The organism is Glutamicibacter sp. HZAU, assembly GCF_004100365.1.
Classification (GTDB): domain Bacteria; phylum Actinomycetota; class Actinomycetes; order Actinomycetales; family Micrococcaceae; genus Glutamicibacter; species Glutamicibacter nicotianae.
This window is the reverse complement of sequence record NZ_SCKZ01000003.1, coordinates 1-53,975: the sequence shown is the minus strand read 5'-3', so window position 1 is coordinate 53,975 and position 53,975 is coordinate 1. Positions and strand designations below refer to the sequence as shown.

The 53,975-nt window shown below is 60.8% G+C and carries 66 protein-coding genes and 1 riboswitch (1 of these 67 running past the window's edge); of the genes, 28 read left to right on the top strand and 38 right to left on the bottom strand.

The window, feature by feature from the left end; translation table 11 throughout:
- Positions 1 to 956, top strand: the 3' portion of a protein-coding gene (locus tag EKH49_RS05030; protein ID WP_128469967.1) for an aminopeptidase P family protein. It extends 592 nt beyond the left edge of the window; only the last 956 of its 1,548 coding nucleotides appear in the window; its start codon lies off the left edge, out of view; it ends in the stop codon at positions 954 to 956.
- 85 nt (positions 957 to 1,041) lie between these two features.
- Here EKH49_RS05030 and EKH49_RS05025 read toward each other — a convergent pair whose 3' ends face one another.
- Complete coding sequence (locus EKH49_RS05025) at positions 1,042 to 1,917, bottom strand: general stress protein (protein WP_236641043.1); 876 nt, start codon at positions 1,915 to 1,917, stop codon at positions 1,042 to 1,044.
- 117 nt (positions 1,918 to 2,034) lie between these two features.
- Here EKH49_RS05025 and EKH49_RS05020 point away from each other — a divergent pair, with 117 nt between their 5' ends.
- Genes EKH49_RS05020 through EKH49_RS05010 form a run of 3 tightly spaced genes read left to right on the top strand, consistent with a single transcriptional unit; the run spans position 2,035 to position 5,043 of the window.
- Positions 2,035 to 3,285 (top strand): magnesium transporter MgtE N-terminal domain-containing protein, encoded by a 1,251-nt coding sequence (locus EKH49_RS05020; protein ID WP_128469966.1) that lies wholly within the window; start codon positions 2,035 to 2,037, stop codon positions 3,283 to 3,285.
- 42 nt (positions 3,286 to 3,327) lie between these two features.
- Positions 3,328 to 3,936 carry a DUF1003 domain-containing protein gene (locus tag EKH49_RS05015; protein ID WP_128469965.1) on the top strand — a complete coding sequence of 203 codons (609 nt, stop codon included), beginning with the start codon at positions 3,328 to 3,330 and terminating at the stop codon, positions 3,934 to 3,936.
- 3 nt (positions 3,937 to 3,939) lie between these two features.
- A complete protein-coding gene (locus tag EKH49_RS05010) occupies positions 3,940 to 5,043 on the top strand; it encodes an Mrp/NBP35 family ATP-binding protein (RefSeq protein WP_128469964.1) in 1,104 nt (367 codons plus the stop codon).
- 14 nt (positions 5,044 to 5,057) lie between these two features.
- On the opposite strand, the gene EKH49_RS05005 is transcribed toward EKH49_RS05010, so the two are convergent.
- Positions 5,058 to 5,459 (bottom strand): sec-independent translocase, encoded by a 402-nt coding sequence (locus tag EKH49_RS05005; RefSeq protein WP_128469963.1) that lies wholly within the window; start codon positions 5,457 to 5,459, stop codon positions 5,058 to 5,060.
- A gap of 77 nt (positions 5,460 to 5,536) precedes the next feature.
- Positions 5,537 to 6,154 carry an RNA polymerase sigma factor SigE gene (gene sigE / locus EKH49_RS05000; protein ID WP_038990605.1) on the bottom strand — a complete coding sequence of 206 codons (618 nt, stop codon included), beginning with the start codon at positions 6,152 to 6,154 and terminating at the stop codon, positions 5,537 to 5,539.
- Between the two features lie 138 nt (positions 6,155 to 6,292).
- Between sigE and EKH49_RS04995 the strand changes: the two genes are divergently transcribed.
- Complete coding sequence (locus tag EKH49_RS04995) at positions 6,293 to 6,958, top strand: O-methyltransferase (protein ID WP_128469962.1); 666 nt, start codon at positions 6,293 to 6,295, stop codon at positions 6,956 to 6,958.
- A 95-nt stretch (positions 6,959 to 7,053) separates the two neighbouring features.
- On the opposite strand, the gene EKH49_RS04990 is transcribed toward EKH49_RS04995, so the two are convergent.
- From EKH49_RS04990 to EKH49_RS04980, 3 genes are all read right to left on the bottom strand, one after another.
- Positions 7,054 to 7,221 carry a DUF3117 domain-containing protein gene (locus tag EKH49_RS04990; protein ID WP_013349509.1) on the bottom strand — a complete coding sequence of 56 codons (168 nt, stop codon included), beginning with the start codon at positions 7,219 to 7,221 and terminating at the stop codon, positions 7,054 to 7,056.
- 123 nt (positions 7,222 to 7,344) lie between these two features.
- Positions 7,345 to 7,689: a DivIVA domain-containing protein gene (locus tag EKH49_RS04985; protein ID WP_038990606.1), complete on the bottom strand. Its 345-nt coding sequence runs from the start codon at positions 7,687 to 7,689 to the stop codon at positions 7,345 to 7,347.
- 3 nt (positions 7,690 to 7,692) lie between these two features.
- On the bottom strand, positions 7,693 to 8,478 hold the full coding sequence (locus EKH49_RS04980) for a TIGR00730 family Rossman fold protein (RefSeq protein ID WP_128469961.1): 786 nt from the start codon (positions 8,476 to 8,478) through the stop codon (positions 7,693 to 7,695).
- 177 nt (positions 8,479 to 8,655) lie between these two features.
- Between EKH49_RS04980 and EKH49_RS04975 the strand changes: the two genes are divergently transcribed.
- The 4 genes from EKH49_RS04975 to EKH49_RS04960 all read left to right on the top strand — a co-directional run bounded on the left by EKH49_RS04975 (position 8,656) and on the right by EKH49_RS04960 (position 11,975).
- Positions 8,656 to 9,387, top strand: a complete 732-nt coding sequence (locus EKH49_RS04975; RefSeq protein WP_038990719.1) for an amino acid ABC transporter ATP-binding protein — start codon at positions 8,656 to 8,658, stop codon at positions 9,385 to 9,387.
- A gap of 31 nt (positions 9,388 to 9,418) precedes the next feature.
- Positions 9,419 to 10,249 (top strand): glutamate ABC transporter substrate-binding protein, encoded by an 831-nt coding sequence (locus EKH49_RS04970; protein ID WP_128469960.1) that lies wholly within the window; start codon positions 9,419 to 9,421, stop codon positions 10,247 to 10,249.
- 140 nt (positions 10,250 to 10,389) lie between these two features.
- On the top strand, positions 10,390 to 11,067 hold the full coding sequence (locus EKH49_RS04965) for an amino acid ABC transporter permease (protein WP_038990609.1): 678 nt from the start codon (positions 10,390 to 10,392) through the stop codon (positions 11,065 to 11,067).
- Positions 11,064 to 11,975 carry an amino acid ABC transporter permease gene (locus EKH49_RS04960; protein WP_128469959.1) on the top strand — a complete coding sequence of 304 codons (912 nt, stop codon included), beginning with the start codon at positions 11,064 to 11,066 and terminating at the stop codon, positions 11,973 to 11,975. The genes EKH49_RS04965 and EKH49_RS04960 overlap by 4 nt, the downstream gene beginning before the upstream one ends.
- A 97-nt stretch (positions 11,976 to 12,072) precedes the next feature.
- Here the strand turns inward: EKH49_RS04960 and dapE are convergent, their stop codons facing one another.
- Positions 12,073 to 13,149 (bottom strand): succinyl-diaminopimelate desuccinylase, encoded by a 1,077-nt coding sequence (gene dapE / locus EKH49_RS04955; protein ID WP_128469958.1) that lies wholly within the window; start codon positions 13,147 to 13,149, stop codon positions 12,073 to 12,075.
- Positions 13,150 to 13,231: 82 nt separating this feature from the next.
- On the opposite strand from dapE, the gene dapD reads away from it, so the two are divergent.
- The gene (dapD, locus tag EKH49_RS04950) at positions 13,232 to 14,185 is read left to right on the top strand and encodes a 2,3,4,5-tetrahydropyridine-2,6-dicarboxylate N-succinyltransferase (protein ID WP_128469957.1); all 954 of its coding nucleotides are present in this window, start codon (positions 13,232 to 13,234) and stop codon (positions 14,183 to 14,185) included.
- Positions 14,186 to 14,261: 76 nt separating this feature from the next.
- Here the strand turns inward: dapD and EKH49_RS04945 are convergent, their stop codons facing one another.
- From EKH49_RS04945 to fdxA, 4 genes are all read right to left on the bottom strand, one after another.
- Positions 14,262 to 14,870, bottom strand: a complete 609-nt coding sequence (locus EKH49_RS04945; protein WP_128469956.1) for a hypothetical protein — start codon at positions 14,868 to 14,870, stop codon at positions 14,262 to 14,264.
- A 141-nt stretch (positions 14,871 to 15,011) separates the two neighbouring features.
- On the bottom strand, positions 15,012 to 16,298 hold the full coding sequence (locus EKH49_RS04940) for a citrate synthase (protein WP_038990615.1): 1,287 nt from the start codon (positions 16,296 to 16,298) through the stop codon (positions 15,012 to 15,014).
- A gap of 98 nt (positions 16,299 to 16,396) precedes the next feature.
- Entirely contained in the window at positions 16,397 to 17,512 is a 1,116-nt protein-coding gene (dapC, locus tag EKH49_RS04935; protein ID WP_128469955.1) for a succinyldiaminopimelate transaminase, read from the bottom strand.
- 12 nt (positions 17,513 to 17,524) lie between these two features.
- On the bottom strand, positions 17,525 to 17,848 hold the full coding sequence (gene fdxA, locus EKH49_RS04930; protein ID WP_013349521.1) for a ferredoxin: 324 nt from the start codon (positions 17,846 to 17,848) through the stop codon (positions 17,525 to 17,527).
- 232 nt (positions 17,849 to 18,080) lie between these two features.
- Between fdxA and EKH49_RS04925 the strand changes: the two genes are divergently transcribed.
- Together EKH49_RS04925 and EKH49_RS04920 are read left to right on the top strand one after the other, a co-directional pair.
- Entirely contained in the window at positions 18,081 to 18,305 is a 225-nt protein-coding gene (locus tag EKH49_RS04925; protein WP_236641042.1) for a putative acetyltransferase, read from the top strand.
- 126 nt (positions 18,306 to 18,431) lie between these two features.
- Complete coding sequence (locus EKH49_RS04920; protein ID WP_073705959.1) at positions 18,432 to 18,941, top strand: helix-turn-helix domain-containing protein; 510 nt, start codon at positions 18,432 to 18,434, stop codon at positions 18,939 to 18,941.
- A gap of 76 nt (positions 18,942 to 19,017) precedes the next feature.
- Here EKH49_RS04920 and EKH49_RS04915 read toward each other — a convergent pair whose 3' ends face one another.
- The 7 genes from EKH49_RS04915 to thiO form a co-directional block, all read right to left on the bottom strand.
- Positions 19,018 to 19,455 (bottom strand): hypothetical protein, encoded by a 438-nt coding sequence (locus EKH49_RS04915; RefSeq protein WP_038990620.1) that lies wholly within the window; start codon positions 19,453 to 19,455, stop codon positions 19,018 to 19,020.
- Positions 19,436 to 21,343, bottom strand: coding sequence for a translational GTPase TypA (typA, locus tag EKH49_RS04910; protein WP_066140514.1), 1,908 nt, complete (start codon positions 21,341 to 21,343; stop codon positions 19,436 to 19,438). Before typA ends, EKH49_RS04915 begins: the two co-directional genes overlap by 20 nt.
- Before the next feature lie 147 nt (positions 21,344 to 21,490).
- Positions 21,491 to 22,033, bottom strand: a complete 543-nt coding sequence (locus EKH49_RS04905; protein ID WP_128469953.1) for a GNAT family N-acetyltransferase — start codon at positions 22,031 to 22,033, stop codon at positions 21,491 to 21,493.
- A gap of 60 nt (positions 22,034 to 22,093) precedes the next feature.
- Positions 22,094 to 23,239 (bottom strand): molybdopterin-synthase adenylyltransferase MoeB, encoded by a 1,146-nt coding sequence (gene moeB / locus EKH49_RS04900; RefSeq protein ID WP_128469952.1) that lies wholly within the window; start codon positions 23,237 to 23,239, stop codon positions 22,094 to 22,096.
- Positions 23,236 to 24,057: a thiazole synthase gene (locus EKH49_RS04895; protein WP_128469951.1), complete on the bottom strand. Its 822-nt coding sequence runs from the start codon at positions 24,055 to 24,057 to the stop codon at positions 23,236 to 23,238. Before EKH49_RS04895 ends, moeB begins: the two co-directional genes overlap by 4 nt.
- A gap of 2 nt (positions 24,058 to 24,059) precedes the next feature.
- Positions 24,060 to 24,305, bottom strand: coding sequence for a sulfur carrier protein ThiS (thiS, locus tag EKH49_RS04890; RefSeq protein ID WP_128469950.1), 246 nt, complete (start codon positions 24,303 to 24,305; stop codon positions 24,060 to 24,062).
- Positions 24,302 to 25,441 (bottom strand): glycine oxidase ThiO, encoded by a 1,140-nt coding sequence (gene thiO / locus EKH49_RS04885; protein ID WP_128469949.1) that lies wholly within the window; start codon positions 25,439 to 25,441, stop codon positions 24,302 to 24,304. Before thiO ends, thiS begins: the two co-directional genes overlap by 4 nt.
- A riboswitch (TPP riboswitch) is annotated at positions 25,427 to 25,531 on the bottom strand. (Overlaps the previous gene by 15 nt.)
- Positions 25,532 to 25,610: 79 nt before the next feature.
- Between thiO and EKH49_RS04880 the strand changes: the two genes are divergently transcribed.
- Positions 25,611 to 26,570, top strand: a complete 960-nt coding sequence (locus EKH49_RS04880) for a GNAT family N-acetyltransferase (RefSeq protein WP_161567450.1) — start codon at positions 25,611 to 25,613, stop codon at positions 26,568 to 26,570.
- Between the two features lie 81 nt (positions 26,571 to 26,651).
- Here the strand turns inward: EKH49_RS04880 and EKH49_RS04875 are convergent, their stop codons facing one another.
- The 6 genes from EKH49_RS04875 to EKH49_RS04850 all read right to left on the bottom strand — a co-directional run bounded on the left by EKH49_RS04875 (position 26,652) and on the right by EKH49_RS04850 (position 31,436).
- On the bottom strand, positions 26,652 to 27,872 hold the full coding sequence (locus tag EKH49_RS04875; protein ID WP_128469947.1) for a mechanosensitive ion channel: 1,221 nt from the start codon (positions 27,870 to 27,872) through the stop codon (positions 26,652 to 26,654).
- Positions 27,873 to 28,160: 288 nt separating this feature from the next.
- Positions 28,161 to 28,598, bottom strand: coding sequence for an OsmC family protein (locus EKH49_RS04870; protein ID WP_128469946.1), 438 nt, complete (start codon positions 28,596 to 28,598; stop codon positions 28,161 to 28,163).
- A gap of 4 nt (positions 28,599 to 28,602) precedes the next feature.
- Positions 28,603 to 29,064: a GNAT family N-acetyltransferase gene (locus EKH49_RS04865; protein WP_038990627.1), complete on the bottom strand. Its 462-nt coding sequence runs from the start codon at positions 29,062 to 29,064 to the stop codon at positions 28,603 to 28,605.
- A 122-nt stretch (positions 29,065 to 29,186) separates the two neighbouring features.
- On the bottom strand, positions 29,187 to 29,945 hold the full coding sequence (locus EKH49_RS04860) for an alpha/beta fold hydrolase (protein ID WP_236641059.1): 759 nt from the start codon (positions 29,943 to 29,945) through the stop codon (positions 29,187 to 29,189).
- Between the two features lie 26 nt (positions 29,946 to 29,971).
- Complete coding sequence (locus tag EKH49_RS04855; protein WP_201739565.1) at positions 29,972 to 30,691, bottom strand: lysoplasmalogenase; 720 nt, start codon at positions 30,689 to 30,691, stop codon at positions 29,972 to 29,974.
- A gap of 55 nt (positions 30,692 to 30,746) precedes the next feature.
- Positions 30,747 to 31,436 (bottom strand): VOC family protein, encoded by a 690-nt coding sequence (locus tag EKH49_RS04850; protein ID WP_128469944.1) that lies wholly within the window; start codon positions 31,434 to 31,436, stop codon positions 30,747 to 30,749.
- Positions 31,437 to 31,762: 326 nt separating this feature from the next.
- On the opposite strand from EKH49_RS04850, the gene EKH49_RS04845 reads away from it, so the two are divergent.
- The 3 genes from EKH49_RS04845 (at position 31,763) to EKH49_RS04835 (ending at position 35,329) form a co-directional block, all read left to right on the top strand.
- On the top strand, positions 31,763 to 33,823 hold the full coding sequence (locus EKH49_RS04845; protein WP_201739564.1) for an oxidoreductase: 2,061 nt from the start codon (positions 31,763 to 31,765) through the stop codon (positions 33,821 to 33,823).
- Positions 33,824 to 33,950: 127 nt separating this feature from the next.
- On the top strand, positions 33,951 to 34,838 hold the full coding sequence (locus EKH49_RS04840; RefSeq protein WP_236641041.1) for a GNAT family N-acetyltransferase: 888 nt from the start codon (positions 33,951 to 33,953) through the stop codon (positions 34,836 to 34,838).
- Complete coding sequence (locus tag EKH49_RS04835; RefSeq protein WP_128469941.1) at positions 34,835 to 35,329, top strand: mycothiol transferase; 495 nt, start codon at positions 34,835 to 34,837, stop codon at positions 35,327 to 35,329. The genes EKH49_RS04840 and EKH49_RS04835 overlap by 4 nt, the downstream gene beginning before the upstream one ends.
- Here the strand turns inward: EKH49_RS04835 and EKH49_RS04830 are convergent.
- The 6 genes from EKH49_RS04830 to EKH49_RS04805 all read right to left on the bottom strand — a co-directional run bounded on the left by EKH49_RS04830 (position 35,326) and on the right by EKH49_RS04805 (position 40,014).
- Entirely contained in the window at positions 35,326 to 36,030 is a 705-nt protein-coding gene (locus EKH49_RS04830) for a hypothetical protein (RefSeq protein WP_128469940.1), read from the bottom strand. The two genes, EKH49_RS04835 and EKH49_RS04830, sit on opposite strands and share 4 nt — an antisense overlap.
- 459 nt (positions 36,031 to 36,489) lie before the next feature.
- Positions 36,490 to 37,569 carry a tellurite resistance/C4-dicarboxylate transporter family protein gene (locus EKH49_RS04825; RefSeq protein WP_128469939.1) on the bottom strand — a complete coding sequence of 360 codons (1,080 nt, stop codon included), beginning with the start codon at positions 37,567 to 37,569 and terminating at the stop codon, positions 36,490 to 36,492.
- A 57-nt stretch (positions 37,570 to 37,626) separates the two neighbouring features.
- Entirely contained in the window at positions 37,627 to 38,388 is a 762-nt protein-coding gene (locus EKH49_RS04820; RefSeq protein WP_066140563.1) for an isocitrate lyase/PEP mutase family protein, read from the bottom strand.
- A 106-nt stretch (positions 38,389 to 38,494) separates the two neighbouring features.
- Positions 38,495 to 38,986 carry a GNAT family N-acetyltransferase gene (locus tag EKH49_RS04815; protein ID WP_128469938.1) on the bottom strand — a complete coding sequence of 164 codons (492 nt, stop codon included), beginning with the start codon at positions 38,984 to 38,986 and terminating at the stop codon, positions 38,495 to 38,497.
- A 37-nt stretch (positions 38,987 to 39,023) separates the two neighbouring features.
- Entirely contained in the window at positions 39,024 to 39,410 is a 387-nt protein-coding gene (locus tag EKH49_RS04810; RefSeq protein ID WP_128469937.1) for a VOC family protein, read from the bottom strand.
- A 70-nt stretch (positions 39,411 to 39,480) separates the two neighbouring features.
- The gene (locus tag EKH49_RS04805) at positions 39,481 to 40,014 is read right to left on the bottom strand and encodes a GNAT family N-acetyltransferase (protein WP_128469936.1); all 534 of its coding nucleotides are present in this window, start codon (positions 40,012 to 40,014) and stop codon (positions 39,481 to 39,483) included.
- A gap of 183 nt (positions 40,015 to 40,197) precedes the next feature.
- Here EKH49_RS04805 and EKH49_RS04800 point away from each other — a divergent pair, with 183 nt between their 5' ends.
- Positions 40,198 to 40,491: a hypothetical protein gene (locus tag EKH49_RS04800; RefSeq protein WP_038990641.1), complete on the top strand. Its 294-nt coding sequence runs from the start codon at positions 40,198 to 40,200 to the stop codon at positions 40,489 to 40,491.
- Between the two features lie 22 nt (positions 40,492 to 40,513).
- On the top strand, positions 40,514 to 41,248 hold the full coding sequence (locus EKH49_RS04795) for a CDP-alcohol phosphatidyltransferase family protein (protein WP_236641040.1): 735 nt from the start codon (positions 40,514 to 40,516) through the stop codon (positions 41,246 to 41,248).
- On the opposite strand, the gene EKH49_RS04790 is transcribed toward EKH49_RS04795, so the two are convergent.
- Genes EKH49_RS04790 through EKH49_RS04780 form a run of 3 tightly spaced genes read right to left on the bottom strand, consistent with a single transcriptional unit; the run spans position 41,245 to position 43,055 of the window.
- The gene (locus tag EKH49_RS04790) at positions 41,245 to 41,772 is read right to left on the bottom strand and encodes a 2'-5' RNA ligase family protein (RefSeq protein ID WP_038990643.1); all 528 of its coding nucleotides are present in this window, start codon (positions 41,770 to 41,772) and stop codon (positions 41,245 to 41,247) included. The two genes, EKH49_RS04795 and EKH49_RS04790, sit on opposite strands and share 4 nt — an antisense overlap.
- A gap of 4 nt (positions 41,773 to 41,776) precedes the next feature.
- Positions 41,777 to 42,310 carry a GNAT family N-acetyltransferase gene (locus EKH49_RS04785; RefSeq protein WP_128469935.1) on the bottom strand — a complete coding sequence of 178 codons (534 nt, stop codon included), beginning with the start codon at positions 42,308 to 42,310 and terminating at the stop codon, positions 41,777 to 41,779.
- Positions 42,303 to 43,055, bottom strand: a complete 753-nt coding sequence (locus EKH49_RS04780) for a class I SAM-dependent methyltransferase (protein WP_128469934.1) — start codon at positions 43,053 to 43,055, stop codon at positions 42,303 to 42,305. Before EKH49_RS04780 ends, EKH49_RS04785 begins: the two co-directional genes overlap by 8 nt.
- A 339-nt stretch (positions 43,056 to 43,394) precedes the next feature.
- On the opposite strand from EKH49_RS04780, the gene EKH49_RS04775 reads away from it, so the two are divergent.
- From EKH49_RS04775 to EKH49_RS04765, 4 genes are all read left to right on the top strand, one after another.
- The gene (locus EKH49_RS04775; protein WP_128469933.1) at positions 43,395 to 44,543 is read left to right on the top strand and encodes an acetyl-CoA C-acetyltransferase; all 1,149 of its coding nucleotides are present in this window, start codon (positions 43,395 to 43,397) and stop codon (positions 44,541 to 44,543) included.
- A gap of 28 nt (positions 44,544 to 44,571) precedes the next feature.
- Positions 44,572 to 44,715: a hypothetical protein gene (locus tag EKH49_RS16525; RefSeq protein WP_161567448.1), complete on the top strand. Its 144-nt coding sequence runs from the start codon at positions 44,572 to 44,574 to the stop codon at positions 44,713 to 44,715.
- Positions 44,712 to 45,911: an acyl-CoA dehydrogenase family protein gene (locus tag EKH49_RS04770; RefSeq protein WP_128469932.1), complete on the top strand. Its 1,200-nt coding sequence runs from the start codon at positions 44,712 to 44,714 to the stop codon at positions 45,909 to 45,911. The genes EKH49_RS16525 and EKH49_RS04770 overlap by 4 nt, the downstream gene beginning before the upstream one ends.
- 64 nt (positions 45,912 to 45,975) lie before the next feature.
- Positions 45,976 to 46,440 (top strand): phage tail protein, encoded by a 465-nt coding sequence (locus EKH49_RS04765; protein ID WP_128469931.1) that lies wholly within the window; start codon positions 45,976 to 45,978, stop codon positions 46,438 to 46,440.
- Positions 46,441 to 46,481: 41 nt separating this feature from the next.
- Here the strand turns inward: EKH49_RS04765 and EKH49_RS04760 are convergent, their stop codons facing one another.
- Both EKH49_RS04760 and EKH49_RS04755 read right to left on the bottom strand, forming a co-directional pair.
- Positions 46,482 to 47,324 carry an MBL fold metallo-hydrolase gene (locus EKH49_RS04760; RefSeq protein WP_128469930.1) on the bottom strand — a complete coding sequence of 281 codons (843 nt, stop codon included), beginning with the start codon at positions 47,322 to 47,324 and terminating at the stop codon, positions 46,482 to 46,484.
- Positions 47,325 to 47,349: 25 nt separating this feature from the next.
- Positions 47,350 to 48,315 carry an RluA family pseudouridine synthase gene (locus EKH49_RS04755; RefSeq protein WP_128469929.1) on the bottom strand — a complete coding sequence of 322 codons (966 nt, stop codon included), beginning with the start codon at positions 48,313 to 48,315 and terminating at the stop codon, positions 47,350 to 47,352.
- A 309-nt stretch (positions 48,316 to 48,624) separates the two neighbouring features.
- Between EKH49_RS04755 and EKH49_RS04750 the strand changes: the two genes are divergently transcribed.
- The 4 genes from EKH49_RS04750 (at position 48,625) to EKH49_RS04735 (ending at position 51,536) form a co-directional block, all read left to right on the top strand.
- Positions 48,625 to 49,308, top strand: coding sequence for an MSMEG_4193 family putative phosphomutase (locus EKH49_RS04750; RefSeq protein ID WP_128469928.1), 684 nt, complete (start codon positions 48,625 to 48,627; stop codon positions 49,306 to 49,308).
- A 10-nt stretch (positions 49,309 to 49,318) separates the two neighbouring features.
- Positions 49,319 to 49,858, top strand: coding sequence for a DUF3090 domain-containing protein (locus EKH49_RS04745; RefSeq protein ID WP_128469927.1), 540 nt, complete (start codon positions 49,319 to 49,321; stop codon positions 49,856 to 49,858).
- Complete coding sequence (locus tag EKH49_RS04740) at positions 49,855 to 50,622, top strand: SCO1664 family protein (protein WP_128469926.1); 768 nt, start codon at positions 49,855 to 49,857, stop codon at positions 50,620 to 50,622. The genes EKH49_RS04745 and EKH49_RS04740 overlap by 4 nt, the downstream gene beginning before the upstream one ends.
- A gap of 74 nt (positions 50,623 to 50,696) precedes the next feature.
- Positions 50,697 to 51,536 (top strand): alpha/beta fold hydrolase, encoded by an 840-nt coding sequence (locus EKH49_RS04735; protein ID WP_128469925.1) that lies wholly within the window; start codon positions 50,697 to 50,699, stop codon positions 51,534 to 51,536.
- Between the two features lie 147 nt (positions 51,537 to 51,683).
- Here the strand turns inward: EKH49_RS04735 and EKH49_RS04730 are convergent, their stop codons facing one another.
- Positions 51,684 to 51,884 (bottom strand): hypothetical protein, encoded by a 201-nt coding sequence (locus EKH49_RS04730; protein ID WP_128469924.1) that lies wholly within the window; start codon positions 51,882 to 51,884, stop codon positions 51,684 to 51,686.
- Positions 51,885 to 52,079: 195 nt separating this feature from the next.
- Between EKH49_RS04730 and EKH49_RS04725 the strand changes: the two genes are divergently transcribed.
- Positions 52,080 to 52,373, top strand: coding sequence for a DUF4287 domain-containing protein (locus EKH49_RS04725; protein ID WP_128469923.1), 294 nt, complete (start codon positions 52,080 to 52,082; stop codon positions 52,371 to 52,373).
- Positions 52,374 to 52,387: 14 nt separating this feature from the next.
- On the opposite strand, the gene EKH49_RS04720 is transcribed toward EKH49_RS04725, so the two are convergent.
- Complete coding sequence (locus tag EKH49_RS04720) at positions 52,388 to 52,681, bottom strand: hypothetical protein (RefSeq protein ID WP_128469922.1); 294 nt, start codon at positions 52,679 to 52,681, stop codon at positions 52,388 to 52,390.
- 223 nt (positions 52,682 to 52,904) lie between these two features.
- Between EKH49_RS04720 and EKH49_RS04715 the strand changes: the two genes are divergently transcribed.
- Positions 52,905 to 53,327 carry a VOC family protein gene (locus EKH49_RS04715; protein ID WP_128469921.1) on the top strand — a complete coding sequence of 141 codons (423 nt, stop codon included), beginning with the start codon at positions 52,905 to 52,907 and terminating at the stop codon, positions 53,325 to 53,327.
- 41 nt (positions 53,328 to 53,368) lie between these two features.
- On the opposite strand, the gene EKH49_RS04710 is transcribed toward EKH49_RS04715, so the two are convergent.
- Positions 53,369 to 53,860, bottom strand: coding sequence for a hypothetical protein (locus EKH49_RS04710; RefSeq protein ID WP_128469920.1), 492 nt, complete (start codon positions 53,858 to 53,860; stop codon positions 53,369 to 53,371).
- Positions 53,861 to 53,975 lie beyond the last annotated feature (115 nt).

Sequence of the window (53,975 nt, the reverse complement as noted above, 5' to 3'; positions counted from 1 at the left end):
GCCTGGTGCGCGAAGTCGACCTGAACATCGAGGCGCTGGTGGACACCTCGCGCATCAACACCGGGCAGGACTTGGAAGCCAGCGACGCCCTGGATACCGAGCTATCCGAGTTCGTTTCCGAGCTTCGCCTCATCAAGGACGAATACGAAATCGCGGAGCTGCGCAAGTCGGTTGCCGCAACCATCAACGGTTTCGAAGATGTGGTGCGCAACTTGGACAAGGCCGTCGCCCACGAACGCGGCGAACGCGTTGTCGAAGGCGCCTTCTTCGCCCGTGCCCGCCTTGAGGGCAACGAGCTGGGCTATGACACCATCGCCGCCTCGGGCAACAACGCCACCATCTTGCACTGGATCCGCAACACCGGATCCGTCAAGCCGGGCGAGGTGCTGCTGCTGGACGCCGGTGTCGAGGCCGAATCGCTGTACACCGCGGACATCACCCGTTCGCTGCCGGTGTCAGGCAAATACACCGAGGTGCAGCGCAAGGTCTACCAGGCCGTGCTGGATGCTGCCGATGCCGCGTTCGCCGCGGCCAAGCCGGGGCTGAAGTTCCGCGACCTGCACCAGATCGCTACCCGCGTCCTGGCCGAGCGCCTGTCCGAGTGGGGCCTGTTGCCGGTCTCCGTGGAAGAAGCCATGGATCCGGAGGGCCAGCACCACCGCCGCTGGATGCCGCATGGCACCAGCCACCACCTGGGCCTGGACGTCCACGACTGCGCGCAGGCTCGCGCCGACCTGTACCTGGATGCCGAGCTGGAAGAGGGCATGGTCTTCACCATCGAGCCTGGCCTGTATTTCAAGGACGAGGATTTGGCGATCCCCGAAGAGTACCGCGGCTTGGGCGTGCGCATCGAGGACGACATTCTGGTCACCGCCGATGGCGCCGAGAACCTGAGCGTGGCCCTTCCGCGCAAGCCTGACGAGGTCGAAGCGTGGATGGCTAAGCTGCGCGGCTAAGTCCTCCCGCGGCTTTAATCAGCGAAGGCCTGGGTGCAGTTACCGTGGTACCTGCACCCAGGCCTTGCTTGTGCCCGGCTGTCGCCTAGCCTTCCGAATCCTTGCGGGACGCCGGGTCCTGGTCAGGCTCTTCGGCCTGGGCCTGCGGCTGCTGCGAGGTATCGACCTTCGGCTCGACTTCCGACAGGTCCTGCGCTTCCTTGGCCTCGGATGCCGGTGCTTGGGCTTCCTCCTTGGCCGGCTGTGCCGCTGGAGCTGCCGGTTTGGCCTCGTTCACTCGCACGCCATAGCGCGGGCGGCCATCTGGCAGGTCGGGGAACTGCGAGCTGCGCTCCGCGCCGGTTGCAGGCTGCGCACCGCTGGCCGGTGCTGCCGCGGCTGGCTGTGCTGGAGGCGTGGCGGGGGCGGCAGGCGCCTGCTGCTGCGGGGCCGCCGCTGGGTGCGCCGGGGCCTGATGCGGGCGCATAGGCAGCTTGGAGGCCAGGGTGCGGGCAGCCTGCGCATGCTCGAAATCAACCACTACGTCGAAGCTGGTGGCCACGAACTGGCTGGAGGACGCGAAATCGCGCTTGCCACGACGGGTCGAATAGCTGATCACGCCAGCGATCATCCAGATAGCCATGCCCAGGCCGATAGCCGAGAGAATCTGGTACAGCCCGTTTCCGCCTCCGCCGAAGAGCGTCAGCAGCAGGCCGACGAACAGGCCCATCATGCCGCCCTGGGCGGCACCGGCCAGCGCCACGCGCGGGTAGGACAGCTTCGCGGTGACCCGCTCCACGGTGCGCACGTCGTTGCCGACGATGCTTACCGCAGCGACCGGGAAATCATTATCGGCCAGGTAATCCACGAGCTTCTGGGCATCGAGATAGCTGGTGTAACGTCCAAGCAGTTCTCCGCGCGGCAAGCCGCTGGTGCTAATCGAATTTACTCCATGAGGCGAGGTCATATCTATATTGTGCACGGGTTTACTGTGAGCCTGCATAGTTGTGAAGCAACTATCGCTGTGGGTGAAAGAAACAGGGCGTCGCCTGTGGCTTGGCACACCGGGAACAGGCCGTGAACGCGATAGTCTAGGAAGGTGAGCGCACAAGTGTCTAAAATCTTCGTCGCCCGGCTGCTCGGGCTTGATGTCTTTGACCCCTTGGGCGACCGCCTTGGCCGTTTACGCGATGTCGTGGTGGTCTCCCGCGGCCCCAAGAAACCCGCCGCCTGCGTGGGCCTGGTCGTTGAGGTCCCCGGCAAGCGGCGGGTCTTCGTTCCGATGACCCGCATCCAGTCCATGGAAGCCAACCAGGTGATCTGCAACGGCCTGGTGAACATGCGCCGCTTCCAGCAGCGTGGCCAGGAAATTCTGGTGGCCGCCGAAATGTTCGACCGCACCATCACCTTCATTGACGGGTCCGGCCGCGGCGTCATCGAGGATATCGGCCTTGCGCAGACCCGTCGAGGCGACTGGGAAATCAACGAATACTATATCCAGCGTGGCGAACCGACCGCCAATCTGCTGGGCCTGCGTTCGCGCCGCCGCAACAAGGTACTGGTCTCCTGGGACGATGTCAGCCACGGTTCGAAGAGCGAACCGCAGTCCGCTGACACCTTCGTGGCAGCCCACGACGAGATGAAGCCCGCAGACTTCGCCGACGCCCTGCACGAAATGAATGAGAAGCGCCGCCTGGAAATTGCCGCCCATCTGCAAGATGAGCGCCTGGCTGACGTGCTCCAGGAGCTGCCGGACCGCGAGCAGGTGGAAATCCTCTCCGCACTGGGGCTGGAACGCGCCGCGGACGTGCTTGAAGAAATGGACCCGGATGACGCGGCCGACCTCCTGGCCGAGGTCAGCGAAGAGACCAAGCACCAGCTGCTGGATCTGATGAACGAGGAAGAGGCCAAGGACGTCCGCCGCCTGCTCGCCTACCCTGAAGGCACCGCCGGATCGATCATGACCCCTGTTCCGGTCATCCTCACCCCGGAATCCACGGTCGCGGAAGCTTTGGCGTCGGTGCGTCTGGAGGAGCTGAGCCCCGCGCTGGCTTCCACCGTGTATGTGGTGCGCCCGCCTCTGGAAACCCCCACCGGACGCTACCTGGGCCAAGTTCACATCCAGGCGCTGCTGCGTGCCGCTCCCCCGGAACCGCTGGGCGATATCCTGGATACCGAGCTGGAACCGATGTCGGATCTGGCCAATATCACCGAAGTGGTTCGCCATTTGGCCACCTACAACCTCACCAGCGTAGGCGTGACCAACAAGGAGGGCCGGCTGGTCGGCGCCATCACCGTGGATGACGTGCTGGACCACATCCTTCCGGATGACTGGCGTTCCCAGGACTAGCCAACGCCCCAACTACCCACCAGCAGCAAAGGAGTTCCAGCTATGGCTGAGCAGCGCAAGAGTAACGGCCTGGATACCCCGCTTGCAGCACGGCAACGCTTCTGGCCGCGGTTCTCCCCGAACCCCGACCTCTTCGGTTCGGCCACGGAGAAGTTCGCCCGCTTCATGGGCACCCCGCAGTTCCTGCTGTACATGACGGTATTCTGCGCCTTCTGGCTGATCTGGAATTCGGTCGCGCCGATCAATTGGCGTTTCGACGATGCCACCATCGGCTTCACCGCGCTGACGCTGATGCTTTCCCTGCAGGCTTCCTACGCGGCTCCGCTGCTGCTGCTGGCACAGAACCGCCAGGATGACCGCGACCGCGTCTCGCTGTCCGAGGACCGTGCCCGTGCAGAACGCAACCTGTACGACACCGAGTACCTGACCCGCGAGCTGGCTTCCCTGCGTCTGGCCCTGCGCGATGTCGCCACCCGCGACTACGTCCGTTCGGAATTGCGCAATGTCCTTGAAGAGCTGCTGGAAACCGCCGACGGCGAAGAGCTGCACCTGCGCGCGAAGAAAAAGGGCGGCAACAAGAATTCCCAGCCGCAAACCGGGATGATCGAAACCGTCAAGCCCCAGCAGAGCCAGCACCGGAAGAACAACTGAGCATTGAACAACACCCCAGAACTCCTCGCCGCCCTCGCACAGGTCAACGACCCGGAGCTCCGCCGGCCCATCACCGAACTGGGCATGGTGGAATCCGCTGAATTGGCCGATGGCACGGCCACCGTGAAGATCTTGCTGACCATCGCCGGTTGCCCGATGCGCTCCACCATCGAGCAGGACGCCACCGCGGCCCTGCTGGCTGTGGACGGCGTGCAGCACGTCGAGGTGGAGCTGGGTGTCATGGATCCGCACCAGCGGGCAGCGTTGCGCGAGTCCCTGGCCAGCCGCCGCACGCCGTTCTCCGACCCTGCCTCCTTGACCCGGGTGATCGCGGTGGCCAGCGGCAAGGGCGGAGTGGGCAAGTCGTCGCTGACCGCGAATCTCGCCTGCCAGCTGGCAGCCCAGGGGCTGAAGGTCGGACTGATCGACGCCGACGTGCACGGATTCTCCATTCCCTCGCTGATGGGAATCTCGCAGAACCCCACCCGGGTGGATGAGATGATATTGCCACCGGTAGCGCACGGGGTGAAGGTCATTTCCATTGGCATGTTCCTGGATTCCAACCAGCCGGTGATCTGGCGTGGACCGATGCTGCACCGCGCCTTGGAACAGTTCCTTTCGGATGTCTATTTCGGCGACCTAGACTACCTGTTCCTCGATCTGCCGCCGGGCACCGGGGACATGGCGATTTCAGTTTCCCAGCTGTTGCCCAATAGCGAGCTCCTGGTGATCACCACCCCGCAGTCCACTGCGACAGAGGTTGCCGAACGCGCCGGCACCATCGCCTTGCAGACCAAGCAGAAGGTGATCGGCGTGGTGGAGAACATGAGCTTCCTGCAGCTGCCCGACGGCACGCGCATGGAGGTCTTCGGTTCCGGCGGCGGCGCCAAGCTCAGCGATTCGCTGAGCCAGCAACTGGGATACCCGGTGGAACTGCTGGCCCAGATTCCATTGGAAGAATCCGTACGCGTGGGCTCGGATCAAGGACAGCCGGTGGTGCTCAGCACCCCGAATGCTCCTGCTGCCACGGCGATGCGGGAGCTTGCAGGAAAACTGGAACAACGACCGCGCGGACTTGCCGGGCGATCGCTGCCAATGACGTTCTAAAGTGGGTTGCAGGCCTAAGTTGCTTCGGAGTCGAACGGAGCCGGTTCGTTGGCGCCCAGCTGCTGCTGCGTGGTGATGGAAGGAACCGCGGTACGCACCGGAGCCGGTGCCACCGTCTTAGCGGGGGTGCCCTTGGCAACATTCACGGCATCATCGAATTCATCGATAAGCGCTTCCTTGATGATTCGACGAGGATCATACTGGCGCGGGTCCAGCTTCTTCCAGTCGATATCGGCAACTTCGTCGCCGACTTCCTCGCGCAGCTGCTCCTTGGCCCCATTGGCCATGCGCCGCACTTCCTTGACCAGATTCGCTAGCTTTTTGGCGTACTCGGGAAGCTTTTCGGGGCCCAGAATAACGATCGCAAGCACGGCGAGAACGACAAACTCGCCACCATTAATACCAAAAAGATCCACGTAAGAAGATTACCTTGTTCCAGAGCCACTAACGAAGTCACCGCGCCATGCCAACGGTGAACACCCGGTGAACGGTGTTAACTGGCGGCGCGCAAGCCTCGCGGGATGCGTGGCAACGACATGGTCTTGGCTGGGCGATTCGCCGGATTGCGGTGAGCAAGCGCGTCTCGCAGCATGGCACGGCCACGGTGGATCCGCGAGCGCACCGTACCTAGCTTCACGTCCAATATGCGTGAGACTTCCTCGTAGGAGAAGCCTTCCATGTCGCACAGGACGATTGCCGCACGGAACTCCGGGGACAGGGCGCGCAAGGCCTCTTGCACGTCGACATCCAGGTTGTTGAATTCGAAATAGCGTTCCGGGGTCACAGCGGTACCGGGCATCCGGTCTTCGCTTCCCTCGGCGAAACGATCGAAGCGGATCTTGCTCTTGCGCCGCGCCTGATCCAGGAATAGATTCGTGGTGATGCGGTGCAGCCACCCGCCCATGGTTCCCGGAGTGTAGTTCTCCAGTGCCTTGAACGCGCGAACAAATGCCTCTTGGGAAAGGTCCTCGGCATCCTGGCGGTTGCCAGTCAACCGGTAGGCCAAACGGAAAACCCGCTGCCCATGCTCCTGGACCATCTGGTCCCAGGTCGGGGTCGCGGTTTCGCCAGTCGCAGCAGCAGAAACAGATTCACTTCGTGCATTGTTCACACTCCAAGTATGAAATGGGAAGCTGAGCTGAAGCTAAGAATCCTCTGCGCGAGAACCTGCAAGTTCAACGATTTCGGGTAACGGCGTAGGTACGATTGATACTGGCCACGCCAATTCAACTCTTGAGGACCACCGCAGATGCCTTCGATGAATCCAGAACTCTTTGCGAGCTGGACCTACGCCCAGACCCACGTCAACGAGCCGGAGCATGTCGCCGCGGTTCGCGAGCGCGCGGAAGACCTGGGCGTGCGGTGCATTGACCCGGCGGGCCGCTCCATGCTGCAGCTGCTATGCACCCTGCGCCAGCCGCGCAACGTCGTGGAAATCGGTTCCGGCGTGGGTGTCGCGTCCTTGGCAATGCTGGAAGCCATGGGCAGCGCCATGACGCTCACCGCGATCGAACCGGATCTGGAACACGCCAATGCGATGCGGCAGGGCCTGCGCGACTCGTCAATACCTTCGGCCCGCGCCCGCATCATCAATGAGCGTGCGGAGAACGTCCTATCGCGCTTGGCGGACCACGCCTACGATCTGGTGCTCATCGATGCCGGCGCCGAACTGCTGCTCGAATATGTAGCCGAAGCTAAGCGGCTGGTGGGAACCGGCGGCGTGATCATCGTGAACAATGCCTTCGACGAGCACCGCTTGGCCAAGCCCGCAGTGCGACGGCCTTCCACCGTCACGACCCGCGATGCACTGCGCATGATGCGCGAGGATCCGCGGCTGCAAACGCACCTTGTCCCCACCGAGCAGGGATTGCTCGTGGCTACTGTCCTTCCGGCCAAGCCGGCCACGCGGCGCTAGGAGCCATTTTCGGGCAAAACGAAGGACCGACATTTCTGCCGGTCCTCAATTGCCGCACGAGCACCTCGTGCGGCCAAGCTGTAACTTGAGCAACCCTACTCGGTGACCTTGAGCAGGCACTCGCGCAATTCGGTTGCCTCGTCGTTGTTCAACTCGACCACCAGTCGTCCGCCTCCGTCGATTGGCAGGCGCAAGATGAGGCTGCGCCCTTCCTTAGCGACTTCCATTGGCCCGTCACCGGTGCGTGGCTTCATAGCAGCCATTAAGCTGTTCCCTTCGTCTGTGGCTAACGCATGCGTTGGCGCGTGCCACGCATGCAACCGAATGCCTAGTCCATCCTCAGCAAGGAATCCCGGCTGAGTTGGGACACTTATCTCTTATTATTACTAATTTTCGTTCGTGTCGCTAATCACACGCCGTGACTCCAGATCACGAATCGTATTCTCAAGGTTGGTGATTTCGGCCGCCAGAACATCGAGCACATCATCGACCTGGTCGCAACGGTAGCCGCGCAAGCCCAGGGAGAAGCGGACCTTGTCCACGTCCTCGGCGCGCGGATTCTTGGGCAGCAGCACCGGTGGCAGCGATGCCTGGTGCTCGACCAATCCGGTGATGGCCTCCCCGGTGGATTCGAAGTGGCGGCCGGCTGGCACGTTCTTCCGTTGGCTGGAGAGCAGCAGCGCGACCGCGCCGACCAGCAATACCGCAATGGCAATCAGGAGCGTTGGCATCGGTTACTGCCCCTTCGCCAAGTTGCCGACCTTCTGGTTTTCCTGATGTGCGCGCAGCACCAGATCCACCGCTTCATCAGGATCATCCGTGATCGTGAACAGATCCATATCAGCCGGCGATATGGTGCCTTCGGCAACGAGCGTGCTGGCCATCCAGTCGACCAAGCCTCCCCAGTACTCGCTGCCCACAAGCACGATCGGGAAGCTGGTGATCTTCTTGGTCTGCACAAGGGTCAGAGCTTCGAAGAGTTCATCAAGGGTGCCGAAACCGCCAGGCAGCACAATGAAGCCCTGCGAGTACTTCACGAACATCGTCTTGCGCACGAAGAAGTAGCGGAAGTTCAGGCCCTTGTTCACCGAGGCATTCAGTCCGGTCTCGAAGGGAAGCTCAATTCCCAGGCCCACCGAGATCCCGCCCTTCTCCGCGGCACCCTTGTTGGCGGCTTCCATTGCACCAGGGCCGCCACCGGTGATCGTGGTGATGCCTTCCTCGGCCAGGCGGCTGCCGACACGCTCGGCCATCGCGTAGTAAGGGCTGTTCCGGTCGGTGCGCGCCGAACCGAAAACTGCGATGGCGGGTCCGGTATCGGCCATGGTTCCAAAACCGCTGACGAATTCCGATTGGATCCGCAGCACGCGCCACACATCGGTGTGCGTGACATCTGCCTGCGGACTGTCCAGGAGATAGTGGTCAAGCTGATCTTCTGGCTGCTTCCCTGGCCAGCTCGCTTCGATGTGGCGCTTTTGCCCGAGCCGGGCATTTTCTTCACTCTTACGCTGATGAACCATGCCTTCACTCTATCGGTTAGTTCTGCCCATCCTTGGATGTGACCTACCGCTGATTGAAGAACAGTTTGATAACAACTCGGTGTGCCGTGGTCGAAGGCTCGCATAGTCGACGTCACATCAAGTAATGTCTACAGCATGAAAAGCGATCATCAGGCTCAGGCTTCTTCTGACGGCCCTATCGTCCAGCTGACTGGGGTCAATAAGCACTACGGCGCGCTGCATGTGCTCAACGACATCAATCTCGAAGTCACCAAGGGCGAGGTTGTTGTGATCCTCGGCCCTTCCGGCTCGGGCAAGTCGACGTTATGCCGCGCCATCAACCGGCTTGAAACCATCGACGAAGGCACCATCAAGATTGACGGCAAGACCCTTCCCGAAGAAGGCAAGGCGCTGGCCAATCTGCGTGCAGATGTCGGCATGGTCTTCCAGTCCTTCAACCTCTTCGCCCACAAGTCGATCTTGGAAAACGTGACCCTCGGACCGATCAAGGTCAAGGGCATGAAGAAAGACGAAGCGAAGAACTTGGCAATGCAGTTGCTGGAGCGGGTCGGCGTGGCCAACCAGGCCGGCAAGCTGCCGGCACAGCTTTCCGGCGGCCAGCAGCAGCGCGTGGCGATCGCCCGCGCCCTGGCCATGAAGCCGAAGGTCATGCTCTTCGACGAACCGACCAGCGCCCTGGACCCGGAAATGATCAACGAGGTCCTGGACACCATGGTCGGACTGGCGAAGGAAGGCATGACCATGCTCGTGGTCACCCATGAGATGGGCTTCGCGCGGAAAGCCGCGGATCGCGTGATCTTCATGGCCGACGGCCAGATCGTCGAGCAGGCCGCACCGGAAGAATTCTTCACCAATCCCAAATCCGACCGTGCCAAGGACTTCCTTGGCAAGCTGATTACCAACCACTGATTTCATCATCACGCATCCACTAGGAGGAACAATGCGCAAGACTCGTTTCGGTACAGTAGCCGCAATGGCGGCCGTCGCGGCCCTGGCCCTGACTTCATGCGGCGGCTCCGGCGACAGCGAAGCCGACGGCGACAAGATCCGCATCGGCATCAAATTCGACCAGCCAGGCCTCGGCTTCAAGGACGGCGATAACTACACCGGTTTCGATGTGGACGTCGCCAAGTACGTAGCCAACGAATTGGGTTACACCGAGGATCAGATCGAATTCATTTCGGCACCGTCCGCCAACCGCGAGACCATGCTGCAGAACAACCAGGTCGACATGATCTTCGCAACCTACTCGATCACCGATGAGCGCAACAAGGTCGTCGACTTCGCCGGTCCGTACTTCGTCGCCGGCCAGGACCTGCTGGTTCCAGCCGACTCGGATATTGCCGGGCCGGAGGATCTTGACGGCAAGAACCTCTGCTCGGTCACCGGTTCCACCTCGGCCCAGAAGGTCAAGGACAACTACGCCAAGAACACCAACCTGCAGGAGCTTCCGGGCTACGCAGAGTGCACCACCCAGATGAGCGGCGGCACCATTGACGCGGTGACCACCGATGACATCATCCTCGCCGGCCTGGCTGCGCAGCCAGCCTACAAGGGCAAGTTCAAGGTTGTTGGCGCGCCGTTCTCGGAAGAGAACTACGGTGTGGGACTGCCTGATGGCACCGACAAGTGCGCCGACATCAACGCGGCCATCACCAAGATGATCGAGTCCGGCGAATGGCAGAAGGCCCTGGACAAGAACACCGAAGGCACCGGCTACAAGCCAAACGCTGAGACCAACCCGCCAACCCTTTCGGATTCCTGCGCCTAGCAGCACCTGATGCGATGGGGGTCAAACGCAGCGTGTTTGGCCCCCATCTGCAATCTGCGTTTTTCCGGTAACCGGCTGATGCAGGTATCGGACCCATAGCCACTTGGCCGGTCTTCCGGCCATCGAGACAGAGGCTTGCAGTGGAGAACTATTTATCCATATTCACTGAGTACGACATTCCCGGAGCTTTCTGGGTCAATATCCAACTAACGTTCTGGGCCGCCATTGGCGCCCTCGTTCTGGGCACCATACTGGCCTTGCTGCGCATCTCCCCCGTAGGGAGCTTCCAGGCCATTGGCACCAGCTACGTCAACTTGATCCGCAATACGCCGCTGACCATCATCATCCTGTTCTGCGTGCTGGCGCTCTATGGCCAGCTGGGATTCGTGCTCAGCTCAGACTTCCAGAACAACTTCTTCCGCTTGGCCGTCCTTGGCCTTGCGGTCTACCATGCGGCGTTCGTGTGCGAAGCCATCCGTTCCGGCGTGAACACGGTTCCGCTGGGACAGGCTGAAGCTGCCCGTGCCATCGGCCTGAGCTTCTTGCCCGCAGCACGCATGGTGATCCTGCCGCAGGCTTTCCGCGGCGCGATCGTGCCGCTGGGCAACACCCTGATTGCCTTGATCAAGAACTCCACGGTCGCAGCTGTTGGTTCGGTAGCCACCGAATCCTCCTCGGTCATGAAGACCATGATCGAATTCCGCGCGGATATCGTCATCCCGATCTTCTTGACCTTCGCGGTGGGCTTCGTAATCATCGTTATTCCGGTGGGACTGCTGACCACTTGGGCTTCGAAGAAACTGGCGGTGGCACGATGAGCGCCTCGATTCTTTTCGATACTCCCGGGCCCAAGGCCCGGCGCCGCATCCTGGCTGTCAACATCATCGGTGCCCTGATTGCCTTGGGCATCGTGGCCTGGATCATTTTGGGTCTCGCCGCCAAGGACCAGATGCAGGCTTCCCAGTGGGATGACTTCATCGACTCAAGCACGTGGAAGAACTACCTGCTTCCAGGCCTGTGGAACACCGTCAAGGCCGCCATCTTCGGCATCATCGGCTCCGTGATATTCGGCCTGATCTTCGGTGTTGGCCGCCTGGCGCAGAACAAGCTGATCAACGGTGTATCCACCGTGATTGTCGAATTCTTCCGTGCGGTTCCAGTGCTGCTGATGATCGTGTTCTTCAACGTCTTCTTCTCCCGCTCACTGCAGCTGCCAGGAGATACCGCGATGTGGGCCGTGGTCGCGGCACTGATCTTCTACAACGGCTCGGTCGTTGCGGAGCTGGTCCGTTCCGGCGTGCACAATCTGCCCAAGGGCCAACGCGAAGCCGGTATCGCGATCGGCCTGACCCGCGGCAAGTCCTTGCGCTACATCGAGATTCCGCAGGCACTGGTGGCCATGCTGCCAGCGCTGATTGGCCAGTTCGTGGTGATCTTGAAGGACTCGGCCCTGGGCTACATCATCAGCTTCAACGAGCTGCTGTTCTTCGCCCGCACCTACTCCTCGCCGAACGGCAATGTGCTGCAGGCTCTGATCGTGGCGGCGGCGATCTTCATCATCATCAACTTCACCCTGAGCAAGCTGGCAGTGATCGTCTCGCGCCGCTTGAGCAGCCGGGTGAAGAAGGACAAGACTGCAGCCGCCAACCCGGCGGCGGCAGTGGTTGGAGCCCCCGCGGATCTGGGCACGCAAGCGGGCCAGGATCGCGAAGATCCCAAGGCCTAGCCACCGCAACAGAAAAATCTCCGTACCGCTTGGGCATCAGCCAAGTGGTACGGAGATTTTTTTCTTGCCACGGTAGCTGCTCAGTGACAGGGCCTCGCTAGCTCAGCCACGTGCGCAGGCTCTGCAGGCAATCACGGATGGCCTGCTGCGGTACATGCTCATCATCGCTGTGCGCCAGCAGCGCATCGCCCGGGCCAAAGTTCACCGCAGAGACGCCCAAGGCCGAGAAGCGCGACACGTCGGTCCAGCCGTACTTCGGCTTGGGTTCCTGGCCCAGCACCTTGATCAGGTCGGCGGCGATCTGCTGGTCCAATCCCGGTTTGGCTCCATCGGCGCCATCGGTGCGCTCGATGTCGAAGCCCGCAAAAAGCTCATGGACAACGGCTTCGGCCTCGGCCAGCGTCTTGTCCGGGGCGAATCGGTAGTTCACTTCGACCTCGCAGTAATCCGGGATCACGTTGCCGGCGATGCCGCCGGCAATGCGGACCGCATTCATTCCCTCCCGGTAATCCAAGCCTTCGACGGTGACGGTCTGGGGCTGGTAGGCAGCCAGCCGCTGCAGGATCTCCCCCGCGTCGTGGATCGCGTTATGCCCCATCCATGCTCGTCCCGAATGGGCCGCCTTGCCGCGGGTGCGGATCACGAAGCGGCTGGTCCCGTTGCACCCGCCTTCGACAGTGCCGTTGGTCGGTTCCAGCAGGATCGCGAAGTCGGCTTCCAGCAGTTCCGGGCTGTTCTTGGCCAGACGGCCCAATCCGGACTTGGCCGCTTCAACTTCTTCATGGTCGTAGAAGACGTAGGTGACATCGTATTTGGCGTTGGTCAGCTCTGCCGCCAGGGCAAGCTGCACGGCAACACCGCCTTTCATGTCGGTCGCACCGCGGCCATAGAGCACCCCTCCGATGACCTGTGCGGGGACGGTGCCCTTGGCGCCCTCGGTGCGCGGCAAGGGTACGGTGTCCAGATGCCCGGCCAGCACGACGCGGCGTTCGCGGCCAAAGCTGGTGCGGGCCACGATGGCGTCCTGGTCCCGATGGACCTCAAGATGCGCCAGCTGCTGCAGCGCATGGTGCACCTTGTCGGCCAGCTCTTGCTCATTACCGGAAACGGATTCAATGTTCATGATCTGCTCGGTGAGCAGGGCAACGTCTTGCTGCAGGTCCAATTCGTTCACGGCTGGCTACGTCCTGAGTCTCTAGCTTCACTTTTTTGTCATTTATCAACGTTACTCCGGTCAGCAAAGATACGATCGGTGTATGACTTCAGAATCTGTGACATCCAGCGAATCATCTGTCCGTTTAGCCTCAGCCCATGGCCTTGCAACGGTCGCATCCGATGGAACGATCCTTGATGTTTGGTACCCGGCTCCAGTCCTAGGCGAACTCGCCCAGGCTGAAGAGCTCTCCGGTGAACTCTCTGCCGCCGCGCAGGACGATGCAGCCCGCGGCACCACCCAGAAGGTAGTTTCACTGACCATTAATCTTGATGTAGCACCGGCTGACACCGCCGATGTGTGGCTGCGCCTGCACCTGCTCTCGCACCGCCTGGTCCAGCCGAACAGCATCAACCTCGACGGCATCTTCGGCCACCTGGCAAACGTCGTTTGGACGAATTTCGGTCCTTGCCAGGTCGAGGGCTTCGAAACGACCCGCTTGAAGCTGCGCGCTCGTGGTGCGGTCACCGTGTACGGCGTGGACAAGTTCCCGCGCATGGTCGACTATGTGGTTCCGGCCGGCGTGCGCATTGCCGACGCTGGACGTGTGCGCCTCGGCGCCCACCTGGCCTCGGGCACCACCGTCATGCACGAAGGGTTCGTCAATTTCAATGCCGGCACCTTGGGCACCTCGATGGTGGAAGGCCGCATTTCGGCTTCGGTCGTTGTCGGCGACGGCTCGGACGTTGGAGGCGGCGCATCGATCATGGGCACCTTGTCCGGTGGCGGCAAGGAACGCATTGTCATCGGCGAACGCGTGCTGCTGGGGGCAAACGCCGGTGTGGGCATCTCGATCGGCAATGACTCGGTGGTCGAAGCTGGCCTGTACGTCACCGCCGGCACGCGTGTGGTGCTGGGCGAGAAGCAGGTCAAGGCACTGGAGCTTTCCGGCGTGCCAAACCTGCTCTTCCGCCGCAATTCGATCACCGGCGCTGTTGAGGCCCTGCCGCGCGCAGGCCAGACCGTTGAGCTGAACAGCGCGCTTCACGCCAACTAATTCTCCTGTTGCATTCGAACTGGCAGATCACGAAAGTGGTCTGCCAGTTTTTATTGCCCAGTTTCTTGCTGCTCGGCTAGCCGCCGGGAAAGATGATGGTCACCATCGGCTGGATGAAGCCGTGGAAAGCCTTGGAGTCGCGCAGCAGCGACGTGCTGGCCACGATGGTTGCCCGGCCAGTCAGCCAAGCCCTGGGCTCGTCCAAGGGCACGTCAATGAGGTGGATCTCCTGCCGAGTGGCTTGCATATCGTGTTCCACGCCGTGGTCAATCAGGATCCGCTCCAGCTCATCCATGCGGTGCGGCACGTACTTGCCGCTGTTTTCTGCAAAGTCCTGGGCATGCTGCTGGGCGAACACCGTGGCCTGGCCGTAGTGTGCCCGCGCCAGCCGGGCCAGGGCCGGGTAGCCCTCGTCTTCCAGCCGCTTGATCAGTGCATCGCTGGCCTCCGGTTCACTGGCTGGCGCCACCGCGGTCAGCGAATCCCACCAGGAACTCCATTCCTGCTTGAGCTGTCCGTGCGAGTCGTCAATCGTGTTGCGGTTCTTGATATTGGAAGCAAGCCGGCTATTGGGTCCGGCCTCCGCGGGGTGGACGCCTGAGAGTTCGCGCAGGTACAACGCCATCAGCATATTCTGATTGGTATTTATGGCCAGCGACCAATTATTTCCACGACGTAAGTACATGCATACCACCTGATTCTTCGGCACACTTGTCGTTTCCTCTGCCTCAAAGGATACTCCCGAAATACCGCTTAAAACAGGGAAGGACCTGTCCCCCCACTATCGTGGGAAGACAGGTCCTGCCGCAGGAATCCGGCAGCTAGCCTAGGCCTGGTAGCCCGGGTAGTTGCGAGCGGTTTCACCCATGTACAGCTGGCGTGGGCGGCCGATCTTCAGCTCCGGGTCCTTGATCATTTCGCGCCACTGCGCGATCCAGCCTGGCAGGCGGCCGATGGCGAACAGCACGGTGAACATCTTCTCCGGGAAGCCCATGGCGGTGTAGATCAGGCCGGTGTAGAAGTCCACGTTCGGGTAGAGCTTGCGCGAGATGAAGTATTCATCGTTCAGCGCAGTTTCTTCCAGCTTCATCGCGATATCAAGCAGCTCGTTCTTGCCCTGCTTTGCCAGCAGGTCGTGAGCGGTCTTCTTGATGATCTTGGCCCGTGGATCATAGTTCTTGTACACGCGGTGGCCGAAGCCCATCAGGCGTACGCCGTCCTCCTTGTTCTTGACCTTGGTCATGAACTCTTCAGGGGTCATGCCCGAAGACTGGATTTCACGCAGCATCTTCAGGACGGCTTCGTTGGCGCCGCCGTGGGCCGGGCCGGACAGCGCGTGGATGCCTGCCGAAACCGAAGCGAACATGTTGGCTTCCGAGGAGCCAACCAGGCGCACGGTGGAGGTCGAGCAGTTCTGCTCGTGGTCAGCGTGCAGGATCAGCAGCAGGTCAAGAGCCTTGACCACGTCTGGATCCACGATGTACGGCTCGGCAGCGGTGCCGAAGCACAGGCGCAGGAAGTTCTCGACCATGTTCATCGAGTTGTCCGGGTACAGCAGTGCCTGGCCAATGGACTTCTTGTGCGCGTACGCGGCCAAGACCGGCAGCTTTGCCAGCAGGCGCAGGGTCGAACGCTCAACCTGTGCGTCGTCCTTCGGATCCAGCGAATCCTGGTACCAGGTCGACAGGGCCGAAACAGCCGAGGACAGCACCGGCATCGGGTGCGCGTCGCGCGGGAAGCCGCCGAAGAAGCCCTTGAGCTCTTCGTGCAGCAGGGTGTGGCGGCGCAGCGAGTTGTCGAACTCGGCCAGCTGGTCGGCAGTTGGCAGTTCGCCGTAGATCAGCAGGTAGGTGACCTCGATGAAGCTGGACTTCTCGGCCAGCTGCTCGATGGGGTACCCGCGGTAGCGCAGGATGCCTGCGTCGCCGTCGATGTAGGTAATCGCGGACTTGGTGGCCGCGGTATTCATGAAGCCGGGATCGTACGTCACGTTCCCGGTGGTCTTCAAAAGTGGGGCTACGCCGAATCCGTCGTTGCCTTCTGCTGCCTGAATTACCGGCAGCTCGAGGCTGGATTCTCCAAAGTGTAGCTGTGCAGACGTGGTATCTGTCATTGCATCTCCTAACCGGAAAGCGTGTAGTTCCGAAAGGTCAGTCGTCACCGTAGAACATACCGCGATTTGACCCATTCAAGCTAATTAGGGTGTCATCTTCACCGATTGGCGGAAGAATTCAACCGTTCAACGGCAGCCGCGATCCGTTCGTCGGATGCAGTCAGCGCCACGCGCACGTGGCGTTCCCCGGCGGTGCCGTAGAAGGCCCCGGGACCGGCCACGATGCCCAGTTCCGCCAGTGCTCCGATGGTTTCAAAGCTCGGACGCCCAGCGGTGCACCACAGGTACAGGCCCGCCACCGAATCCTCGATGGCCAGGCCGAAGTTCTCCAGCGCCGGCCGCAGCATGTCACGGCGTGCCCGGTACAGCTCGCGCTGCGCCGCGACATGCTCGTCGTCATTCAAGGCCACCACCATGGCGTGCTGGATTGGACCGGGAACAATCATGCCAGCATGCTTGCGGCTATTGACCAGAGCCGGCATCAGATTGGGTGCGCCGGCAACGAAGGCGGCGCGGTATCCGGCGAGGTTGGACTGCTTCGACAGCGAGTACAGCGCGAACAGGTCATCGAGGTTTCCCCCGTTGACCGCCGGGTCCAGGATGCTCGGCACCTGCCCCTCATATTCATCCCATCCCAGCTCCGCGTAGCACTCGTCGGAGGCGACCATGGCACCCATTTCACGGGCCTGCGTGACGATCTCTGCCAGCTGGGCGGTATCGCGGACCTTGCCGGTAGGGTTGCCAGGCGAGTTGACCCAGATCAGCTTCACGCGTTCACGTTGCTCAGCAGTCAATTCCGAGAGGTCGTCAGTGGCGATTGGGGTCGCGCCGACCAGCTGGGCACCGATGTCGTAGGTCGGGTAGGCGATTTCGGGACGGACCACGATATCGCCTGCGCCCAGGCCCAGGAACAAGGGCAGCCACGCCACCATTTCCTTGGAGCCAACCGTCGGCATGACGTCATCGGTGCTCAATCCGGTGACGTTGCGGCGGCGGGCGAACCAGTCGACGATGGCTTGGCGGACCTCAATGGTGCCGTGCGTGGTCGGGTAGCCGTGCGAGTTGGCAGCGTCGGCCAGCGCCTGCTGGATGACCTGCGGCGTGCTGTCGATGGGCGTGCCGATCGACAGGTCCACGACTCCCCCCGGATGCGCGGATGCTTGCTCGCGATACGGGGCAAGCTGGTTCCAGGGGTAATCGGGGAGCTCAAGCATGAAAGTGAAAACCTAGCCTTGGTTCTGAGGTGGCAAGGCGCTGATCAGTGGGTGGTCAGTGCCGGTGTTACCAATTTTAGCGGCGCCGCCCGGGGATCCAAGTTCGTCGAAAAAGTCGACGTTTGCCTTGTAATAGTCGGCCCACTCGTCCGGCACGTCATCTTCGTAGTAGATGGCTTCGACGGGGCAGACAGGTTCGCAGGCGCCGCAGTCAACACATTCATCCGGATGAATGTAGAGCGAGCGCTCACCTTCATAGATACAATCTACCGGGCACTCTTCGACGCACGCCTTGTCTTTCACGTCGACGCACGGCTGAGCGATGATGTAAGTCACGAGGGTCGAGACCTTTCCTTGCACTGGGTGGTTTCAACAGAGCTAGTGGTTTCAGCAGATGCTCTTTGAATCCTTTACCAGCTCAAACTACAGTCTAGTCCTGTATAACCATTCATCGAACCGCCTATCGGCGCGCTGTGACGTAATCGACCATTCACATTTCAGCTTCCCGTGGTGCAAATGAATTCTTCTTACGAAAAGATGACGCTTCCAAATGCTTAGTTTTAGTGATGTGACGCCCGGTGAACGGCTAGTTGTCCGCTACCGATTGGCCGAGGGCCAGGCCGGCGGACATTTTTCCGACGCGTTGGGAGAGCTGAGGGAAGTGACCGAGGAATCGGTGAGCATCCAGACCCGCACCAAGCTGGTACGCATCCCCCGCGCGGCGATCACCCACGCCAAGCGGGTGCCGCAGGCTCCGGCGCGCCGCAGGCCCCGCGTCCCGCGCAGCGAATAGCGTCCTAGCAAGCCGCAAGATTTTCACGATGCCACTCATCCGGGTCGCAGCTGCGTTGATCCGGCTTGGGAAGACATGCGATTTGAATCTTCCAATCACTTAGCACTTTTCGCGTATGCTGTTTTCATGCCCTCCGATAAACTTGTCCAGTCGCGAGCACGAGCACTCAGCTCACCGCTGAGGCTTCGCATCTTGCGCTTGTGCCTCCATGAGTCACGCACGAACAAGGAAATTGCGGACATTCTGGATTTGAATCCCGCCACGTCCTTGCATCACGTGCGCACCCTGGTCAGCAACGGGTACCTCGCCGCGGAAGAGCCGCGCCGAGGCAACCGCGGTGCCAAAGAAGTGCCCTATCGAAGCACCAAGCAGTCCTGGGGCACCCGTATTCCCGACGCGGCTCCAATGCTCGTGGACACCTTCCTGCAGGAAATCGAGGGACTTGATCCGCAGGAAATACAGGTCATCCGCTTGGGTCTGAAACTCAATGAAGAAAACCAGAAGGAACTGATGAGCCGGCTGCGGGCGGTTATCGAGGACTACGCAGTACGCGACCCGGATCCCGATGGCGTGGCCACCTCGCTGTTCTTGGCCCACCATCTGGATATCACCGGCAATGCGCGTGACGGCCAGTAGGCCGGTCACCGCTTCCCCAAAATCTTATTAAGAACAGTAGGAGTTCCTCCCGTTGGGGAAGAACTCCTACTGTTTTTCAGTTCTGCCGTTGCTGCTTGCGCAACACCCGCAAGGAGCACAGCAAGGCAATCACCGATGGAATGACCATTCCGTACATCCACAGTGCAGAGGCCAACGCCGGTCCGGGCAGGTACTCGTAGTACTGCATGCCCAAGATCAGCTGGTCGTCGCCCACATAGGAAATCAGGCCAACAGTCACATAGCATCCGATGAACGCCACCGCACCGGCCCACAGCTTCGCGGAGGAAACCGCAGCCCAGTACACCAGTACTCCGAGCAGGAGCCAGGCAACGAGCACGCCCCAAACCAGCGGGAAATCGTTGCCGATATAGCTGATGGAGGCGTGGATTGCCGTGCCGAACAATCCTGCAGCCACGGCGGCAACCGCACCGCGCCACAGCGCGGAGAAGTTGCCTCCGAGGGAATTGCGATTATTAGGAGCGTGCGCGTGCACGGCTGGCCTTGGCACGGTCGTTGGCGTTCAGCAGCACCTTGCGGATGCGGATTGCTTCCGGGGTGACCTCAACGCACTCGTCTTCGCGAGCGAATTCAAGCGACTCTTCCAGGGTCAGGGTGCGTGGCGGGGTCAGGTTCTCGAAGGAATCCGAGGAAGCTGCGCGCATGTTGGTGAGCTTCTTTTCCTTGGTGATATTCACGTCCATGTCATCGGCGCGCGAGTTCTCGCCCACGATCATGCCCTCATAGACCTCTTCGGTTGGCTTCACGAAGAAGCTCATGCGTTCCTGCAGGTTGATCATCGCGAATGGAGTCACCACGCCGGCACGGTCGGCCACGATCGAGCCGTTGATGCGGTACTCGATGGCGCCTGCCCACGGCTCGTAGCCTTCGGCCAGCGAAGCGGCAATGCCGGCACCACGGGTTTCGGTCATGAAGCGGGTGCGGAAGCCGATCAGGCCACGTGCTGGAACCATGAATTCCATGCGAACCCAGCCGGTACCGTGGTTGGCCATGTCGGTCATGCGGCCCTTGCGCGATGCCATCAGCTGGGTGATAGCGCCAAGGTACTCTTCCGGCACGTCAATGGTCATGCGCTCCATTGGCTCGTGGACCTTGCCGTCGATCATCTTGGTGACAACCTGCGGCTTGCCAACGGTCAGCTCGAAGCCTTCGCGGCGCATCTGTTCAACGAGGATGGCCAGTGCCAGTTCGCCACGGCCCTGGACTTCCCAAGCGTCTGGACGCTCGGTTGGCAGGATGTTCAGCGAAACGTTGCCGATCAGTTCCTTGTCCAGGCGATCCTTGACCTGGCGTGCGGTGACCTTGGCGCCCTTGACCTTACCAGCCAGTGGCGAGGTGTTGATGCCGATGGTCATGGAGATCGCAGGTGGATCAACGGTGATCAGCGGCAGCGGCTTAGGGTTCTCCAGGTCGGTGAGGGTTTCGCCGATCATGATGTCTTCGATACCGGCGACTGCAACGATCTCGCCCGGTCCGGCTTCTTCAGCAGGAACGCGGGTCAGGCCCTGGGTGGCCAGCAGTTCGGTGATCTTGACCTGCTTCATGGTGCCGTCCTGGCGTGCCCAGTTGACCTGCTGGCCCTTGCGCAGGGTGCCGTTGATCATGCGCAGCAGTGCAAGACGGCCGAGGAATGGCGAAGCGTCAAGGTTGGTGACGTGGGCCTGCAGGACTTCACCCTCGGTGTAGGTCGGCGCAGGAACGTGCTTGATGATGGTCTCGAACAGCGGCTCAAGATCTTCGTTGTCAGGCAGGGTGCCGTCAACAGGCTGGTTCATGGACGCGTAACCGGCCTTGCCCGAAGCGAAGACCACAGGAACGTTCAAGATGGCATCCAGATCCAGGTCCGGAGCTTCGTCGGCCAAGTCGGAGGCCAGGCCGAGCAGCAGATCCATGGAGTCGGAGACGACGCCGTCGATGCGGGCATCGGCGCGGTCAGTCTTGTTGACCACGATGATGACTGGCAAGTTGGCGCCAAGGGCCTTGCGCAGCACGAAGCGGGTCTGCGGCAGCGGGCCCTCGGATGCGTCGACGAGCAGGACAACGCCGTCGACCATGGACAGGCCGCGTTCCACCTCGCCACCGAAGTCGGCGTGGCCCGGGGTGTCGATGATGTTCATGGTCATCTTCTTGCCCTCGGCCGCTGGGCCGCTGTAGAACACGGTGGTGTTCTTGGCAAGAATGGTGATGCCCTTCTCGCGTTCCAGCTCACCTGAGTCCATCACGCGGTCTTCGGTTTCACCATGGCTGTCGAATGCGCCGGTCTGCTGGAGCATGGCGTTGACCAGGGTGGTCTTGCCGTGGTCAACGTGCGCCACAATGGCTACATTGCGAAGTTCATCGCGAGTAATGGTGTTTGCTGACATGCGTGAAGGCTCACTTCCGCTCGAGAATTTGGGTCTGTGGAGTCGGGGCCAAAGTCGACCCAACAATCCAGTTTACGCGCTCGAGACTAATAGTCTGTTGATCTGTGTCAGAACATACAGGAATTTCATGTACCGGTCGCGAGAAATTCAGCGGATCGACGGGGTAGGTATCCAAAAACGCAGCGTGCCGGGGCCATGGCTGGCTTCAATTTCCGGAAGCTTGGCGTCCAGCAATCCGCCGCATTTTTCAATGGTCGATCTTGAACCGATGTTATCGGAATCACAGGTAACCAGTGCGCGCTCAATTCCTGATTCGCGCAGTTCCTGCAATCCAAATCTGCACAGTTGCTGTGCCACACCACGGCGACGATACTCGGGAACTACGCCATAGCCGATATGCCCTCCGTATTGAAGCAGGCCTTCGTTGAGCTCATACCTCACAGATACACGGCCCACCAGTTCCCCGTCGTCGAAGGCGGCAAACAACGCCGAGCGAACCCACCCTGCGGGGATGTGCTCGCCTCGGCGCCCTGCCTTCATCCGGTAGACATAATCTTCCCACGCCTCAGCGAGAGACCAGGTGGGCAGGAACTCGAAATCATCGCCAAGCATCAAATGATGGGCATCGATTGCCTGCTGCTCGTCGCCGATTTCCAATTCACGGATCTCCAGCGCAATTCCCAATGCCATAGCGCAAGTATGCCAGAGCTGGGCCGGCTCCAAGAAGCGCGGGCACAGCAACGCTGGGCCCTAGTAGGCCACCTGCTGCCCCTGAACCTGCCTGGCCCATTCCACGGTGCCACCGCTGAGGCTATACACCTGGACGGCTGGCTGCAGATCCGGCCTGGCAATCCGCGCCGCCTGCTGTGAACGGACACCCGTTTTGCAGACGAACACGACCGTCGAGGCACCCTGCGCGAGCCCTCCCAGTCCTTGTTCTTCCAGCTGCACGAGCGGCAGGTGCTGGCTGTGCGGGATCGCGATGATGTCGCGTTCCCAGGCTTCACGCACATCCACCAGCAGCACCGGTTCCTGCGCTTCAAGGTCCGCCAGTTGAGCAACGGTAAGTTCCGGAGCATGCCCTTCGATAGCGCAGGACACCGGCCGGTACTCTCCCAGCTTGCTCACCGGCTCGCGTTGCGGGTCCCTGGCAAAGTCGAGAGTTCGCACACTGGCTTCCAGTGCATCATAGAGCCACAGTTTTCCGCTGAGCGTGGTGCCGATTCCAGTGATGAGCTTCAGGGCCTCGGTGCACAACACCGAGCCGATGACGCCGCACAGTGCACCAAATACCCCGCCCTCAGCGCAACTGGGCACGGAGTCCGCATCAGGGATTTCAGGGAAAAGATCGCGCAGCATCGGACCGGTGCGCGGGTCGAAGACGGACACCTGCCCGGAGAACTGGAACAGGGTCCCCCATACCAGTGGGGTGCCGGTGATTTCTGCGGCGTCGTTGGACAGGTAGCGCGTGGCGAAGTTGTCGCTGCCGTCGATGACCAGGTCGTAGTCGCTGAAAAGCGCCACGGCGTTGGTCTCATCCAGTTTGCCATCCACGGCGATAACCCGGACATTCCGGTTCTGCTCGTGGGCCATCCGGCGGACCGATTCCACCTTCAAGCGGCCTACGTCCTGTTGCCTGTGCATGGTTTGGCGTTGCAGGTTGGACAGTTCAACCGTGTCGTCGTCCACGACCCCGAGGGTGCCGATCCCCGCGGCGACCAGGTAATTGGCAATGGGGCTGCCCAGTCCCCCGGCTCCGATCACCAGCACCTTGGCATTGGCGATCCTGCGTTGCCCTTCTTCGCCGACGCCGGGAAGCGACAGATGCCGGGAATAACGCGCCAATTCTTCCGGTGCCAGCTCCGGCCCCGGGGCTACCAAAGCTGACTGGTTCACGAGAAGTCACCGACCAGGGTCTGCATCATGCCTTCGGTGGGCGAAGATGGCAGGGCGGTGTCGCGGCGCGGGATCCGGCCCGCGAGCCGTGCGGCGCGTCCGGCACGCACCGCATCCTTCATAGCCATCGCCATCAGCGGCGCGTTGTGCGCCCGGGTCACCGCGCTGGCCAGCAGCACGGCATCGCAGCCGAGCTCCATGGCCAGGGCGGCGTCAGAGGCGGTGCCGACTCCGGCGTCCAGGATGACCGGCACCTGGGCGCGGGAGACGATGGTGGAAATATTGTGCGGGTTCAAGATGCCCAGGCCGGAACCGATTGGTGCTCCGGCTGGCATGACGGCCGCAACACCGGCATCCTGGAGGCGCTGGGCAAGGGCAGGATCATCATTGGTGTATGCAAAGACCTGGAACCCGTCGGCCACCAGCTGTTCGGTGGCAGCGTGCAGTTCCAGTGGATCGGGCAGCAGCGTGTGCTCGTCCGCAATCACTTCGAGCTTGATCCAGTTCGTTTCCAGCGCTTCGCGGGCCAGGTGCGCGGTGAGGATCGCGTCGCGGGCGGTGAAGCATCCAGCGGTATTCGGCAGCGCAATCACGTTGTTGCGCTGCAGCAAGTCATACACGTTGGACTCGCCTGCCGCCGAAAAGTGTCGGATGGCCACGGTAGTCAGTTCGGTTCCAGAGGCCTGCAATGCGCTTTCCAGGGTGGTCAGCGAACTCGCTCCCCCGGTGCCGAGGATCAAGCGCGAAGACAAGGTGCGTCCTGCAACCTGGAATGGATCGCTGTTGATGTCCAGTTCAGTGATGTTTTGCGTGTCCACGCCTAGCCTCCCTGGGCTGCGGTAACGAGTTCGATGCTGTGCCCTTCGGCCAGCGTGTAGCTGTTCCAGGCGCTGCGCGGGATGACAGTGCCATTGACCGCGGCGGCTATTCCAAGCTTGCTGCCGTCCACGGCCGCCGAGTTGCTATCCAGATCCTTGCCGATCTGCATGCTGATGAATTCGCGAAGGGTGATTCCTTCGTCCAGGTTCAGTTCCCGGGAATTGAACTTAATGCCAATGCTTTTCATGGATGCTGCTCCGTTCGGTGGGTGGTCCGGGTTGCTGTGGCGAAGCGGTGTGGATTCACAGCCTGATGCAAGGGGTGCGTTCCATTTCCGTGAATAAGGTCAGCGGCGAGTGTTGCGCCCAGCGGAGCCAGCAGCACTCCGTGCCGGGAGTATCCGGTGCTAAGCACCAGGCCCGGGTCAATGCGCCCCAGCAGCGGACGGTCATCAGGTGTGGCGGGACGGGCCCGGGCAGTTGCCTCGTTCAGCGTGCAGTCGCTGATGCCGGGGATGAGCTTTCGTGCATTGTCCAGCAGTAGGTGCATGGCTCCGATGTTCACTGCAGGCTGGCGGTCTTCCCGGACGCTGGCTCCAAGCACGAGGCTGCCGTCCTTTCTCGGCACGAGATACACCGGCTCCCGGTGCACGATGCCGCGGATGGTCCGGGTGATCAATGGCGGACCGGCTGGCCCCTGGATCCGGAGAATATCTCCGTAAACGGGGCGCACCGGCACCCGGTCCAGGCCGTCAATGGTGCCCAGTCCGGTGGCCACGATGGTTTGATCCGCTTCGAGGATCTTGCCCGATGCGGTGCGTACCGCGTTGGTTCGGCTCCCGTCGCCCACCAGCGCCTGCGCCCGCTCCTCGATCAGGCGGCCACGCAGGTGATCAAGCAGGATTTTGACGACTGACCGTGGGTCGACTTGGTGGTCATCTTGGCATAGGACTGCGCCTGCTATATTCGCGGCCAAGGCTGGTTCGAGTTTGCGGGCTTGGCTGGGCAAGAGCTTTTCCGCTGACAGGCCGAGGGAAGCTTGCAGTTCGGCCAGCTCATGCAGGGCTTCGCGGTCAGCCGGTTCGGCCGCGACGACGAGGGTTGAGTTCTGCAGGTAGTCCGGGCGTTGCCCGGTCACGGATTCGATGCGCTCAATGAACTTTGGATAGGCGGCATTCGAGGCGGCAAGCAGCTCGTGAAGGGGGCCATGGCCCCAGACCGTTTCAGCTGCCGGGGCCAGCATTCCGGCTGCCGCGTAGCTTGCACCTTGGCCTGGTGCTGGATCGATGAGGGTGGCAGTATGTCCCCGTGATTCCAGTTCGAACGCAACAGACAGGCCGATGATTCCGGCGCCAACAATATTCACATGCACGAGAGCACGCATCCTTCCTACGGCGGCATGACCCGCATCAGGTGTAGCGGTCGGCTCGGTGCCCTCTCAGCCTGGTCGATTCAGGCTCCCGCGGAGTACTGCGATTATAGGCATGATCCAGCTCATAAAGTCGAACTGGAGCAACCGCAGCTCCGTCATCTTCTGTGATGTACTAGTTGACATGGCATCTCATGACTTCCCCCGCGTGCTTCCCCAGGGATCTGCGTTGTCCAACACGATCATTTCGTTGGAGCAGGAGCTCTTGGAAACCAGCCAGCGCCATAGCCGAAGGCAATTGGAACGGTACTTGCATCCGCAGTTCTCCGAAGTGGGCGCCAGCGGCCGTGTCTACGATCGCGAGTCGATCATTGCCCAGCTGGCCCAGGAGCCGGAACGGGATTCCGGATCTCGGGAAGTCGGAAGCCCCGTGGCAATCCAGGTTGCCGATCAAGCGGTGCTTCTGCGCTGGAGGTTGCCCTCGGCATCCGCCAGCGAGCGCAGTTCGCTGTGGATCCATGAGCAGGATCGCTGGCAGCTGCTGTTCCATCAGGGCACGCCCGCTGCGCGGCAGCTTTCTTTTGCAGAACCGAACAAGGGCGCATCAGTCGACGACGATTTCTCAGTTCGCAGGCTGCGCCAATCGGATGCCGAAGCCGTTTTCGAAGCCTTTTCCTCCAATGCCGATATGGATCGCCAAGGAGATGCCGACACTCCGGAAAAGGCCGCATCATACGTGCGTGCCCTGATGGAGGCCGGCGAACGGCAGCAGGCTTTGGCCGTCGCCTATCGGGACCGGCTGGTCGGTTTGGTCTGCGGTACTGTCGATCCAGCCAATCAGAACGCATGGGTTTGGTATTGGATGAACCAGGACTACCGCGGGAGGTCTCTGGCCACTCGCGCAGTGGCTACTTTGGTGAACCACCTGTTTGGCGAGCTCGGTTTGTACCGTTTGGAACTAGGTCTTCGGGCGAATAATCCTGGATCGAAGCGTGTAGCCGAAAGCAACGGGTTCCTGCGCGAGGGTGTCGAGCGCGGTAAGTTCCTGGTTGCTGGAGAACGCATTGACGTGTACGCCTACGCGCGGTTGCGGACTGATCAGGTCCCGGATGTAGTGCCGTTGCCGTGGAGCACGCAGCCGTAGCTTGGCGGGCAACAAAAAGTCGCGGAATCCGTTTTCGGGTTCCGCGACTTCTTATCTGTCCCTCAGGTTTAGTGATATTGGCTAGATGCCTGGAGTTGATGCCGGCGGCGTCGAATCCGGGCCGTCGGTGGCCTGATTGGCCTCGATCTTTTTCAGCGTGCGAGCCGCAGCATCGCGGCCACCAAGTCCAAAGGCCAGCGCCGCGGCCAATGCCGCGCCAATGACGATTGCACCGAAGGCCATATTGATGATCGAATCAGCGATACCCATGTACTTCAAGCCCATTGCCACGAACAACGCAATTGCCGTGTAGCGGATGATCTTTGAAGCGGTGGTGTCGCCCAAGAAGCGGCCAATGACGTTGGCGATGACGAAACCTGCGGCGATAATTGCTGCGCCGAAGAGAATCTTGCCTCCCAAGGCCAGGATTTCATTGAGGATGTTGGTGATCGCCGGGAAGTTCAGCATCTGGGCCGCCATCACGCCGAAGAACAGCACGATGGCAATCTTGACGATGCCAGCGATGATTCCCGAAGCGCTCTTGCCTTCGGGAACAACACCCCATTGGGCAACAACGGAGTCGGTGCCCACGCCGTGAAGGGTTGATTCAAGTAGCTGGCCGACGAACTTGGCAATTAGAATACCGACGGCCAAGAGCACCAAGGCCATGATGACCTGCGGTATTGCGGTGAAGACAAGCTGCAGCATCTGCTGGGCAGGGTCCGAAATTGCCGCGATGCCCAAGACCTGCAGTGCCGAGATGGCAACGACGAGCAGGATCAAGGCGAAGACGATATTGGCAATGATGTCAACGATCTTCGCTTGGGATTCTCGAGACTGGACTTCGTCTACCGGTTCATTGCGTGGGGTAAGTTTGCGGACCAGCCCGCTGAAGTCGACAGTTCCCAAACCGGTCTTCAGCAGCTGGCGAACGATATTCGCGATCACGTAGCCGATGAAGAAGATGAAGCCCGCACCGATGAGGTTGGGGATGAAGGCCATGACGCCGCCGAGCAGGCCCTGCACCGGCGATAGCACTTCAGATAGCGCGAATACTTGCAGGATTGCCACGAGGCCGAATAGCCAGACGATCAAACCCGCGACCTTGCCCAGAGATTGGCCTATTTGCTCTCCGTCGTTGCCCTGCTTCTGCAGGAACTTCACCCTGGTCACCAATTTGGCGGCAGCCCACCGAACGATGCGCGCGAGAAGCCACGTAATGATGAGGATGATTAGCGCGATGCCAACCTTTTGTAGCATCGACGCCCAGTCGATATTGCCTAAAACGTTCTCAGACTGCATTGCTGCTCCTTCAACGTAGGGACAATCTGACCCTACGATGAAGGTTCTCCGCTGACTAGGGCAAAGACCCGTACTGCCAGCTTGAATCGATGGACTTTCATACCCCGAATTGCGGATGCATGATTCATTCACACTGGATTCAACGTTTTTCAAACAATCAAGCCATAACGACAACTGATTCACGCAATGTTGGGAAATTCGTGTCGCGCTCGAATCCGTGAATTGCCTTGGAAGCTGTTGCGGAGTCAGCCATTGGCCATTATCAATCTGGGATCCGCACGAAATGCATCAGGCCTGGTTGAGGACTTCGCTCTGCACTGAGGCACCTAGCTCAACGGTGCGAGAAACCGTGCAGTACTTGTCGTGGGATAGCTTGACGATGCGTTCAACCATGCCGGCCGCTTTGCGCCCCTCCTCGGTATCGGGGAACTTCAAATCAAAGCCAAGGCGGATGTCTTCCATTCGGCTAGCCGAGTCCTCGGAGACCTTGTAGCCGCTCGCCTTGACTTCGAAGTTCTCAGGCTCGCTTCTGCGGGTAGTCGCCACATCAACATCGATCGCTGAGCACCCGGCAATGGCAGCCAGCAGAAGCTCCACCGGCGTCAGCAGCCCTTCGCCCTGGCCGAATTCCAGGCTGGCGCCGGATTCCAGGCTGGTGGCCTGGTACTTGCGTGATTCGACGCGTTTGATGCTGACTTCCCGTATTTCACGGCTATTTTGACTCATGGAACTATGGTGCCACGATTCGGGGCAAAGATTCTGTGTGGCGCAACGTGATCCGTTGCGGTACCAGTTCTGGACCTCCGTCGACTGCCAAGAATCCGCAGTCGCCAAAGAATGAAATGGCAGGCTGTCGCTGGCAATCCAGATGCACGCTGATGCCGGGAGTGTGCGCGACGATTGCTTCCAGCAGAACACGGCCCACACCCTTGTGGCGATCGCTGTGCCGCACCCAGAGCAGCTCAATGCGTGTATCGCTCCAGGCTGCGAAGCCCATGATGCGCTGGCCTTGCTGGGCGATTCTGACGGTCACCGACTGGCTATAGATTGCTTCCAGGGCGGTTGCCACTGCATCAATGTCTGCAGCTGAGAGGAAGTCCCTCCGGCGTTCCACCGAACTGCGCCAGATATCCAATAGGTCAGGCACTTCATCAATGCTCGCCAACTCGCGCAGCACGAGAGCTTCGTCCATGCCAAGTTCCTTCTTGCTCAGGCAAAACCGTAGTTGCTGCTTCGAAATGTAGCCGGATGCCGGCATTTCCTCAAGTCCCAATCGAGCGTTGCGCGTCATCGGATTGGACCTTTCCTTCCGGATCAAGATCGTTCCTGCAGGCCGCCGGTACGTTGCGCCCAGTCCCGTAATTCGGCCAAGACCTGTTCGGGCTGCTCAAGGTGCACGTTATGGCCCGCTGGTTCAAGCACGCAGAGCTTCATCAGGGGATACCGGTGGACGAGCCGCTCGGGATCCAGGTATCCGGTGACATGGTCCTGCTTCCCGCACACGATCGTGACCGGAATATCCAGCTGGTTTCCACGCTCGACGGGCAGCGGGTCCAGGAAGTACCGCCGTGACAGCTTAGCCATGGCTCGCAAGTTCGCGCAGTCCAACCCGGGCAGTACCCACTGCGCGAACTTCCGCCATGCTTCTGGTGATTGAACCACTGCTACGTCAGAGAATAATTGCGCATGGCGTGGATCAAGCTCAGCCAGAAGCAGAGGGTCTGCTACTGACACCTGCTGCTCTGGCACGGTACGCCGAGCGGCATCAGGAAAGACTACTGGCGCCAGGAGGAAAAGCCCTTGAGCTTGGCCCGGAAACCTGTCGGCCATCTCTTGGCAGAGCAAGGCGCCAAGGGAATTGCCCAGCAGCGCAAATCTTCCCTCGCCCGCGGTTTGCCGGATCAGCGCTTCCAACCAGCTTGCCAGTTCTGGCAGGCCACCGGAATTTTCAAGCGGCGGGCAGGTGCCGAAGCCAGGCAAGTCGATGTAGTGCAAGTCGAAAATCCGCATTTTCTCCAATGTTGTTTCCAGCGGCTTGAGAATCCGGTGGTCTACGCCGTTGCCATGCACCATGAACAACGGGATTCTGCTGAGGTGGTTTACCTGCATGTCGTCGTGCTTTTCTCCTGTGCATCGCGCTGGCTCGCGGCATAGCTGATCATGGCCTGCCCGGCCACATAGGTGAGCATAATCCAGAATCCCATGCCGGGAATACCAATGTCCGTAAATGAGCGCAGTGCGATCAAGGAATCGGAAAGGAAGAAAATTGCGCCGCCGGAACCCGCGACGGGTCCTAGCCCAGTGCTGAGGACGGCCATCACCATCAATGCCAAGCCGTAGATGATCACCGGGGCAAGCAGCGCTCCGGCTCCGGGTGAGCAAAGGACCAGCAGCACTGCGAATGCCGCAAGATAGGGAAACAGCATCCACCATCGGCGCAGTATCGAAGATTTCCAGTATCTTGCCAGAGCGCCAATGTAGAAGAACTGCGCGACCAGGAACGCGCTCACCATGGCCAGGAATGCCGGGTCTCCGTCCATGAACCGCGGCAGGGCATCACCGACCCAGGAGAAGAACAGCGCTGCCAGCACCAGCCGGATCAGCCTGCCGCGCGGCGAAGTGGTGAAGGAGATAACCGCTCCTGCCAAAAGCGGCATCAGCAGGATCTGCGTGGCATCGGCCAGCAACCCGGAAGGCCAGAACAGCTGGGCCAGCAAATGAGCCGAAGTTGCCAGCAGCTGCGCCAGCACCACGATTCCACGACGTGGCCGTCCGGGGACCACTGCGTGGGAGTGCTCCGTACCGAGATGCAGCTGCACGTTTTTCCTTGCGTAGAATCGATGCTTCCGGCTGGCCGCCCCGGACGTCTCCGGATCAGTCATCAGAGGAAGCCGACGGCGCCAAGACGCAGAATTCGTTTCCTGAGCGGTCCTGGAATACCCGCCATGGCAATCCCTCCCACGGCCCATCCAGCTCAGCTCCACCCGATGCGCAGATCGCAGCAAGCGCGTCATCCATGCTCTCCGCCTGCTCAAGACGCAAATCAAGGTGAATCGCATTCTTCGCCGCTGTCTTAGGCGACGCTTCGCGGACGAGAACCAGACGCGGGCCCACGCCGGTTGGGTCGGCCAGAACCATCGGGGATCGCGCTACGATTTCCCAGCCAAGCAGCTGCTTCCAGAATTCTGCATCACCTGCCGGGTCAGCGCAGGCAAGTTGGAAGGCTTCGAGCACCAAGCCACTTGCCGGCTTGCCGTCGGCTCGGAGCAGATACTCGTTTCCTGCGGCGTCGAGCCGGGTTTCCAGAGCATCCAGCAGCTCCGCACCAAGGTCTTCGGCAAGAGGGGCGCCGCTGCCGAGGATCAGGTGCGCGCGCTGTCGGGCACGATCCGGATCCCGGACGATGGGGAAACACAGATCCAGATAACGCTCCCCAGGCAACTGCAAGCGTGTTTCATAGCCGCCTTCGTTATCGGTGAGCATCTGGCTTTTGAGCGCAGCCTCCCAGAATTCCCCATGCCGCCGCGGGATCTCGGCATCGAAGACGATATTTTCCCAGTACATGCTTCAAGCCTACCGTGGCAGTGATGCCCATCACTTTGCAATGGGATTGGGGCATCCATTTAATCTCCGCATATGGAAATTAATTATCGTTGACTTAGGCAATATAAATAGAATTCTTTTCAGAAATTCCCTGTCGATAGTAGATCGCACCAAAGATTAGATTATTGAGTTGGCCTGATTAGATTTACGCGAGTCGTTAATTTTACCTGATCTTATCGCAGTTACTCTGGTACCCTCACGCAAATCGGAGTATTTTCCACCGGTACCATATTGGCATGAGCAACAAGGAATTTCCCCATCTAATGTCAGAAGGCCGGATCGGGCCCATGAGCACCCCGAACCGCATCGTGCTTCCGGCGATGGACATGAATGTATCCGAAGGCGGCGAGATTGAGCAGTCGGAAATCGATCACTACGCTTCGCGCGCCGCTGGCGGCGCCGGCCTGATCATCACCGGCGCCTGCGCCATCGCCTTCCCCTACGGCGCCGCGTCGATGAAGGAACCGGGACTGTCTGACGACAAGTTCATCCCGGGCATCAAGGCACTGGCCGACGCCATCCACGCTGCCGGCTCCAAACTGTGCATCCAGTCGACCCACCACGGCAAGGTGGCCCGAGTCGACACCGCCAATGACCGCCCGGTCCTGGCCCCGAATGAGCCGGATTACCGCTACTCGATGGACGCACTGGCCGATTGCACCCCGGAAGAGCTCGCCAAGATGGGCGCCGCCACCGCGGGCAAGCAGACCACGTACCACACGATGACCAAGGACGACATCGACTGGCTGATCACCTCTTGGGCCGACGCCGCCGAGCGCGTCGCCAAGGGCGGGGCCGACGCCATCGAGATCCACGTGGCCCACGGCTACATCCTGGGTGTGTTCCTGAACCAGCGCGATAACCTGCGCACCGACGAATACGGCGGATCGCTGGAGAACCGCGCCCGCTTGGCCTGCCAAGTCATTTCCGCGGTCAAGGAACGCGTCGGCGACAAGCTGGCGATCCTGGTGCGCGTGGCCGGTGAGGAATACGGCCAGGAAGGCGCGTTGAGCCTGCCGGAGTCCATCGAAGCTTCCAAGCTGTTCGAAGCCGCCGGCGCGGATGCCATCCATGTCACCGGCTGGGGCCGCAACCCGTTCGACAACTTCACCGACGGCCCGCTGCCGAACAAGGTCGGCGCCTACCTGGACAACGCCGCCGAAATCAAGAAGCACGTCTCCATCCCGGTCATCGCCGTGGGCCGCATGCTTCCGGAAATCTCGGAGAAGGCCATTGCCGAGAACAAGGTCGACTTCGCCGCCATGGGCCGCCAGCTGCTGGCCGACCCGGAACTGCCGAACAAGCTGCGCGAGGGCAAATTCGACCAGGTCCGCCCATGCATCAACTGCTACCTGTGCGTGGGAGAGAACTTCTTCGACGACACCCCGTTCTGCGCGGTGAACCCGGCGCTGGGCAATGAGAAGCTGCTGCCGCTGAAGCCTGCCAGCGCCTCGAAGCATATCGTGGTTGTCGGCTCTGGCCCTTCGGGCATGGAGTCGGCCCGCGTGCTGACCGAACGGGGGCACCGCGTCACCCTGATCGACAAGGCCGACCGCTTGGGCGGCACCATGTGGTTCTCCACCATGACCACCCCGGACAACGAGCGCCTGCTGCGCTGGCTGAAGTCCGAGCTCAAGCGCCTGCGCGTGGCGGTCAAGCTGAATACCCCTGCCACCGTGGAGACCATCCGCGCGCTGAACCCGGACCACGTCATCGTTGCCACCGGTGCAGTGCGCCCGAAGCCGGACATGCCCGGCGGCGATTTGCCGAAGGTGCAGACCGGCGACACCCTGCGCGCCATGATGCTGGGCACCGCCACCGCCGCCGAGGCCGGCCTGGTGCTGAGCACCATGGGCAAGCTGGGCCGCCTGTCCGGGCTGACCAAGTCCCCGGAGCTCGTCCGCCAGTTCACCAAGTACTGGCTGCCGATGGGCAAGAACGTCGTGGTGATCGGCGGCTCGCTGGTAGGCCTGGAGCTGGCCGAGTTCCTCGCCGAACGCGGCCGCAAGGTCACCTTGGTGCATGAGAAGCAGCAGCTTGGCCTGCCGCTGGCCATGCCGCGCCGCTGGACCGCGGTCAAGGACAACGTGGCCCACGGCGTGCAGATCCACCGCAACGCCACGGTGGACCGCATCACCGAAAAGTCCGTGGAGTTCACGGTGAACGGCGAGGCGCAGAGCGCCCCAGCCGACATGGTGGTCTACGCGGACGGCACCACCGCCGCCGCACCAGTTGCCGACGAGCTGCGCGGCGCAGGCTTCAGCGTCGACGTGGTCGGCGATGCCGGCGCCGTGAACTACATCCACGGCGCCATCCACTCGGCCTGGGAAGCCACCGTCGAGCTGTAGGCCGGAGGCACTCGCACGCATGGGCAGCGGGAGCGCAGCAACTTGGGGAAGCTGCCATCCCGCTGCCCTTTGCGTACCCTTGTCCGCCGGGCATGCCCGGTGCTTGAATAGGCCAATGGGCCTTCGAATGCATACTCCCGCCGCGGCGCAGGTTGCCGACGTCGTTGACGAGCTCGCCAGCTGGCAACGTGACGGCCTTCCGGTGCAACTGCATCCAGGCGATGTAGGCTGGTACGCCATGCGGGGCATGGAAGCCGCCGCACAAGGCCTGCGGGTCTGGGCGGACCGCGAATCCATCTATGCCATCGGCCTGCTCGATGGACCGAACCTGATCCGCATGGCGCTGCATCCCGACTTTGTCGACATCCAGCCCCTGGCGGAGCAGATCCATGCCGACCTCAGCTCTGCGGAAAACCAGATCTTCCCGGCCGAAAGCGCCAGCATCGAAGCCCGCGGAGCAACGGCACTGGGCAAGATCCTGCAGGCCCATGGCTGGGTGCCCGGAGAAGCCTGGACTCCCCTGCGCCGTGCCCTGGATGCTCCGGTGCAGCTGCCTGAACTGGCCTTCCGTCGGATTGATGCTTCCCTGGCCGGCCAGTGGATGGAAGTGCACCTCAACGCCTTTCGCGGCAGCGGTTTCACGCAGGAGGATCTGGCCCGTGCGCTGCAGCGCTGGCACACCATGGCCAGCACTCCGATCTATGAACAGGGCCAATGCCTCACCGCCTATGACGGGGAGATGAACCCGCTGGCCGTCGCCGGGGTCTGGTCCGCTGGTGCCGGACGGCCAGGGCTCTTGGAACCCATAGCAGTGCACCCCGCTTTTCGCGGCCGGGGGTTCGGCACGGCGATCAGCCTGGCCGCCGCCGCAGAGCTGCGCTCAATGGGTGCGTCCAGTGCCTTGGTGTGCACGCCCAGCGAGAACCGCGCAGCCGTTGCCACCTATCTCGCCGCCGGGTTCGTTGCCGATACCGAAGACCGCGACTGGCATCGCGGGGAAGTGGTGGAATCATGAACGCCTCCGAGATTCTGGCCGACTTGGCCCAGCGCCCAATTGATGCGGCGCATGCCCTGCCGCAGCTGAGCGCCGAACAGCTCAATGCCCATCCGGGAAACCATCCCAACTCGATTGCCTGGCTGCTGTGGCATGCCGGACGCGAAGCCGACATCCAGCTCTCCGCGCTGAGCGGCCAGCCCGAAATCTGGGAGCAGTTCCGTGCACGATTCAATCTGGGCGAACTCGGCGATTCCATGGGCTACGGGCACAGCCCCGAGCAGGCCCGCCAGATCATCGTCAGCGACCAGCAGCTGCTCGTGGACTACTTGGTCGCGTGCCTGTCCGCGCTCGGCGGCTACGCTGCCACGCTGGGCGAAGCGGAACTGGACGAAATCATCGATCGCAGCTGGGACCCGGCAGTAACCCGTGGGGTCCGCTTGGTATCGATCATCGACGATGCATCCGTGCATGTCGGGCAGGCCGCCTACGCTGCCGGCACGATGATCTAGGCCGCAGGCAGACTCTTGGCCTTCTTGCTGATCCACCAGAAGATCGCCAGCTGGAGCACCAGGACGATAGCCGAAATGCCGGCATCGCCCCATCCCATCACAAAACCCGCCTGCAAGGTCCCGATCCCGCTGGCTACGGGATAGAACAGCGGCCACAGCACGGCGAGGTTGCGCACCAGGGCAAAGGCAATCGCGAACATGATCGCGAAGGCGCCGAATCCGGCTGCCGCTTCCAACGGGACCGAACCGAGGTGCTGGATCATGAAGCCAAGTCCGGTCAGCACAATAGCGGGCAACCATCCGAAGGCGCGTTCCCACCGCAGATACAGCCAGCCGAAGACGAAGAATGGTTCCCACAGGACCAGGAAGTTCGCCACCAGGTGGCTTGCAATATCGGCACCCATGGCATTGGCCAAGGCAAACAATTGATAGGCGGACCCGGCACCCAGAACCAGCGAGACAGCCACGGACGCCAGCAGGAATTTTCTCGTGATCCCCACCCCGGCCAAGGTTTCACCCCGCCGGTATAGCACCGTCCACAGCGGGATAGCCGTGCCGAAGACCAGAATGCCAAGCCAGAGGAAAAGGCTGTTGAGCGTGGTTCCCGCGTAGTAGCACAGGGAAAACGCCAGCAATGTGGCCAGGGCAATGAGCGTATCGGATTCTGGTTGCCACGCGAATGCTCTTCGACGTCGCTTCATGCCAGATGGAGATTGAGCAGGAAAATCATTCATCATGACGCGCCTCGGTGCCGTATGTTGATATAGCCGCCTGTGGCCTACAGTAGCAGTTTCTCAACTCTCCGACCATAAAAAATGTATGACGACTACGGGGAATGCGGAGAATGATTTTAGGCCTGTCGGGGCAACTGCTCGGTTCGATCTCCATGCCCTATCGCCGGCGGCTGCACTCCTGGCCTGGCCCGGGTACCGCCGGATCGCGAGAGCTCCAGGCTTGGCTGCCGCGTAATCCGCTCATCATTGGTTCCCTGCACGGAACAGACCCTCAATGAACCGCGCTGCCAGTGATTGGAGCTGGACGCCCGATGCCTTCACGCTTCACGGAAGGAACCCATGAATTTCGAGATCATCGGCGGCTATAGCGGAACCGGCTTCGCGTCGGCGGAACCTTCACGCGCGCTGATCCGACGGCATCAGCAATTAGCTGCGAGTGCGGCTGCGCCAAACGAGCAGCACATAGTGGCGGATCATCGCAACGAAGACCACTGCCCACACCAGCACAGCGGCGATCAGCGACCCGTGCCCTATGCTTTCCACCACCGGCAACGAGTCGACCCTTCCAAGGTTGATCGAGGCGACTGCGAACATTCCGACAGGGAAGACGATTGACCATAGCGTGGGCATATACGCCAGCGGAACTCGGTTCACCACATGCCGCCACACCCCAGCACCCACCAGGATCGGAATCAGCCAGAGGCAGTAGCTCCAGAAAGCCGCCACTGTCCCGGCAATCAGCGCACGGGTGGCATCAACCATTGGCGTGGATTCCATGCCGACAATCTTGCTGCCCGCGACAACGGCTATGGCCATGGCTCCCATGGCCACCCAATACGGTAGTTCGAATTCTTTCGGAGTCATCCCGAAGTAAACGATCCGCAGCAGCACCAGCACGGCGATGCCGGCATAGAGCGCGACACCGACCGACCAGGTCATCACGGCCAGCAACCCGATCAGGGATTGCCCGTTCGCAACATGCGGCTGGATAACGCTCAGGCCGATGGCCAAGGATTGGCTGGCCACCGCCCAGATGAACCAGGTGCCGTTGACCCGGGAGAGGATCGGCTTTCCGTCCCGGCTCAGGAAGACCTGCCACGGCAGCACGTAGCCGAAGATGAACCAGAGAATGGCGGCCAGGGCCACGAGCACCGTGGAGATCGCGCTGAACCCTTCCGCGCCCAACCGCACCGCGAGAACATCGGTGCCGGCAACGACGGTGAAGTACCCGAAGGCCATTTCCGGTCGGCGAAGTTCAGCCCTCATGGCTCCGCTGAAGGCAATTGCCCGCCAGATGTACAGCACCCACAGCACTGCATACGACAGCACGGCAATCACCAGCAGGATCCCGGAGAGCAGGTCCCATCCGGCTTCGTGAAGGCCAATGGAAACAATGCCAGTGCCCATCGTCAGGGCGAAATACCCTGGCGACAGGTTCTCCAGGATCTCACGGAAAACCCGAGGTCTGGAGGGTGCCGTTTCATGCTGGGTTTGCCGTTCGTCCATGCCTCCAGCGTACGACTGTTGCCTCAGCGAGGCGCAATTACATGATCTGGCAAGGGCTCAGAGCCACTCCCCGAGCTGCCTGCCGGAGACCTCCGCCAGCCACATTTGCCACAGCGGTCCGAAGCTCACCCGGCGAACTCCCAGCTCTCGCAAGGCCGCCAAGTCTCCGGCGGCGTGCGCCGTGACCGGGTGGGCAGTGACATTCACCGGAATTCCAACCGATTGCACGGCCTGCCTTACCTGATCCGCATCGGCCAGCGCCACCGGATACACGCTGCGCGCACCGGCCTGCTCCATCAGCTTGATGCGCTCGATAGCCTCACCCAGCGGGTCGGCGAACTTGTCGGCCAGCTTCACAGCATCGGTGCGTCCGTTGATCACGAAGTCGATGCCAGCAGCATCCGCCGCTTGGCGGACGCCGTGGATGTAGTCCGCATGCTCCTGGCGTTCGCGCACACGGCCTCCTTCCCGATGGAGGACATCTTCGATATTCACTCCAACTGCACCCGCTGCGGCGACGCGTTCGAAGAGTTCTTTGGGGTCCAGTCCGTAGCCGGACTCGACGTCGGCGCTGACCGGCACATCGACGCTGCTGGTGATGCGTTGCACCACAGCCAAGTAGTCTGCGAAGTCCATCTGCTCGCCGTCAGCGCTGCCTATGGAATCGGCGACCGGATGGCTGCCGATGGTCAGGGATTCGAACCCGGCTTCCACCGCCACCTTGGCGCTGAAGGTATCCCACACGGTGGGCATGACCAGCAACTTCCCTGAAGCATGCTGCTGGGCGAGGTTCTGGGCAAGAGCTGAAATATCAGACAAGGAGATCTCCTAACGTCGTGGCGGATTGCGCCCAGTCTACGGCTCCAGGCCCCCTAGCGAAACAACCGCAAGATGAACTCCCAGCTTTCCCCCATTCGGCCCGAAATCAAGCGCTATTTCGCTTCCCTCGCTGCTTGCCGGCTAGTGGTTTCACCATAATCAGGCAGGGCGTTTCGGGTCCCCAGAGGTCAGTTTCCTCCAGCGGCAGGAATCCCTGGCTTTCATAGAACCGACGAGTCTTCGCATAGCCTGCATCCGGGTGCGAAGGCCCCAAGGTCTTGACCTGCAGCAGCTGAACTCCCTCGGCGAGCGCGTCGGATTCGAGAGCAGCACACAAGACCGACCCGATTCCGCTGCTGTGGTGCTCGCGGTCGACCACCATTAGATGGATCTCGATGCTGTGGGCGTAGTGCCGGTCGACCAAGAGAACACCGAGTACCGTGCCGGCGGCATTGCGCACGGTCCAGGTTTCCTTGCTCCGCGCGGCTTGGATGTACTCCGCGTTGGATTCAGGTTGGCCAAACCACTCGGGAACAGAGGCAAGCAATCGCGCGACATCATCTGGCACGGCTTGATCCCTGGTTGCTGCGAAAGTCATCGGTTCCACAAGGCCTCCCGAACGTAATGTGATTGTGCTAGCTTGCCGGAGTCATGATTTCCAGTCGATTCCCGAATCCGTCACGCGCGTGGAACCGCAGATATCCTTCAAAGGTTTCACGCTCAGCCCAAGACAGTTCATAGCCCATGGAGCCGATGCGTTCAGCGAGAGTTTCCAGCTCATGGATTGAGTCGCAAACTAATCCCGGATGCGCTTTCTTGGCCGGTACAAAGGGATCGTCTACGCCAAGATGGATTTCCGCCACCACGGCATCCGCTTTGAAAGCACGAAACCAGCATCCTCCCCTTCCGGCGAGGGAGGCAGGCTTGGGAACTTCGACAAGTCCCAGCGCTTCACCGTAGAATCGTCGAGCTTCAGATTCTTCACCACGTGGCATTGATATCTGAACGTGATGGAGTCTCATTCAGGTTTCCTCGTCTCTAGACATGCTCATCGCAGTACTGCCAATATACCTGCAAGGCGCTTGACCACAGTTAGGTTCGGTGCAATCCGAAGACCAGGGTTTCAACCCGTCCTTTGTTGTTTTCCGGGTCTTCGGTGCGGCGCTCTTCGAGCTTGAAACCGGATTTCTCAAGGACGCGGATGGAAGCTGCATTCCTGGCATCGCACGTTGCGCTGATTCGTTCCAAACCAAGATCTTCGAACCCCAGTCGGAGCAGGTGTCCCACGGCAGCCGTGGCGTATCCGTTGCCCCAGTATTCCCGATTCAGCGTGTAGCCAAGCTCTCCGGCCTTGGCATTCCGGTCGGTTGCCCACACTGACGCAGAACCAATGAGCACATCACCAAGCATGATCGCTCGCAAGCGACGGTGCGGTTGCTCGATTAGTGCATCGGCAAGGAATTTTTGGGTATCGGCCAGCTGGTTAGGGCCCCACGTCGAGTACCGGCACACCAGTGGGTCAGCAGCGAAGTTGTGCACCGCAGACAGGTCTTGAGCACGGAAGTCAGTCAAGCGCAATTCAGGCTCCGTGGTAGTCACGCCGTGGGCTGGCGGATTGTTGCTCATTCGTTTTCTCCTTTGCGGTTCAATTCCTATCAATGCATTGGGGCGGACCCTATCGCTGGGCTGGGGTCGAGTCCAAGCATGTTGCGCAGCTGTTAAGCGGTGTTGAGTTTCATTGCCATTTTTGGAATCGTGGCACCCACGTGCCCTGAACTTGGCATGTCCTCAACCGGAAGGAGAGCCATCGTGCTCGCACTGACCGACCAAGCAGCATCGATCGTGACCGCAATCGTCACCAACCAAGCCGAGGAAGAAACCGCTGGCCTGCGCATCATGCAGGCAGACAGCACCCACCCTGAAGATGCAGCTTTCGGATTGCAGATTGTCCCCGCGCCCGAAAGCACCGATGGCGTGGTGGATACCGAAGGCAGCCCTGTCTATGTGGACGAGGCGATTGCCGACGCACTGGATAGCAAAGTACTCGATGCGGCAGTAGACGAGCAGGGCGGCGTGAGCTTCCAGCTTCTCGAACAGGGTTAATGCCGCACCCTGCCCTTTAGCTTTGGCTGCGGGGGTCGTCCTTCGGGACGGCCCCCGCAGTTCTTTAACAAATTACCTCGGCCAACTGGACGTATATTTTTTCCCGGGCCAGCTGGCTCGCAGCCTTGTATATTGCGGCTCCGTGCGTCATCGTTCAACTAAGGGAAAGGGGAAAACAGTGGAAACGCGCGCGGTACGCAAACATGAATGGGCTACGATTCCGAACGCCATCACGATCATTCGTTTTCTCCTGGTTCTTCCCATCGTTGGCTTTCTGGTGGCCGATACCGAACCGGTGCTGACTTCGGTGCTGCTTCTTGCCTTCGGCCTCAGTGACTGGGTTGACGGGTTTATCGCCCGCAAGTTCAACCAGGTCTCGCAGCTTGGCATCCTGCTGGATCCCATTGCCGATCGCTTGGGCATCGTGGCTATCGCTATCGCGCTGGTAATTAGCGGAGCGATCCCGGTCTGGGTTGGCCTGGCCGTTTTCGTCACTGACCTGGTTCTGCTGTGCACCTATTTCTTCTTGCGCCTTGAATCCCCGCCGGCTTCCACATGGCTGGGAAAGATCCGCACTGCCATCATGATGCTGGGCCTGGCCTGCGTGGCCTTTGGCAGAATCCCCGAATTTACGGTGCTGGCCGCACCGGGCGTAGCCATTTTGGCAGCCGGCACGGTGCTGCATCTATTTGTCGGCTTCGGCTATCTGCGCATTATGCGTGCTTCGGCCAAAACGCAGAGGTCATCGGCCAGCTAGTCACGGCCGTTGTGCTCCATGTCGCCAGCCAGGAGCGTCAATTCCTGCAGCCGGGGCTTCCACAGTGCTGCCCTGCAAGCAGTCAGTTCCCTGAGCTGCGCTGATGCCAGCTCATCCAGTGCACGGATATAGTCGGGGACGATCTCGCGTGGAAGGCGCAGGCCCATGGTCAGATGCGGGGTCCATCTGGGTCCTCGTCCGTCGGGATTCACGGCGCTGATTTCCCGGGCCGCCATTTCCAGGGCGTCGGTCGTTTCCAGCAGCCAGGCAACCGTCTGCTTGCGCTTGGTACCGAAAACAATCGTGCCCACCCGGTGGAAGCAGGCGGGGATGAGATCTGGGAGCAGTTCTGCGGCCCGCTGCGCTACAGCATCGCTCATGCTGGGCGAAAAGGTGATGGTGATATGCGGAGTCTGGTGTTGTGCTGGAAACCCTCGCTTTTCCAGCTGGGCAAAGATTTCCCGCACTTGCTGCTCCTGCTCGGCCGAGAAGCGCAACAGGATGTTATCTGGGGATCTGCTCATCCAGCTATTCCTTTCTCGTGCTGGTCACCGGACGCGTCCATGTACGGGCGCATGACTTCTGGTCCCCTGACGCATGGTAGCTGGCCTCCCCGGTAGGCCTGTAGCCAAGGCTCGTCCAGAACGGTTCTGCTTCGGCGGCGTTAGTATCGACAATCGTTATCCGGCAGGTGGTGATCGACGGATAATCCTGCACCAGCGCGAGTACCTCTTCATGGATCTGCCTCCCCAACCCCTCTGCTTGCCTTGCGCCGTCAATCATGAGCAATCCGATGTGGACCGTGTCCGTTCTCGGCCAGCCGACAATCAGATCAGCGAATCCGACGAGTTCTGCATCCAGCCAAAGGCCAAGATCGATTTTCTGCTCGACCCGCGCCGTCGGCGGCAGGGCGGTCAATGCCTCGATTGCGGCATCAGCTGCGGGAACTGCGCCGGTAACACGTTGCGAATACCCCGGGTTGCTTTCCTTCAACCGCTGCAAGCCGGCGGCCTGTTCGATGGAAAGCCTGGTTACCTGGAGCTGAGAAGACCACTTATCCATGAGCCGTCTCCCCGGTTTTTCCCTTGGCCGCTTCAGCTTCGAAGATCATCAGCGGCTGCTCGCCGTTGAATGGTTCTCGCGTCCAGTCGCCCCAGATAGCGCGAACCTCGAACCCTGCGGCGGAAAGATCTCTACTGATCTGCTCGGCGCTGCGGAAGGCCAACTCCAATTTTTCGACCACTACTTCCTGCGACTGCTCGAACTTGGCGTAGGACAATAGGCGGACGACTCCCGGGCTGCTTTCGTCGGCATCGAACCATTTGGTCAGCGGGCCGAATGGCGTCTGCCGAGTGGCGGCTTCTTCTGCATCCCACTTTTCCCAGGCACGCGTCGACGGGTTCCTGCTTTCAAAAGCCAGCACCGCTCCGGGCCTCGCAGCTTCGCGCAGTTGTTTCAAGGTTCGTTCCCACTGCTGGCCAGGGATGTGCTGGGCGACGTTCCCAGTCATCACCAACAAGTCGAAGGGCCCGCCGTCGATAGCCGAAGAATCGCCGTCGATCCAGGTGACTCTCCCAGCTTCGGGCCGACGCCTGGCGTAGGAAAGCATTATCGGTGAGGGGTCAACGCCTACGACAGTTCTTCGCTCGCCAACAAGCGTTACCGTCAAGAGCCCAGTGCCGCAGCCTAGATCCAGGATCCGTTCGGCTTGGGTTTCAGCCGCAAGTGCACGGTAATAATCATGATCCGGACCATCGGGATTATCCGTGTCGTAGAGTTCCGTGATTCGTGGATCATAGTCGGCCATGCTCACGTGGTCCTCTTCCGTTCTCGGAGTTTTCGGACGAAGTGCGGGGGTGCGCAACAATTCTTGCATTGCCAAGGTGAAGCCGGCCCATTGCCGGTTGCTTCGATGCCGGCATGTACTGACCCGTCAGGCATCCTCCGGTCCGCACCAATCGCCCAATCATTCCTCGCATGGAACTTTGCCCCCGGCAGCTCCTACTAATTAGTAGCCATTCCGGAACAAACTGCATATCCCCAAGCCAACCACATCAATTGTGACCTAGACAACTGCTGATGAATTGGGCATTGTTGGTTCAACAGACGTTCCCCGTCTGCTCGAAAACCCTAATGGAGGAGCTCCATGGCCGAGGCCTACATCATTGATGCGCTGCGTACACCGGTTGGACGCCGGGGGAAATCGCTGGCGCAGATCCATCCACTTGATCTCGCCGCGGCGCCGCTGGGAGAACTGGTGAACCGGAACAATATCGATTCCGAGCAATACGATGAGATCGTCCTCGGCTGCATCGACCAGCTGGGACCCCAGGCCATGGACATTGCCCGCAACGCCTGGCTGGCCGCCGGCCTATCGGAACACGTTCCCGGGACCACGGTGGAACGCCAGTGCGGCTCCGGGCAGCAAGCAGTCTCCTATGCGGCGCAAGCGGTCATGAGCGGCACCAGCGACCTCGTCGTTGCCGGCGGCGTCCAGTCCATGTCCAGCATCCCGCTGTCTCATTCCAATTCCGCCGCCAAGGACTTCGGGTTCCCTGACCCCTACACCGGCTCCAAGCGATGGGCGGCACGCTACGGCGAGCAGAAAATTTCCCAGTTCCGCGGCGCCGAAATGATGGCGGAGCGCTGGGGGCTGGCCCGTACCCAGCTGGAGGACTTTGCCGTGTCTTCCCATGAGCGTGCTTTGAACGCCCAAGCGCAGGGCTACTTCGACCGCGAGATCCTGGCTCTGGATGGCTTGGCCGTCGACGAGGGCCCGCGCCCTGTGGACCGCGCCAAGATGCAATCGCTGGCTCCGATTGTCGACGGCGGAGTGCATACTGCGGCCACCGCATCGCAGATGTCAGATGGAGCCGCGATGCTGCTCATTGCCTCGGAGTCCGCGGTCAAGCGCTATGGGCTCAAGCCCCGCGCCCACATCCACCACATCTCGGCCCGAGGCGATGACCCGGTCATGATGCTTTCAGCACCGATCCGCGCCACCCAGCATGCTCTGGCCCGCGCCGGCATGCGCATCGAGGACATGGACCGCATTGAGATCAACGAGGCCTTCGCCGCGGTGGTCCTGGCCTGGCAGCAGGAAATCGGTGCCGACATGTCCAAGGTCAATGTCAACGGCGGCGCCATCGCCCTGGGCCATCCCATTGGCGCCACCGGCGCACGGCTGATGACCTCCCTGCTGCACGAGCTGGAACGCAGCGATACCCGCTTTGGCCTGCAGACCATGTGCGAAGGCGGTGGCCAGGCCAACGTCACGATCATCGAACGCCTCTAGCCGGCACCGGCTGCAAAGGAAACCACCCATGAGCGCATTGCCCGCCACTACGGCGATGAAACCCAAGGACCAGAACACCATTGGCGCACGGCTGCCCCGCAACCAATCGGGCAAATTGCTCAAACGACAGTTGCGCGCTGAACGCAACCAGGCTTCGGGCGGCGGGCAATGAACCGCGACCCGTGGGCACCTTACGACCTCGCCACCGCGGTGGACGTCGACTATTTGTCCGCTTTCGCGACTGCCACCGACGAGGATCGCAGGCATTGGGCTCGCGCCCGGCAATACGGCAAAGATATCCTGCCTGTCATCAACGAGCACTGGGAGAAAGGGCATTACCCGCTGGATCTGGTCCGGCGCATGGGCGAGCTGGATCTGTTCACCGACGGGCTTCGAATTCCGGGCCATTCCCACTTCTCCCCGCTGGCCGCAGGACTGGTAGCCATGGAGCTGTCTCGTGCCGATGGCTCGATGGCAGCGGCCGCCGCGGTGCAGGGCGGCCTGGTCTTGCGCAGCCTAAAATTCTTCGGCAGCCCCGAACAGCAGGAGCAATATCTGGAACCGGTGGCTTCAGGTAAGCTGCTCGGTGGCTTCGCGCTGACCGAACCTCACCATGGTTCGGACGCTGTGGGCCTGGAATCCAGCGCCCGGCGCGACGGGAAGCACTGGATCATCAATGGGCACAAGAAATGGATCGGCAATGGAGCTGCCGGCGGAATCACCATCGTGTGGGCGCGGGATGTTGCCGATTCACAGGTCAAGGGGTTCATTATCGACCAGCGCACCCCCGGCTACGAGGCCGCTCCGGTGCGTGGCAAGGGCGTGCTGCGCGCCATCGAGCAGGCAGAGATCCGGCTGACGGATGTTCGAGTTCCGGACTCCGCCCGTCTCACCGGGGCGGAATCGTTCAAGGATGTCTCGCGGGCGCTGGTTGATACCCGGGTGAATGTTGGCTGGTCGGCACTGGGCCATGCACAGTTCCTCTTCGAAGCGGCCTTGCAGTACGCCAAGCAGCGCACCCAGTTTGGCAAACCGCTCGCTGCGCACCAGATGATCCAGGAACGCTTGGCGCAGATGCTATCCGCAATCACCAACATGCAGTTGCAGTGTGCCGCTATCGCCGGCATCCAGGCCACCGGCCAGTTGAAGGACACGCAGGCATCATTGCTGAAGTACCACAACACCCGATCTGCCCGCAGGATCGCATCCACCGCGCGCGATCTGCTGGGCGGCAATGGAATCCTGCTGGAAAATCATGTGATTCGCCATGTCGGGGACATCGAGGCGCTGCACACCTACGAGGGAACGGAGTCGGTCCAGGCATTGATTCTCGGCAGGGATCTGACCGGCTTCAGCGCCTTCAGCTAGATCCGCGGAGTACGATAACAATGAATTTTGCGTTACTGCTTGGCCAACGACCGAAGGAATGCCCATGCCATACCTAGTAGATTTCAAGGATGTGTCCATCCAGGGCCTTGAGTCCTCGCCAGTTGCCGATGCACTCGCAGGCTTGCGAGCCAACGAAGCGCGTTATCTGAAGAACAAGTTCGACCATGATTTTGTCGTCGAGCAAGCGGCCGACGCTCAGGACACCATTGCGTGGGTGCACAAGATTCTTGCCGAAGAACGCGACCTGCACATCGCATCCACGCCGCTGCAGGCGACCATCTTCGAGGCGGACGGCGCAAGGCGCGCCTACGTCTTCTACGAGTCAGGCCTGTCCATTAATGTCCTCTACGGCTTGGAACCCGGTGAGAAGCGCGCCGTCGGCTTCAAGCTCAGTGACGGCATGGAGGTGCCAGATGAGCTGCAAGAGAAGTTCAAGTTCGCTCGGCAGAAGTCCAAGCTGGCCGGAACCATCCGCGGCTCCTACTTTGTGATCAAGAACGAATACTGAGCTTTCGAGGATTGGGCTTATCCCCCGCGCTTTAGCGGCTCCTACTGGGCACCCGGCAGCTGGGTGTAGGCGTCCTTGGCGGCCTCGTGCAGGAAATCGGTGGGCCACAACGTGCGCACTTGCGCAGGGAACACGATGTCCTCGATGGCTGTGCCGTTCTGAAGACCTGCGTCCAGGGCCGCTGCGAGCAGCTCGAAGCAGTGCAGTTGCTTGATCACGAATTCCCGGTCCACCGGTTCTCCGTGGCCTGGAACTATTACGTCCCCTGGCTGGATGCGCGCTAGCAGGGATTCAAGCACGCCTGGCCACCCCAGCGGATGGGCACCCGACCCGAACATCGGCGGGCCCGACTGCTCGATGATATCGCCCAGGAACCAGGTCTTGGCATCAGGAATATGGATCGCCAGGTCGGTGTCGGTGTGCCCTTCGCCCAGCGGGATTACCTCGATGTCCCGCCCGCCAAGGCTCAGCGTGCAGCGTTCTTCCAGCAGGTGGCTCGGCGGTGTCAGCTGCACACCCTCCCAATCCAAGTCGGGTTCGAGTTCCGGCGAGCGCCGAACCATCTCAAGACGGGGCTTCTCGAATTGCTCGAAATGCGCGGGGATCCGGCGATGGCCGTAGATCGGGATTCCCTGCTGGGCAAAGAGCTGATTGCCGAAGGTGTGGTCGTAGTGGGCGTGCGTGTTGATCACCGCAACGATTGGAAGACCAAACTGCGCTGTGGCATCGTCGATGATTTCTTGTGCCTCGCGTGCGTTATTGCGGGTATCGATAATCGTCACGCCGTGTCCGCCGAGCACCGCACCAACGGAAATATCCAACGGATCATAACGCCGCTGGAATACTCCCGGGGCTACCTGGTTCCAGTGTCCTTCAACCATCATCTGCCGTCCTGCCGGTTCTGCTTGGCTAGAGTCCTGCCTTCAGCAACTGTTTCCAGCGCTGCGGCATGGGTGCCTCGACCACCAGTTCCTGGCCATCGGGCTTCGGAATCACCAGCTTAGTCGCATGCAAGAACAGCCCGCGGCCTCCTAGCTGTTCAACACGGCGATTGAACTTCGCAAAACCATACCGGTCATCACCGGCAATCGGATGCCCTTGGCTTTGCAGGTGGACACGGATCTGGTGCTTGCGTCCGGTCATCAGTTGCACATCCAAGATGGTGGCGCGCTGTCCTACGCGTTGCCTGACCACGACGCGGGTCTCGGCTCGTTGCCCGTGCGGGTCAACCACCACCTTGTCGGCGCGGCGCAGCAGCGGCGCGTGGATCGATTCGATGTCCTGCTTCCAGTGCCCTGCCACGAGCGCCAGGTAGTGGCGTTCAATTTCGTCTTCCCGGTCCCGGAGCAACTCATGCAGATAGCGCAGCATGCTTGGGGTCTTCGCCAGCACCAGCAGCCCTGAAGTGTCGCGATCCAGACGGTGAGTCAATTCCAGATCCGGCAGATCCGGGCGCAACTGGCGGAAAACTTCGATCACGCCCGAAGGATTATCGGTACCCTGGTGCACGGCGATGCCGGCAGGCTTGTCGATGACCAGCACGTCGTGGTCTTCATGCACCACGGTGTTGCGCAGCCGCCTGACCAAGTACTCCGGGACGTCGGGTTCTGGTGCCCGGCCCGGTGCCGCAAGTAGCGCCGGCAGGGTAATCTTGTCATTTTCGGCCAGCCGGTAGCCTTCTTGGACTTTCTTGCCGTTCACGCGCAAGTGCCCCTTGCGCATGAGCCGGAACAGTTCTCCTGCCGGGACCGTTTTGAGCCGGGATCTCAGGAACTTTTCGATGCGCCGGCCTGCATGCTCGCCGTCGATGACAATGGTGCGCGCCTGGGAATCAGACCGCACTTCTGCCGCTGGATGCTGGAAGACTCCAGGCAAGAACTATCACTCCATTTAGGGGCCACATCCATGAGTGGATCATGGCATCGCCGTTCACGGCGGGTCATTTTCAAGGGACTTCCGGGAGCTGCCGCCCCGATTCGGCCAACCTTCATCGTACCCCGTGGCAACTATCCGGTACGAGCGAATTAGCAGTGATGAGGACTGAACTCACAGAATCTTCAGGAGCTATCAGGCCGTGATGAACATGGCGCGGAGCAATCGCCGATCCTGGCGGCCCTTTGAAATAGCACAAAGGATGCCGGTCCAATAGTCGCCTGGCTTCTTCTCGATGACTAGGCTGGGTTCATGGCAACAGTAATACTTGTACGGCACGGACGTACCACCGCCAATGCCACCGGCGTACTGGCTGGACGCACGCCCTCCGTGTTCCTCGACGATACTGGGGAAGAACAGGCGATGCGCACTGGCGAGCGGTTAGCGGCAATCCCCCTGGCTGGCATCGTCTCAAGCCCGCTGGAACGCTGCGTGCAGACAGCGGAATTCGCCATGCAAGAGCAAAGCAAAGCCGCACAATTGCTGATTGAGCCAGAACTCTCGGAATGCGACTACGGCCTGTGGCAGGGCCGCAAGCTGCAGGACTTGGCTGCAGAGGAACTTTGGAAAACAGTGCAGTCCGCGCCGTCAGCGGTGACCTTCCCGGGCGGGGAATCCATGGCCGGAATGCAATCCCGGGCTGTAGCAGCCATCAGGCGCCATGACGCGGCGATCGGAGCCGAGCATGGTGCTGAAGCAGTCTGGGCGGCATTCAGCCATGGCGATATCATCAAGTCGGTACTGGCTGACGCGCTGGGCATGCATTTGGATCTGTTCCAACGCATTAACGTAGGTCCGGCGTCCGCATCGATTGTGCACTACGGGTCCGGCGCGCCCCGCGTGTACTCCATCAACACCGACGCCGGAGACCTCTCGTGGCTAGCCCCCGGCCTCAAGACAACCGATGCCCCGGTCGGCGGCGGAGCAGGACACTAAGGAGACTGGAATGACGGCAACAGTCAACGAATTCAACTGGCCGGATCGCGTAGTCATCGGCACCATCGGCGTGCCCGGGTCCCGAACCTTCTACCTGCAGGCAAGAGCCGGCTCGGAGCTTTCCAGCATCGCCTTGGAAAAGCAGCAAGCCGCAGTGGTTGCAGAGATGATTGACGAGATCCTGGATCAGCTTTCCACCGTCAAGGGCAACCCTTTCAACGTTCCCGAACATACCCCGGTGGAACTGGTCGACAACGATCCGCTGGAAGAAGTGAACGAATCATTCCGCGTCGGATCCATGAATCTCGGATGGGACGCAACCGTAGCGCAGGTAGTTCTGGAAGCTTTCTCCCTGAATGCCGAAGATGACGAGAACTTCGATCCGGATGGACCGGGCGCAGTCATGCGCGTGCGCATGCCCGTAGGCACCGCACGCGCTTTCGCGATGCGCACCCACGAGATCGTGGCCGCTGGACGGCCGATGTGCGCCAACTGCGGTTATCCGATTGATCCGGATGGGCATACCTGCAGGGACGAGAACGGACAGTGAATGCGCCCGATCTGCTGACTGCGCAGCTGGAACTGACCGGCCGCATCACCACCGCTTCCAACGCGACGTTCTTGGGCAGCATCGGTGAAAACAGCGTTGTCTACAAGCCCATAGCTGGAGAGAAACCCCTTTGGGATTTTCCCCATGGATCGCTGGCCTACCGCGAGGTTGCCGCCTTCCGAGTATCTGAAGCCCTGGGCTGGAACCTCGTCCCCCAGACGTGGCTGCGCGACGGGCGATTCGGCGAAGGCATGGTGCAGCTATGGCAAGACATTGATCGGGAACAGCACCCAGTAGACATCGTAGCCGCGGACAAGGTGCCTGAAGACGGCTGGAAGACCGTCCTGCACGGAGAGGACGAATCGGGTCATCAGATGGCTCTGCTTCACGAAGATACTCCTGCACTGCGACGCATGGCGGTCTTCGATGTGCTGGTCAACAATGCCGACCGCAAAGGCGATCACGTGCTAGCCATGCCAGATGGCCACCGCTACGGTGTCGACCACGGCCTCTGCTTCAATGAAGAGCACAAACTGCGCACCGTGCTTTGGGGATGGGTTGGCCAGCCGCTGACCGACGACGAACTGGCCGGTGTCCAGAGGGTCAGCGATGCGCTGGACGCGGATCTTGGGCAAGAACTGGCCGCGTTGTTGACCGGTGAAGAAATCGCCGCGCTCGCCGACCGTTGCACGGATCTGCTCAGTGAAGGGCGATTCCCTGCGCATCGCGGGCAGATGCCTGCCGTGCCCTGGCCGCTTTTCTAGCACTCAGTTTTCTGTTGACCGCAGGACAGCCTGCAAGCCATTCTAGGAGTCGGATAGCAAAGGACAGGTCGCGCATGGGAACGGTCAAGGCAAACAAGGTAGACCTCGGTGTCGAATCCTTCGGAAACGAAAACGATCCATTGATTCTCCTCATTGGCGGCACCACCATGCTTGCCTGGCCCGAGGCCCTATGCGAGGCATTGGCTGCTGGTGGGCGCCATGTGGTGCGCTACGACCTTCGGGATTGCGGAGAATCAACCGCTGGGAACCCGATGAAACCCGCCTACAACCTGCGTGATTTAGCTGCCGATGCCGCGGCATTGGCTGAACTGCTGAATGACCGTCCAGCACATGTGGCGGGTATCGGGGTCAGCGGGATGATCGCCCAGGTGGCGGCGCTGGATTATCCTGAAAAGTTTAGCGCCCTGACATTGGTTGGCACACGGCCGGTAGCGCCAGGACCGGTGGACAAGGATCTGCCAGACCATGACCAAGCAACCATGGGCAAGCTGTTCTCCCGCCCCATGCCAGATTGGGCAGACCGCGAGTCCGTTGCCCAGCACTCCGCCGAGGGCTCCCAAATCCTTGGCAACGATCCGGAAGCCGCCCTGGATCTGGCCTCCCGCATCTGGGACCGTACGGCGAGCGCAGAGCCAGAAGTCCACATGGCAAACCAGATCGGGATTGTCTTTTCCAAGTTGGACTGCACTCCACGTTGGCGCGAACGGCTTCCCGAGTTAGCTATCCCCACACTGGTCGTACACGGAGCCAAGGATCCGTTCTTCCCCGTCGGCAATGGCGAAGCGCTGGCCAGGGAGATACCGAACGCTTCCTTGCTCGTGCTTGAAAACGCTTCGACTGCCATACCGACTTCTGCCTTCTCCCAGGTTGCTGATTCAATGCTGCACCTGTAGGCAAGCAGCGATTCGAGCACTAGCCACAGGCCAATATAGACTTTCCTCATGGATCATCGACCGCCCCGGACGCCAGGCGAAGAACTTAGGCCCGCGGAACTAGAGCTGCTGGCTTTGCTCTGCAGCGGCACAGATGCTGAATCGGCTCTAGCCCGGCAGCAGTTGGAGTTTGCACGTTGGGGCGGCTACGAGTTCGAGGACTGCGAGTGCTTCTTGATTTCGTTCATTAGCAAGCGGGATTGCCGCAGTATCCGGCATGGCGGTGGCCCGTTCTCCACCGTTGACGTTGGAAAGGGTGGAGAACACCTTGGGCAACTGGCTCTTTGGGTTGTTGACGGATACCTTCACTCGGTGGATTACATGCCTTTTGAAGATGACCCCGGGCACCTGCCAACTTCCGAAAATTACACGTTGGAATTCGTCGGACGGAACTAACCTTCTCGACAAGGCTTGGCCGGCACGAGCCTGATAACTCTATTGTCCGGCGCTTCGCTTCGGTAGTAGTATTCGTGGCACATATTCAGGCCTTCGAGAGGATTCGCCATGTCATTCCAGGCCTATCTGGACACCATCGAGAAAAAGACCGGACTTACTCCGCGCCAGCTAGTCGGTATCGCCCACGAAAAAGGACTAGACCAGGAAGGTGTCAAAGCCGGGGAAATCCTGGCTTGGCTCAAGGATGACTACGAACTGGGAAGAGGACATGGCATGGCATTGGTACATGTCATCCAGAAGGGACCTGGCGTCTCCAGCAAACATGTTGGATCCGGCGGCACGCACAACGACGAATCAGATGTGCTGTGGCTCGACGGCATCGCGACGAAGCCGTCCAAATGAGCCAAACGCGAAAGCTAAAGGTCCTGATCGCCAGGCGTCGTTCCGGACTCCTCCCGTTGGTCGCGAACTGCAGAAACTGCTGAAACGGCCATTGCAATCGCGATTGCGATCCAAAAACTGTCAAGCGCTTCAAGCACTGGCCTACCTGAAATGAGGCAATAGGCCGCAAGGAACAAGGCCAGACCCGCGACCGAGACGCCGAGGGACACCGCGACTCGTTTCCAGGCAGTTTTGGAAAGCCTCCGCATTAGTTCTCCAATCATTTTCTCTATATCGTGGATCATTTCAGATTCTGCGGGATGAGGCACTGGGCGCTTCCACGTTCGAATGCTGAATGCATTAGCCGAAATTCCCGGGAAGGGTTCGGCCTCTGCCCGTCCGGCCGAGGCTCGGTCTGGACTCGATCATCAAGAAGATGATCGTTGAGCTATCAGGGCCCAGGTCAACTGATTGGTCCGGCAAACGAAAACTGCATACGAAAGACAGGCCGTATCCGTTGCGGGAAGCGTCGGGTTGGACCACACTTGGGGCATGGGCCACTTTCGGACTCCTCAAGTTGTTCTATTCACGCGTGATATCGACCGCGCGACAGCATTCTATGGGGCGCTGGGCTTTCGGGAAGTGTTCCGCACGCCCGAAGCGGGAACGCCAATCCATGTTGACCTCGCCCTCGATGGGTACAGGCTCGGCCTAGCCACCGAAAGCAGCACCCGCAAAGACCATGGGCTCAGCCCGGTCGCCGACGGCCAGCGCGCCGCGGTGATACTTTGGACCGATGATGTCCCGGCAGGCTATGACCGTCTCATCGGCTTCGGTGCGAAGCCTATTAAGGTTCCGTCTCCATGGCTCGATCGCTTGCTCATCGCGTGGGTCGAGGATCCGGACGGGCACCTCGTACAGATTGTGCAGCACCATATCCAGCCACAGGACACTGTGCACATTCCTACGCGTTGACCACGAACGCCACATGACTGGGGCACAAGCCGTTCCCAGGGTCAGCGAGTCACGTGTTCCTCGTCTTCGGGCGTGATGATCATGCCTTCGTGGGTCACAGTCGCACCGAGCATCTTGCCGCGATGGTCAAGGAAGATGACATCGACATCGCCCAGCTCGGTCCATTGCTCGTTGTTCCCGGCTTCTGGGAAGAAGCAACCGAGGCTTTCGATTGCTCGAATGATGCCCCTGTCGTATGCGTAGCTGCGCTTTATTACGGTTGGGCGACCCCGCTCGTAATAGCCATAGCCTGGCCCGACACCTACCGTTCGCTTCGAATCGAGGTGCGCCAGCAGTTCCAGGAGCGGATGCCCTTCGTCTCCATCGTTGAAAACGAACTCGATGCGAGTGGCCAGCGGCCGCATCGAGCGCATCCATGCGGATTGATCAGCAAACGAAAGTATGGTCATCACCTCAACGTAGCAAAAAATGGGCTGGTTCCGTCGCAGAAGCTCCACTCCCACCCTCACGAAGCGGTCTGGCTTTAATTTCAAGCTGTTTTCTCTCAGGACATCGGTAACAGTTCTGCCTCAGGACATCGGTAACACTTCAACATTTAAAGTGGTGACACTTCTCCCCGGGATTTAACGCCCCGAAGTACACAGCCCG

Bases quoted from the DNA above. Each gene is read 5' to 3' on its own strand.
- EKH49_RS05015 (WP_128469965.1), top strand. From the start codon at position 3,328: ATGGCTGAGCAGCGCAAGAGTAACGGCCTGGATACCCCGCTTGCAGCA.
- EKH49_RS04995 (WP_128469962.1), top strand. From the start codon at position 6,293: ATGCCTTCGATGAATCCAGAACTCTTTGCGAGCTGGACCTACGCCCAG.
- EKH49_RS04990 (WP_013349509.1), bottom strand. From the start codon at position 7,221: ATGGCTGCTATGAAGCCACGCACCGGTGACGGGCCAATGGAAGTCGCT.
- EKH49_RS04985 (WP_038990606.1), bottom strand. From the start codon at position 7,689: ATGCCAACGCTCCTGATTGCCATTGCGGTATTGCTGGTCGGCGCGGTC.
- EKH49_RS04980 (WP_128469961.1), bottom strand. From the start codon at position 8,478: ATGGTTCATCAGCGTAAGAGTGAAGAAAATGCCCGGCTCGGGCAAAAG.
- EKH49_RS04970 (WP_128469960.1), top strand. From the start codon at position 9,419: ATGCGCAAGACTCGTTTCGGTACAGTAGCCGCAATGGCGGCCGTCGCG.
- EKH49_RS04960 (WP_128469959.1), top strand. From the start codon at position 11,064: ATGAGCGCCTCGATTCTTTTCGATACTCCCGGGCCCAAGGCCCGGCGC.
- dapD (WP_128469957.1), top strand. From the start codon at position 13,232: ATGACTTCAGAATCTGTGACATCCAGCGAATCATCTGTCCGTTTAGCC.
- EKH49_RS04945 (WP_128469956.1), bottom strand. From the start codon at position 14,870: ATGTACTTACGTCGTGGAAATAATTGGTCGCTGGCCATAAATACCAAT.
- EKH49_RS04940 (WP_038990615.1), bottom strand. From the start codon at position 16,298: ATGACAGATACCACGTCTGCACAGCTACACTTTGGAGAATCCAGCCTC.
- dapC (WP_128469955.1), bottom strand. From the start codon at position 17,512: ATGCTTGAGCTCCCCGATTACCCCTGGAACCAGCTTGCCCCGTATCGC.
- EKH49_RS04920 (WP_073705959.1), top strand. From the start codon at position 18,432: ATGCCCTCCGATAAACTTGTCCAGTCGCGAGCACGAGCACTCAGCTCA.
- typA (WP_066140514.1), bottom strand. From the start codon at position 21,343: ATGTCAGCAAACACCATTACTCGCGATGAACTTCGCAATGTAGCCATT.
- EKH49_RS04905 (WP_128469953.1), bottom strand. From the start codon at position 22,033: ATGGCATTGGGAATTGCGCTGGAGATCCGTGAATTGGAAATCGGCGAC.
- thiS (WP_128469950.1), bottom strand. From the start codon at position 24,305: ATGAAAAGCATTGGCATTAAGTTCAATTCCCGGGAACTGAACCTGGAC.
- thiO (WP_128469949.1), bottom strand. From the start codon at position 25,441: ATGCGTGCTCTCGTGCATGTGAATATTGTTGGCGCCGGAATCATCGGC.
- EKH49_RS04880 (WP_161567450.1), top strand. From the start codon at position 25,611: ATGGCATCTCATGACTTCCCCCGCGTGCTTCCCCAGGGATCTGCGTTG.
- EKH49_RS04875 (WP_128469947.1), bottom strand. From the start codon at position 27,872: ATGCAGTCTGAGAACGTTTTAGGCAATATCGACTGGGCGTCGATGCTA.
- EKH49_RS04870 (WP_128469946.1), bottom strand. From the start codon at position 28,598: ATGAGTCAAAATAGCCGTGAAATACGGGAAGTCAGCATCAAACGCGTC.
- EKH49_RS04865 (WP_038990627.1), bottom strand. From the start codon at position 29,064: ATGGACGAAGCTCTCGTGCTGCGCGAGTTGGCGAGCATTGATGAAGTG.
- EKH49_RS04860 (WP_236641059.1), bottom strand. From the start codon at position 29,945: ATGGTGCATGGCAACGGCGTAGACCACCGGATTCTCAAGCCGCTGGAA.
- EKH49_RS04850 (WP_128469944.1), bottom strand. From the start codon at position 31,436: ATGTACTGGGAAAATATCGTCTTCGATGCCGAGATCCCGCGGCGGCAT.
- EKH49_RS04845 (WP_201739564.1), top strand. From the start codon at position 31,763: ATGAGCACCCCGAACCGCATCGTGCTTCCGGCGATGGACATGAATGTA.
- EKH49_RS04840 (WP_236641041.1), top strand. From the start codon at position 33,951: ATGCATACTCCCGCCGCGGCGCAGGTTGCCGACGTCGTTGACGAGCTC.
- EKH49_RS04835 (WP_128469941.1), top strand. From the start codon at position 34,835: ATGAACGCCTCCGAGATTCTGGCCGACTTGGCCCAGCGCCCAATTGAT.
- EKH49_RS04830 (WP_128469940.1), bottom strand. From the start codon at position 36,030: ATGAAGCGACGTCGAAGAGCATTCGCGTGGCAACCAGAATCCGATACG.
- EKH49_RS04825 (WP_128469939.1), bottom strand. From the start codon at position 37,569: ATGGACGAACGGCAAACCCAGCATGAAACGGCACCCTCCAGACCTCGG.
- EKH49_RS04815 (WP_128469938.1), bottom strand. From the start codon at position 38,986: ATGACTTTCGCAGCAACCAGGGATCAAGCCGTGCCAGATGATGTCGCG.
- EKH49_RS04810 (WP_128469937.1), bottom strand. From the start codon at position 39,410: ATGAGACTCCATCACGTTCAGATATCAATGCCACGTGGTGAAGAATCT.
- EKH49_RS04805 (WP_128469936.1), bottom strand. From the start codon at position 40,014: ATGAGCAACAATCCGCCAGCCCACGGCGTGACTACCACGGAGCCTGAA.
- EKH49_RS04790 (WP_038990643.1), bottom strand. From the start codon at position 41,772: ATGAGCAGATCCCCAGATAACATCCTGTTGCGCTTCTCGGCCGAGCAG.
- EKH49_RS04785 (WP_128469935.1), bottom strand. From the start codon at position 42,310: ATGGATAAGTGGTCTTCTCAGCTCCAGGTAACCAGGCTTTCCATCGAA.
- EKH49_RS04780 (WP_128469934.1), bottom strand. From the start codon at position 43,055: ATGGCCGACTATGATCCACGAATCACGGAACTCTACGACACGGATAAT.
- EKH49_RS04775 (WP_128469933.1), top strand. From the start codon at position 43,395: ATGGCCGAGGCCTACATCATTGATGCGCTGCGTACACCGGTTGGACGC.
- EKH49_RS16525 (WP_161567448.1), top strand. From the start codon at position 44,572: ATGAGCGCATTGCCCGCCACTACGGCGATGAAACCCAAGGACCAGAAC.
- EKH49_RS04770 (WP_128469932.1), top strand. From the start codon at position 44,712: ATGAACCGCGACCCGTGGGCACCTTACGACCTCGCCACCGCGGTGGAC.
- EKH49_RS04765 (WP_128469931.1), top strand. From the start codon at position 45,976: ATGCCATACCTAGTAGATTTCAAGGATGTGTCCATCCAGGGCCTTGAG.
- EKH49_RS04760 (WP_128469930.1), bottom strand. From the start codon at position 47,324: ATGATGGTTGAAGGACACTGGAACCAGGTAGCCCCGGGAGTATTCCAG.
- EKH49_RS04750 (WP_128469928.1), top strand. From the start codon at position 48,625: ATGGCAACAGTAATACTTGTACGGCACGGACGTACCACCGCCAATGCC.
- EKH49_RS04745 (WP_128469927.1), top strand. From the start codon at position 49,319: ATGACGGCAACAGTCAACGAATTCAACTGGCCGGATCGCGTAGTCATC.
- EKH49_RS04735 (WP_128469925.1), top strand. From the start codon at position 50,697: ATGGGAACGGTCAAGGCAAACAAGGTAGACCTCGGTGTCGAATCCTTC.
- EKH49_RS04725 (WP_128469923.1), top strand. From the start codon at position 52,080: ATGTCATTCCAGGCCTATCTGGACACCATCGAGAAAAAGACCGGACTT.
- EKH49_RS04715 (WP_128469921.1), top strand. From the start codon at position 52,905: ATGGGCCACTTTCGGACTCCTCAAGTTGTTCTATTCACGCGTGATATC.